The organism is Mesobacillus sp. MER 48, from assembly GCF_023714225.1.
Lineage (GTDB): Bacteria > Bacillota > Bacilli > Bacillales > Cytobacillaceae > Mesobacillus > Mesobacillus oceanisediminis_A.
Genome location: NZ_JAMAUR010000002.1, coordinates 979,825 through 1,036,794, shown reverse-complemented (window position 1 = coordinate 1,036,794; position 56,970 = coordinate 979,825). Strand labels below are relative to the sequence as shown.

Annotated in this window: 58 protein-coding genes, 1 pseudogene and 1 other annotated feature; of the genes and pseudogenes, 16 read left to right on the top strand and 43 right to left on the bottom strand. The window is 41.4% G+C overall.

What is annotated here, in order from left to right:
* Positions 1 to 632: 632 nt before the first annotated feature.
* Positions 633 to 851, top strand: coding sequence for a hypothetical protein (locus tag M3593_RS11460; RefSeq protein ID WP_144475575.1), 219 nt, complete (start codon positions 633 to 635; stop codon positions 849 to 851).
* Between the two features lie 39 nt (positions 852 to 890).
* Here M3593_RS11460 and M3593_RS11455 read toward each other — a convergent pair whose 3' ends face one another.
* The 7 genes from M3593_RS11455 to M3593_RS11425 form a co-directional block, all read right to left on the bottom strand.
* Positions 891 to 2,066, bottom strand: coding sequence for a M20 family metallopeptidase (locus M3593_RS11455; RefSeq protein WP_251542283.1), 1,176 nt, complete (start codon positions 2,064 to 2,066; stop codon positions 891 to 893).
* Between the two features lie 2 nt (positions 2,067 to 2,068).
* A complete protein-coding gene (locus M3593_RS11450) occupies positions 2,069 to 3,298 on the bottom strand; it encodes a Zn-dependent hydrolase (RefSeq protein WP_251541301.1) in 1,230 nt (409 codons plus the stop codon).
* Between the two features lie 19 nt (positions 3,299 to 3,317).
* Positions 3,318 to 4,505 carry a hypothetical protein gene (locus M3593_RS11445; protein WP_251541303.1) on the bottom strand — a complete coding sequence of 396 codons (1,188 nt, stop codon included), beginning with the start codon at positions 4,503 to 4,505 and terminating at the stop codon, positions 3,318 to 3,320.
* A 211-nt stretch (positions 4,506 to 4,716) separates the two neighbouring features.
* Positions 4,717 to 4,932 (bottom strand): hypothetical protein, encoded by a 216-nt coding sequence (locus M3593_RS11440; protein WP_251541304.1) that lies wholly within the window; start codon positions 4,930 to 4,932, stop codon positions 4,717 to 4,719.
* A 94-nt stretch (positions 4,933 to 5,026) separates the two neighbouring features.
* The gene (locus tag M3593_RS11435) at positions 5,027 to 5,401 is read right to left on the bottom strand and encodes a VOC family protein (RefSeq protein ID WP_251541305.1); all 375 of its coding nucleotides are present in this window, start codon (positions 5,399 to 5,401) and stop codon (positions 5,027 to 5,029) included.
* 24 nt (positions 5,402 to 5,425) lie between these two features.
* Positions 5,426 to 6,217, bottom strand: coding sequence for a DUF4240 domain-containing protein (locus M3593_RS11430; RefSeq protein WP_251542285.1), 792 nt, complete (start codon positions 6,215 to 6,217; stop codon positions 5,426 to 5,428).
* 77 nt (positions 6,218 to 6,294) lie between these two features.
* A complete protein-coding gene (locus tag M3593_RS11425; RefSeq protein WP_144475580.1) occupies positions 6,295 to 6,843 on the bottom strand; it encodes an HD domain-containing protein in 549 nt (182 codons plus the stop codon).
* A gap of 133 nt (positions 6,844 to 6,976) precedes the next feature.
* Here M3593_RS11425 and M3593_RS11420 point away from each other — a divergent pair, with 133 nt between their 5' ends.
* The 4 genes from M3593_RS11420 (at position 6,977) to M3593_RS11405 (ending at position 13,101) form a co-directional block, all read left to right on the top strand.
* The gene (locus M3593_RS11420; RefSeq protein WP_251541306.1) at positions 6,977 to 8,284 is read left to right on the top strand and encodes an alkaline phosphatase family protein; all 1,308 of its coding nucleotides are present in this window, start codon (positions 6,977 to 6,979) and stop codon (positions 8,282 to 8,284) included.
* 83 nt (positions 8,285 to 8,367) lie between these two features.
* Positions 8,368 to 9,642, top strand: coding sequence for an MFS transporter (locus M3593_RS11415; RefSeq protein ID WP_251541308.1), 1,275 nt, complete (start codon positions 8,368 to 8,370; stop codon positions 9,640 to 9,642).
* 59 nt (positions 9,643 to 9,701) lie between these two features.
* Positions 9,702 to 11,162, top strand: coding sequence for a M20 family peptidase (locus M3593_RS11410; protein ID WP_144475582.1), 1,461 nt, complete (start codon positions 9,702 to 9,704; stop codon positions 11,160 to 11,162).
* A 316-nt stretch (positions 11,163 to 11,478) separates the two neighbouring features.
* A complete protein-coding gene (locus M3593_RS11405) occupies positions 11,479 to 13,101 on the top strand; it encodes a diguanylate cyclase domain-containing protein (RefSeq protein ID WP_251541317.1) in 1,623 nt (540 codons plus the stop codon).
* A gap of 409 nt (positions 13,102 to 13,510) precedes the next feature.
* Here M3593_RS11405 and M3593_RS11400 read toward each other — a convergent pair whose 3' ends face one another.
* From M3593_RS11400 to M3593_RS11385, 4 genes are all read right to left on the bottom strand, one after another.
* Positions 13,511 to 13,948, bottom strand: a complete 438-nt coding sequence (locus M3593_RS11400; protein WP_251541319.1) for a hypothetical protein — start codon at positions 13,946 to 13,948, stop codon at positions 13,511 to 13,513.
* Positions 13,949 to 13,985: 37 nt separating this feature from the next.
* Complete coding sequence (locus M3593_RS11395) at positions 13,986 to 14,645, bottom strand: hypothetical protein (RefSeq protein WP_251541321.1); 660 nt, start codon at positions 14,643 to 14,645, stop codon at positions 13,986 to 13,988.
* Between the two features lie 53 nt (positions 14,646 to 14,698).
* Positions 14,699 to 15,100 carry a DUF4181 domain-containing protein gene (locus M3593_RS11390; protein ID WP_251541323.1) on the bottom strand — a complete coding sequence of 134 codons (402 nt, stop codon included), beginning with the start codon at positions 15,098 to 15,100 and terminating at the stop codon, positions 14,699 to 14,701.
* Positions 15,101 to 15,288: 188 nt separating this feature from the next.
* Positions 15,289 to 19,563, bottom strand: coding sequence for a S8 family serine peptidase (locus tag M3593_RS11385; protein WP_251541325.1), 4,275 nt, complete (start codon positions 19,561 to 19,563; stop codon positions 15,289 to 15,291).
* Between the two features lie 719 nt (positions 19,564 to 20,282).
* Here M3593_RS11385 and M3593_RS11380 point away from each other — a divergent pair.
* Positions 20,283 to 21,218 carry a DMT family transporter gene (locus tag M3593_RS11380; protein ID WP_251541327.1) on the top strand — a complete coding sequence of 312 codons (936 nt, stop codon included), beginning with the start codon at positions 20,283 to 20,285 and terminating at the stop codon, positions 21,216 to 21,218.
* A 12-nt stretch (positions 21,219 to 21,230) separates the two neighbouring features.
* A complete protein-coding gene (locus M3593_RS11375; RefSeq protein WP_144475590.1) occupies positions 21,231 to 22,166 on the top strand; it encodes an acetamidase/formamidase family protein in 936 nt (311 codons plus the stop codon).
* A gap of 133 nt (positions 22,167 to 22,299) precedes the next feature.
* On the opposite strand, the gene M3593_RS11370 is transcribed toward M3593_RS11375, so the two are convergent.
* The 3 genes from M3593_RS11370 to M3593_RS11360 all read right to left on the bottom strand — a co-directional run bounded on the left by M3593_RS11370 (position 22,300) and on the right by M3593_RS11360 (position 24,436).
* Entirely contained in the window at positions 22,300 to 23,124 is an 825-nt protein-coding gene (locus M3593_RS11370; protein ID WP_251541329.1) for a lipid II flippase Amj family protein, read from the bottom strand.
* A gap of 187 nt (positions 23,125 to 23,311) precedes the next feature.
* On the bottom strand, positions 23,312 to 23,773 hold the full coding sequence (locus M3593_RS11365; RefSeq protein WP_251541331.1) for a DUF5662 family protein: 462 nt from the start codon (positions 23,771 to 23,773) through the stop codon (positions 23,312 to 23,314).
* Between the two features lie 138 nt (positions 23,774 to 23,911).
* The gene (locus M3593_RS11360; protein ID WP_144475593.1) at positions 23,912 to 24,436 is read right to left on the bottom strand and encodes a DinB family protein; all 525 of its coding nucleotides are present in this window, start codon (positions 24,434 to 24,436) and stop codon (positions 23,912 to 23,914) included.
* Positions 24,437 to 24,569: 133 nt separating this feature from the next.
* Here M3593_RS11360 and M3593_RS11355 point away from each other — a divergent pair, with 133 nt between their 5' ends.
* The gene (locus tag M3593_RS11355) at positions 24,570 to 25,064 is read left to right on the top strand and encodes a helix-turn-helix domain-containing protein (RefSeq protein ID WP_144475594.1); all 495 of its coding nucleotides are present in this window, start codon (positions 24,570 to 24,572) and stop codon (positions 25,062 to 25,064) included.
* Between the two features lie 20 nt (positions 25,065 to 25,084).
* Here M3593_RS11355 and M3593_RS11350 read toward each other — a convergent pair whose 3' ends face one another.
* Together M3593_RS11350 and M3593_RS11345 are read right to left on the bottom strand one after the other, a co-directional pair.
* Positions 25,085 to 25,240, bottom strand: coding sequence for a hypothetical protein (locus tag M3593_RS11350; RefSeq protein WP_186326697.1), 156 nt, complete (start codon positions 25,238 to 25,240; stop codon positions 25,085 to 25,087).
* A gap of 181 nt (positions 25,241 to 25,421) precedes the next feature.
* Positions 25,422 to 26,204, bottom strand: coding sequence for a manganese catalase family protein (locus M3593_RS11345; protein WP_251541333.1), 783 nt, complete (start codon positions 26,202 to 26,204; stop codon positions 25,422 to 25,424).
* 187 nt (positions 26,205 to 26,391) lie between these two features.
* Between M3593_RS11345 and M3593_RS11340 the strand changes: the two genes are divergently transcribed.
* Entirely contained in the window at positions 26,392 to 26,568 is a 177-nt protein-coding gene (locus M3593_RS11340) for a hypothetical protein (RefSeq protein ID WP_186326698.1), read from the top strand.
* Between the two features lie 15 nt (positions 26,569 to 26,583).
* A pseudogene (locus M3593_RS11335) lies at positions 26,584 to 26,913 on the top strand (redoxin domain-containing protein); the annotation flags it as partial.
* Positions 26,914 to 26,977: 64 nt separating this feature from the next.
* Here the strand turns inward: M3593_RS11335 and M3593_RS11330 are convergent.
* Together M3593_RS11330 and M3593_RS11325 are read right to left on the bottom strand one after the other, a co-directional pair.
* On the bottom strand, positions 26,978 to 27,340 hold the full coding sequence (locus M3593_RS11330; protein WP_186326699.1) for a VOC family protein: 363 nt from the start codon (positions 27,338 to 27,340) through the stop codon (positions 26,978 to 26,980).
* 921 nt (positions 27,341 to 28,261) lie between these two features.
* Complete coding sequence (locus M3593_RS11325; protein ID WP_251541335.1) at positions 28,262 to 28,468, bottom strand: ChaB family protein; 207 nt, start codon at positions 28,466 to 28,468, stop codon at positions 28,262 to 28,264.
* Between the two features lie 189 nt (positions 28,469 to 28,657).
* Here M3593_RS11325 and M3593_RS11320 point away from each other — a divergent pair, with 189 nt between their 5' ends.
* The gene (locus M3593_RS11320; RefSeq protein WP_251541337.1) at positions 28,658 to 29,494 is read left to right on the top strand and encodes a DUF1206 domain-containing protein; all 837 of its coding nucleotides are present in this window, start codon (positions 28,658 to 28,660) and stop codon (positions 29,492 to 29,494) included.
* 185 nt (positions 29,495 to 29,679) lie between these two features.
* Here M3593_RS11320 and M3593_RS11315 read toward each other — a convergent pair whose 3' ends face one another.
* The 4 genes from M3593_RS11315 to M3593_RS11300 all read right to left on the bottom strand — a co-directional run bounded on the left by M3593_RS11315 (position 29,680) and on the right by M3593_RS11300 (position 32,950).
* Entirely contained in the window at positions 29,680 to 31,332 is a 1,653-nt protein-coding gene (locus M3593_RS11315) for an FAD-binding dehydrogenase (protein ID WP_251541339.1), read from the bottom strand.
* Positions 31,333 to 31,506: 174 nt separating this feature from the next.
* A complete protein-coding gene (locus M3593_RS11310) occupies positions 31,507 to 31,890 on the bottom strand; it encodes a hypothetical protein (protein WP_144475601.1) in 384 nt (127 codons plus the stop codon).
* Positions 31,891 to 31,892: 2 nt separating this feature from the next.
* A complete protein-coding gene (locus M3593_RS11305; RefSeq protein WP_251541341.1) occupies positions 31,893 to 32,465 on the bottom strand; it encodes an ATP-binding protein in 573 nt (190 codons plus the stop codon).
* Positions 32,466 to 32,506: 41 nt separating this feature from the next.
* Positions 32,507 to 32,950 (bottom strand): DUF4362 domain-containing protein, encoded by a 444-nt coding sequence (locus tag M3593_RS11300; RefSeq protein ID WP_186326700.1) that lies wholly within the window; start codon positions 32,948 to 32,950, stop codon positions 32,507 to 32,509.
* Between the two features lie 151 nt (positions 32,951 to 33,101).
* Here M3593_RS11300 and M3593_RS11295 point away from each other — a divergent pair, with 151 nt between their 5' ends.
* On the top strand, positions 33,102 to 33,827 hold the full coding sequence (locus M3593_RS11295) for a hypothetical protein (RefSeq protein WP_251541343.1): 726 nt from the start codon (positions 33,102 to 33,104) through the stop codon (positions 33,825 to 33,827).
* A gap of 844 nt (positions 33,828 to 34,671) precedes the next feature.
* Entirely contained in the window at positions 34,672 to 35,112 is a 441-nt protein-coding gene (locus tag M3593_RS11290; RefSeq protein WP_144475604.1) for a cell wall hydrolase, read from the top strand.
* Positions 35,113 to 35,198: 86 nt separating this feature from the next.
* Here M3593_RS11290 and M3593_RS11285 read toward each other — a convergent pair whose 3' ends face one another.
* From M3593_RS11285 to M3593_RS11255, 7 genes are all read right to left on the bottom strand, one after another.
* Positions 35,199 to 35,957 carry an SDR family NAD(P)-dependent oxidoreductase gene (locus tag M3593_RS11285; RefSeq protein ID WP_144475605.1) on the bottom strand — a complete coding sequence of 253 codons (759 nt, stop codon included), beginning with the start codon at positions 35,955 to 35,957 and terminating at the stop codon, positions 35,199 to 35,201.
* A gap of 45 nt (positions 35,958 to 36,002) precedes the next feature.
* Complete coding sequence (locus M3593_RS11280; protein WP_251541345.1) at positions 36,003 to 36,686, bottom strand: type 1 glutamine amidotransferase domain-containing protein; 684 nt, start codon at positions 36,684 to 36,686, stop codon at positions 36,003 to 36,005.
* Between the two features lie 199 nt (positions 36,687 to 36,885).
* Entirely contained in the window at positions 36,886 to 37,449 is a 564-nt protein-coding gene (locus tag M3593_RS11275; RefSeq protein WP_251541346.1) for a GNAT family N-acetyltransferase, read from the bottom strand.
* A gap of 135 nt (positions 37,450 to 37,584) precedes the next feature.
* Positions 37,585 to 38,118: a GNAT family N-acetyltransferase gene (locus M3593_RS11270; RefSeq protein WP_251541348.1), complete on the bottom strand. Its 534-nt coding sequence runs from the start codon at positions 38,116 to 38,118 to the stop codon at positions 37,585 to 37,587.
* Between the two features lie 152 nt (positions 38,119 to 38,270).
* Entirely contained in the window at positions 38,271 to 39,242 is a 972-nt protein-coding gene (locus tag M3593_RS11265) for a sigma-70 family RNA polymerase sigma factor (protein WP_251541350.1), read from the bottom strand.
* A gap of 100 nt (positions 39,243 to 39,342) precedes the next feature.
* Positions 39,343 to 40,167, bottom strand: coding sequence for an aminoglycoside adenylyltransferase domain-containing protein (locus M3593_RS11260; RefSeq protein ID WP_251541352.1), 825 nt, complete (start codon positions 40,165 to 40,167; stop codon positions 39,343 to 39,345).
* A 158-nt stretch (positions 40,168 to 40,325) separates the two neighbouring features.
* Positions 40,326 to 42,131: a S9 family peptidase gene (locus M3593_RS11255; protein WP_251541354.1), complete on the bottom strand. Its 1,806-nt coding sequence runs from the start codon at positions 42,129 to 42,131 to the stop codon at positions 40,326 to 40,328.
* A 339-nt stretch (positions 42,132 to 42,470) separates the two neighbouring features.
* On the opposite strand from M3593_RS11255, the gene M3593_RS11250 reads away from it, so the two are divergent.
* Complete coding sequence (locus M3593_RS11250; RefSeq protein ID WP_144475611.1) at positions 42,471 to 42,887, top strand: GNAT family N-acetyltransferase; 417 nt, start codon at positions 42,471 to 42,473, stop codon at positions 42,885 to 42,887.
* Between the two features lie 109 nt (positions 42,888 to 42,996).
* Positions 42,997 to 43,246, bottom strand: a binding site (T-box leader).
* Positions 43,247 to 43,310: 64 nt separating this feature from the next.
* On the opposite strand, the gene M3593_RS11245 is transcribed toward M3593_RS11250, so the two are convergent.
* The 8 genes from M3593_RS11245 to M3593_RS11210 all read right to left on the bottom strand — a co-directional run bounded on the left by M3593_RS11245 (position 43,311) and on the right by M3593_RS11210 (position 49,578).
* A complete protein-coding gene (locus M3593_RS11245) occupies positions 43,311 to 43,895 on the bottom strand; it encodes a hypothetical protein (protein ID WP_144475612.1) in 585 nt (194 codons plus the stop codon).
* A 186-nt stretch (positions 43,896 to 44,081) separates the two neighbouring features.
* On the bottom strand, positions 44,082 to 44,792 hold the full coding sequence (locus M3593_RS11240) for an ABC transporter ATP-binding protein (protein WP_251541356.1): 711 nt from the start codon (positions 44,790 to 44,792) through the stop codon (positions 44,082 to 44,084).
* Entirely contained in the window at positions 44,785 to 45,558 is a 774-nt protein-coding gene (locus M3593_RS11235) for an ABC transporter ATP-binding protein (protein WP_251541358.1), read from the bottom strand. The genes M3593_RS11240 and M3593_RS11235 overlap by 8 nt, the downstream gene beginning before the upstream one ends.
* Complete coding sequence (locus tag M3593_RS11230; protein WP_144475615.1) at positions 45,530 to 46,507, bottom strand: branched-chain amino acid ABC transporter permease; 978 nt, start codon at positions 46,505 to 46,507, stop codon at positions 45,530 to 45,532. The genes M3593_RS11235 and M3593_RS11230 overlap by 29 nt, the downstream gene beginning before the upstream one ends.
* A 12-nt stretch (positions 46,508 to 46,519) precedes the next feature.
* A complete protein-coding gene (locus M3593_RS11225) occupies positions 46,520 to 47,395 on the bottom strand; it encodes a branched-chain amino acid ABC transporter permease (protein WP_251541360.1) in 876 nt (291 codons plus the stop codon).
* Between the two features lie 70 nt (positions 47,396 to 47,465).
* Positions 47,466 to 48,620, bottom strand: coding sequence for an ABC transporter substrate-binding protein (locus tag M3593_RS11220; protein WP_144475617.1), 1,155 nt, complete (start codon positions 48,618 to 48,620; stop codon positions 47,466 to 47,468).
* Between the two features lie 453 nt (positions 48,621 to 49,073).
* Positions 49,074 to 49,235 (bottom strand): DUF3934 domain-containing protein, encoded by a 162-nt coding sequence (locus M3593_RS11215; RefSeq protein ID WP_251541362.1) that lies wholly within the window; start codon positions 49,233 to 49,235, stop codon positions 49,074 to 49,076.
* Positions 49,236 to 49,428: 193 nt separating this feature from the next.
* Entirely contained in the window at positions 49,429 to 49,578 is a 150-nt protein-coding gene (locus M3593_RS11210) for a hypothetical protein (RefSeq protein ID WP_186326702.1), read from the bottom strand.
* A 225-nt stretch (positions 49,579 to 49,803) separates the two neighbouring features.
* On the opposite strand from M3593_RS11210, the gene M3593_RS24030 reads away from it, so the two are divergent.
* Positions 49,804 to 49,929: a hypothetical protein gene (locus M3593_RS24030; protein WP_023614463.1), complete on the top strand. Its 126-nt coding sequence runs from the start codon at positions 49,804 to 49,806 to the stop codon at positions 49,927 to 49,929.
* A 65-nt stretch (positions 49,930 to 49,994) separates the two neighbouring features.
* On the opposite strand, the gene M3593_RS11205 is transcribed toward M3593_RS24030, so the two are convergent.
* Positions 49,995 to 51,533, bottom strand: a complete 1,539-nt coding sequence (locus M3593_RS11205; protein WP_251541365.1) for a DUF4145 domain-containing protein — start codon at positions 51,531 to 51,533, stop codon at positions 49,995 to 49,997.
* A gap of 232 nt (positions 51,534 to 51,765) precedes the next feature.
* Here M3593_RS11205 and M3593_RS24025 point away from each other — a divergent pair, with 232 nt between their 5' ends.
* Positions 51,766 to 52,284, top strand: a complete 519-nt coding sequence (locus M3593_RS24025) for a CBO0543 family protein (RefSeq protein WP_285847962.1) — start codon at positions 51,766 to 51,768, stop codon at positions 52,282 to 52,284.
* Positions 52,285 to 52,346: 62 nt separating this feature from the next.
* Here the strand turns inward: M3593_RS24025 and M3593_RS11200 are convergent, their stop codons facing one another.
* The 5 genes from M3593_RS11200 to M3593_RS11180 all read right to left on the bottom strand — a co-directional run bounded on the left by M3593_RS11200 (position 52,347) and on the right by M3593_RS11180 (position 56,510).
* Positions 52,347 to 52,586 (bottom strand): hypothetical protein, encoded by a 240-nt coding sequence (locus M3593_RS11200; RefSeq protein WP_251541367.1) that lies wholly within the window; start codon positions 52,584 to 52,586, stop codon positions 52,347 to 52,349.
* 73 nt (positions 52,587 to 52,659) lie between these two features.
* Positions 52,660 to 53,538 (bottom strand): proline iminopeptidase-family hydrolase, encoded by an 879-nt coding sequence (locus tag M3593_RS11195; protein WP_251541369.1) that lies wholly within the window; start codon positions 53,536 to 53,538, stop codon positions 52,660 to 52,662.
* Between the two features lie 12 nt (positions 53,539 to 53,550).
* Positions 53,551 to 54,471, bottom strand: a complete 921-nt coding sequence (locus M3593_RS11190; protein ID WP_251541371.1) for a DMT family transporter — start codon at positions 54,469 to 54,471, stop codon at positions 53,551 to 53,553.
* Positions 54,472 to 54,681: 210 nt separating this feature from the next.
* Positions 54,682 to 55,197, bottom strand: a complete 516-nt coding sequence (locus M3593_RS11185; protein WP_144475622.1) for a YhcN/YlaJ family sporulation lipoprotein — start codon at positions 55,195 to 55,197, stop codon at positions 54,682 to 54,684.
* Positions 55,198 to 55,343: 146 nt separating this feature from the next.
* Positions 55,344 to 56,510 (bottom strand): YeeE/YedE family protein, encoded by a 1,167-nt coding sequence (locus tag M3593_RS11180; RefSeq protein WP_483308918.1) that lies wholly within the window; start codon positions 56,508 to 56,510, stop codon positions 55,344 to 55,346.
* Between the last annotated feature and the right edge of the window lie 460 nt (positions 56,511 to 56,970).

Genomic DNA, 56,970 nt, shown 5'->3' with positions numbered 1-56,970 from the left:
ATCACGCTACCGTAGTAAATATAGTGGGTGATTCATACAGAATAAAGAATCATTTTGAAAAAGAAAATGATTAAAAATGTACATTCTTACACAGTCAAAAATGTACATGATTGCATTGACATTTATATTGTGGGCCCTTAACCTGTCAAGAATACGCCTTTATTTTGACAGGTTTTCAGTTGTGGGCCCTTAACCTGTCAAGAATAGGCCTTTATTTTGACAGCTTTTCAGATATAGGCCCTCAACCTGTCAAGAATACGCCTTTATTTTGACAGCTTTTCAGTTGTGGGCCATTAACCTGTCAAGAATACACCTTTATTTTGACAAGTTTTCAGTTGTGGGCCATTAACCTGTCAAGAATACACCTTTATTTTGACAGCTTTTCAGTAGTTGGCCCTCAACATGTCAAGAATACACCTTTATTTTGACAGCTTTTCCCTTCTAACCTCAAAACCTGTCCAAACTTCCGCCTACTTTAGACAGTCCGAACTTCTACCTCAAACTAAATTCTTCCCTGCTGCACAACAATTCAATCCTACTAAAATTCCTCCTACCAATCAGTTCTAAACCTAGCATCCCGCCAATATGTTAGTGATAGGAAAACTAATACTATGGAAAATAGGTGATTTGCTATGTTTGTTGTCCATTTTTTCGAAAACAGAAATGAGCTTTTGAATCAGCTCCGCCAGCAGGTTCCTTCTGTTGGGGAGGATCTGAGGATCAAGGGGCGCAAAGGAAAGGTTACAAGCGTTCTGGCTGTTAATGAGAAAACCTACCATGTGCACCTGGCACTTGAATCCAAGCAGAAACCAACCGTGGCTGCGGATCCTGGTAAAAAGAAAAAGAGGTAACTAGCAAAAGTGGAGAGCCCATAGGGTTCTCCACTTTTATTAGTTTTTATTCAAATAAGCCCATGCATACTGAGCGTAGAGTTCTGCGCCGGTACTCAAAGCATCTTCATCGATGTTGAATTTGCCATGATGGTGGGCCCACTCTGTATCTTTTTCGGGATTGCCGCTGCCTACAAGGGCAAAGCTGCCTGGCACCTCGTCAAGATAAAAGCTGAAATCTTCGCCGCCCATGGTTGGTTTTTCATGAAAAATGACGTCATCACCGAATGCTTCTGCAGCCACCTGCTGTACTAGCAGCGCGCTACTCTCGTCATTGATGACCGCCTGCGTACCTCGAGTATATTCTACATGTGCGTCAGCGCCATATACCGCTGCGACGTTTTCTGCGTAATGGCTGAGCTGCGCCTCAATGTGGTCACGTATAGCCGGGTCAAAGCAGCGTACAGTTCCCTCAATCACGGCATTCTCGGCGATGACATTAAAACGGGTGCCGACGACCATTTTTCCGACAGTCAACACAGCTCCCTGCTGGGGATCAATCGTTCTGGACACCACTGATTGCACATTCATCACAAACGATGAGGCGACGATGGCAGTATCAATGCAAGCTTGCGGCATCGCTCCGTGTCCGCCTTTTCCCTTAAATGTAACTTTGAACAAATCCGCCGAAGCGAAGGATGGACCTGGTGTGCAGCTGACCTTATGGGTCGGCATTTGCGACCATATATGGATGCCGAAGACGTTGTCGACACCTTCCACTGCTCCTTGTTCAACGAGAGCCTTAGCACCCTGGGCGACTTCTTCCGCCGGCTGGAATAATAAGCGGACATTGCCAGGAAGGTCTTCCTTGATCTCATTCAGTGCTTTTGCTGCAATCATCAACATTGCCGTATGGGCATCATGGCCGCATGCGTGCATTTTCCCTTCTTCACATGAAGCGTAGGACAAGTCCTTATTCAATTCTTCGACTGCAAGGGCATCCATATCCCCTCTCAAGGCGACTGTTTTTCCAGGCTTCCCGCCCTTGATTTCAGCAATCACACCTGTAGGTTCTGTCCTGCGATAGGAAATGTCCAGTTCATCAAGATAGGCGCAGACAAAATCAGTTGTTTTGTATTCTTCCCAGGAAAGCTCCGGCTCGTTGTGCAGCTTCCTGCGCAAATCGGTTAGTTCTTCTTTATATTCATGAAAAGCTTCCTTTAATTTTTGATTAATCATCATTCCGCCTCCGTTAAAGTCTTTGCTGTTTCGTAAAAAATCTTTACGGCCGTTGCGATGTCTTCTGAATCAGACCACTCTTCCGGACAGTGGCTGAGCCCATTCCTGCTTGGAATAAACAGCATTCCAACATCCGTAAAATCGGATAGCACCATTGCATCGTGGCCGGCGCCGCTGTTGATCGAACAATACTGAATACCTAGCTCACTGCTTTTCTCTTTTAAAAGAGAGCGGACTTCCGCATGTAATTCTTTCGGCTGGATATACAAAAGCTGCTCCACCGAGGTTTCGATTCCATTTCCAGTAAAGGAAGCTATAAGATTATTTGTTTTTTTAATCACGTTCAGGACATTCTCTTCCTTTCCAGAACGAATGTCCACAGAAAATACAACTTGATCCGGGATGACATTGGCACCGTTCGGATAGACATTCAAACGCCCAACCGTGATAACCGTGCCTTCTCCTTCTTCATTTGCGAGCCCTGGCAGCTGGCTGATGATTTTGCTCGCCGTTACCAGTGCATCAGCCCGGCGATCCATCGGCGTTGTTCCTGCATGGCCTGCCTGCCCTTTTACGGTTACCTCCAATTGTGTCAGGCCGACGATGGTCTCCACAACGCCAATACGAATCTCTTTTTCTTCTAAAATAGGTCCTTGTTCGATATGTAATTCCAGAAATGCTTTCATTGTTTTTGGATCCCGTTTTTTTGGCAGCGATGGATCTAGTCCAATATCGGTCATGGCTTCAACAGTTGAAATTCCATTCTGGTCCTTTAACAACTTAAATTCTTCTTCATCAAGAAGACCAACCATACCACGGGACCCCATCAGGCCGCCGCCAAACCTCGAACCTTCTTCTTCCACCAATGCTACGACTTCCAAAGGATACTTGGGTTTCAAGCCATTTTTAGCAAAAAGAGCTGCTACTTCCAGCGCTGCCACGACTCCGGCGGGTCCGTCATAGGAACCGCCGTGAGGCACAGAGTCAAAATGGGAACCAATCATCACACTAGGTGCGTCGGCAATCTGTCCTTCCAGTTTCCCGAATATATTGCCGAATCCATCCTCACGCACCTGAAGACCATACTCTTTCATCTTCTCCTTTAAATAGTTGCGGGATTTCAAATCCTCCTGGCTGTATGTCAGTCTTGTCGTTCCTCTGCCAGGGGTTGCAGTATACTGACTGATTTGTTCAATATGCTCTTCAATCCGTTCCTTTAATTCTCGCAATTTAATTACCTCCTATTTCTTACAAGAATCCGACGAAGATGCCTGCAAGCACAACCGATACGATTGTGACGGTCACGAACCCGCCAACAAGCATTGGTGGCAGCATGTGACTCGTGAGTGCTTCTCTTTCTTTTTCATCTTCTGTCAGTGATTTGATGACTTCATTCGTGATGATATAATCAGCCGGGAATCCATATAGTGCTGTTAGGGATACGGCAAAAGCTATCTCTTTGCTTACTTTTAAGATCTTGCCGGCAACAAATGAGAAGATATACATTCCGGCGACCCCAAGGACGATCGCACCGATCAGCGGTACCAGAATTTCAAGCAGCATTCCTGGTGTTGCCTGCTTCAGTCCATCGAAAATGAATAGCATCAATACAAGGATTGCGATTCCAAAGCCATTTGCCTTTTGCAGAACCTGCTTTTCTAAGAATCCAACACTTGTTGCGATTACACCAAATAACAGTGCCAGGACAAACGGGCTGACTGAGACGATCGGCGCCAAAAGTGTGGATGTTAAGTAAGCCAGATATGCGACCAGTGAAAGCCTGAAAAACTTAAAAAATTCGGTGTTATATTTTTCTGGCAATCTTCTAAAAAGCTTCAGCTCCGGTGGAGGTGCCACTTCAGCAGTTGCGGCGACTTCAGTGGATGCAAGGCCTCCCTCACGATATTGCTTCAAAAGTCGCTTGCCTTCTTTTTTCAACACTAGTGAAGTCAATGGATAACCAGCGAATCCTTGCATGACATAAATGACGATGGCGAATACAGATAATGACGCAAGGCCTGCTTCTTTGGCTCCTTCAGACATGATCAAAGCGGAAACCACTCCGCCAACTAAAGGTGGTACGGCCACAACCATCGTTTGGAATCCGAAGATCAGCGTACCCACACTCAAGAGTACGGCGACGATCCCCAAAATTCCTGACAGGGCGATCACAATCGTTTTCCACTGATTCTTCAACTCCCGGATCGAAAGCAAGGTGCCCATATTCGTGATTAACAAATACATCATCATCACCGCTACTGCGGATGGCACTCCAGCCAGGGCGACAATCTCTTTCGGAAAAAACGTCCAGTATCCAATCAGAAACAAGACGGCCGATACGAACATGGACGGAATCCATGCCTTTGTCCTGACAGCAACCAAATCGCCGACTAGTAGGATGAATACTACAATAACCAAAGCTAATAATTGAGACATGATAATTTCCCTCCATTTTCTTTTTCACTTCAACGCTTCGTCTTACGAAAGAAAAAACTATTAGGACGATAATAATATAGATATAATATTCAGTCAATCATAATTTTGAGAATTTTCGAAAGAAGGCGTTTTCTACAATATATTCCTTCCGGCCTCTAACCAAAAAAAGACGAACTACTTTTTCAGTAGTCCGCCTTTTAATTCTATACATTTAATCTGGGTTTTTAGTTTTAATGGAAACAGACAATGGCTTTTTATCCAAACAATATTCCAGAAGCACGATTTTACCTTCAAGTTCCAGATGTTTGGCCAGGGCGATCAGTTCTTCCCCTTCTTCCGTTGAGGAGATGGACGAAATTCTTAAGTTGCCATCACTATTCTGGATTTGGTCCAATAGATCATCTTTTGACAGTTTCAGTTTCGTCATTTTTCTCACCCCTTAAATGGATTAACTATCTATACCCATAAGTTTAAGAGGTGAATCAAGGTAAATAATAGTAATAGAGGAAATTCATTTCCTCTTAACAATTACAGATCATCAGGACGTTGCCATCCGGGTCTTTGAAGTTGAAATAGGCGAAATCCCCTATACGCTCAATTTCTTTTATAACAGGAATCCCTTTTAAAATAACAAATTCATAAGCTTCATCCACGTCATCCACCAGCAAGTTAAACAAAACATGTTCTGAAGGCTTTAATCGAAAACCAGGGTCAAAAGTATGGTCATCCAGGGTTAATCCTGTTTCAGAAGCAACAGGAATGTTATGTACGGGTGATTCCACTTTATCAGGGTCAAATGGGATTCCCAGCAGATCGTAGTACCACTCGGAGGCTTCCTTCAGATTGCTTACATGGACGAATACATTGTTTACCTTATTGAAAATTAGTGAATTCATTGGTTTTCTCTCCTCTAATATAATTTAATATTCCAATGGACTTTCCCCATACCTCGCCCATAATGCAGGAAACTTCTTTTTCAATCCTTCTTCATCATCTTCATCCCAGTCAAATTCAATGTCCGGCATGGGGTTTTGATCTTCGGTTATTTTTTCATATAATTCATAGTAATCGTCATAGTCTAAGCCCGTTTTTTCTTCATAAGCTATACTTGCAACACTCAGCAAGTCCTCCAGTTGGGGAACATCTTCATCATCTTCAAGCACTTTTAAATGAGGAATGATTTTTTCCGGATCATGGATGACAGTTTCGTATGTATCCTTCCCCTGGTAGAGCAGCCAGGCCCTAAAATAGTCAAAAGAATCATCCGAAGCTCCTCCCATGATAATATAGGCTGTAGCCCACAGGGCGGAGGTATAGGACTTCATGTAATTCTGATTGAAATAGTAATCGAACATCACAATTTCTTTGACAGGCTTCTTCGATAAATGGTTGATAAGCCACTCTATCTGCTCATCAGCGTCTTCTCCTTTTTGTTTAGCGATCTTTATTATTTCCCAGAATAAGTGGTCTGTCATCGTGCTTTCCTTCATCAATTGATCAGAAGGATTTGCCGGTACATAGCCCTTTTTCATTTTCGATCGGACCAGCCTGTCTGCATTTTTCTGGCAGGCTTCTTCCGTTTCGAATGTCTTTACTTTTACCGCTCCAACAGTACCGATCTTTCCGTAAGTCACCGTATGACTTTTTCCAGCCACTTTGATTTTCCAAAATTTATTCGAGAATCCTTCTTTTAAAATTAGGATTGTTTCCATCATTATTACTCCTCTATCTTTGGTTGGAATTGTTCCATCAAGGATTTTTGGGACAAGCCTCTACTATTGCCGAAAAATCAGCCTTCTTCATTATCAAATAACAAGTAAACTTCGTTTCGCAATTCTTCAAGTAAAGGGAATTCTGTGACAAATCCCAGACTATTTATCACATTCCTGTAATACCATTCCTGATGCTGCTTGCCTCGTCGGAACCTGTTCCACACTTGTTCTCCGGAGATTTCGGCATCAAGCCGGATTGATCGGAGATTGTGAAGCTTGTCTGCACAAGCGACCACCCTGACCTCCTCAGGAGCATTTTTTAAATAATCGATCGTGTGTTGTTTTCGTTCTTCCCAGGACAGGGATTTGTCTGGTTCTGAACAGCCTTCTACCAGCTGGGCTATTTCCTTTCCGAATTCTCTTTCAATATCCTCCAATGTCAATTCGGTATCTTCCACTGTATCATGCAGAATGCCAGCTGCAACCATTTCCTTCCTATAACCTGCTTCTTGCAGAATCATGCCAACCGCAACAGGATGTGCAATATAAGGGATTTTTGTGTTTTTTCGGTATTGGCCTTCGTGAGCAATAGATGCAATCTGCAAAGCTTTATCGACCAGGTCCATTTTGTTTTCCTCCAAAATTTCAGATACTTATTACTTCTTTGTTGACAAGTAAATTCCTTCTAACACAGAAAAGCTGATTTTTTTCCAGATTCTTCTGCTATATTTAAAATATAAACATCATTTGGAGGCTGCCATGACCAAACTGACAGACCATTTAATCGTCATCTCATTCGATTGTCTTTCTGAGCATGATGTACCATTGCTCAGGGAACTGCCTAATTTCAAAGCATTCATTGAAAAAAGTTCATATTGCACAAAAGTTGAGACAATATATCCTTCTGTGACCTATCCATGCCATGCGACGATTGTGACGGGGAATTTCCCTAATCGCCATGGAATCGTGAACAATACATTCATACAGCCGGGAAGGATTTCTCCGGACTGGTACTGGCATCGTCACCACATAAGAGGGACAACCCTCTATGATGAGGCAAAAAAGGCCGGCATGAAAACAGCTGCCTTGCTCTGGCCTGTGACGGCAAAAGCCGACATAGACTACAATATGCCTGAAATTTTTTCAAACAGGCCGTGGCACCACCAGATTCCGGTTTCCCTGTTCAACGGAAGTCCGCGATACCAGTTGGAGATGAATTCTAAATTCGGCCACATCCGAAAGGGGCTTAGCCAGCCAGAACTTGATGACTTCGTACTAGCAACAACTGTTGAAACAATAAAAACGAAGAAGCCCGATTTGATACTGATACACTTTGTCGACCTGGATTCCCAGCGGCATATGCACGGTTTTTCAACGAATGAAGCCCAGGAAGCTCTTCATCGACATGATCTAAGATTGGGTAAAATCCTTGAGGCAACCAAGGAGGCCGGTATTTTTGAAAACACCACCTTTGTCCTCCTGGGAGATCACAGTGCTCTTGACGAGTCTAAAGTCGTGAAATTGAACGTATTATTTAAAGAACGGGGATTAATCAAGGTGAATGGTGCTGGCAAAGTGACAGATTGGAAAGCTTACTGTAAGAGCTGTGACGGATCGGCGTACGTTTATGTAAATGGTGAGAACAATATTGAAACAAAAAACACAGTTGCAGAGCTTTTAGCTCAGCTGCTTCAAGATCAATCAAATGGAATCGAAAAAATTATTACAGGCCAGGAAGCGAACATGTTAGGCGCAGATGGAACTGCCTTCAGGATGCTTGAAGCTGCCAGAGGTTTCTATTTTAGTGAGGACATCGACGGTGATTACATTGAAGAAGTCAGCGAACAGGATGCTAAAAGCAAAAAATACACACTTGCCTGTCATGGTTACTCCCCTGATAAAGACGGGTATCACACGGTTTTCTTTGCAGCAGGCAAAGGGATTCTCCCCGGAATTTCTGTTCGTTCTATGCATCTCGTAGACGAAGGCCCTACTTTCGCCCGCTTGCTGGGATTGGACCTTGGTGATACAGACGGCCGCGTAATCGAGGGGATTTTGGATATTTAAAGATTGGAAATGAAGGTTATTCCAGTTTCAGAAGCGAATTGTAATGTATCTGCAATTTAAAAATATAAATTATTGGGGGCAAAATGATGAAAGGTTTCACAAAGGAAGAGAGCAGCTGGATTCGCTATGACTGGGCCAGCTCAGCTTATTCGATAATCATTTCGACAGCTGTTTTTCCGCTCTTTTACAAGGCTTCTGCTACCGAAGCTGGTGTGAGCCTGTCGAATTCGACGGCTTATCTTGGGTATACAATTGCCATCGCCACCTTCATTCTCGCCTTGATAGGACCGATTCTCGGGACGATCGCAGATTACAAAGGGATGAAGAAACGATTCTTCCGGATATTCTTCACTCTGGGAATTGTATTTACAGCTGGATTGGCTTTTGTGCCAAGCGGAAATTGGCTGATGCTGCTGGTGATTTACACCTTGGCAGTACTGGGATCGACAGGATCAAATGTATTTTATGACGCATTTATCGTAGATGTTACCACCGATGAACGGATGGATAGGGTGTCAGCGCGCGGGTATGGGATGGGATATATCGGTAGTACGATCCCCTTCATCATCAGTATCGCTATCATTATTTTGGCACAGACCAAGGTGTTGCCGATTTCCATGACACTGGCAAGCCAGATTGCTTTCATCATCACTGCGCTTTGGTGGGGACTTTTCTCGATACCCATGTTTAAAAATGTCCACCAAAAGCATTATATTGAGCGTGAACCACAATTGGTTCTGCAAAGCTTTAGACGCTTAGGGAAAACATTCAAGGAAATTCGCAAATACAGGGCATTATTTCTTTTCTTATTAGCATATTTCTTTTACATTGATGGTGTAGGAACCATTATCACGATGTCTACAGCCTATGGAACCGATCTAGGCATCAGTTCTACTAACCTATTAATCATTCTTTTCGCAACGCAGGTTGTCGCCTGGCCTTTCGCGATTTTGTTTGGAAAATTGTCCGAACGTTTTACCGGCAAGAAAATGCTTTATGTAGGTATCATTGTTTATATCTTTGTCTGTATTTATGCCTACTTCCTGGAAACAACGACTGATTTCTGGATTCTGGCGATGCTGGTTGCGACCTCACAGGGTGGCATCCAGGCACTGAGCCGGTCCTATTTTGCCAAATTGGTCCCGAAAGCAAATGCAAATGAATTCTTCGGTTTCTATAATATCTTTGGAAAATTCGCTTCGATCATGGGGCCGCTTATGGTCGGTCTGACAGCACAGCTTACAGGAAATTCGAGCATGGGCGTTTTCAGCCTTGTCATCCTCTTTGTCATTGGGATGATCATTCTTGCGTTCGTACCAGAACCGGAAAAACAATCTCATGCACCTGAAATTGCCTAACGAACTGCCTCTGGGAAACCGGAGGCTTTTTTGAAAATTTGGAGGTGTTCAAGTTATCTATGAAAAAGCTGAAGTTAACCTTGACGATATTTGGCGTCCTGCTCCTATTATTCGGGGCCATCACCATGTCCACTGCCCTCACCTTGAAATCTCGTCAGCCAGCACCTGATTCATTCTCTGGTTCCCTGAATGAAGACAGCGCAATTGAAACACTGTCAGAGGCTATTCAATTCCAGACCATCTCTTATCAGGATCGAAGCAAGATGAATATGCGTGAGTTTGACGCTTTTCTTTCTTTTTTGGATAAGAGCTTCCCCAAAGTCTATCAAAATCTTGAATTGGAAAAAGTGAATGACTACGCACTTATTTTTATATGGAAGGGTTCTAACCCAGCAAAGTCCCCTGTCGGTTTGACTAGCCATTATGATGTTGTTCCCGTTCTTAAAGGTACTGAGGAAAACTGGGAGCATCCCCCTTTCAGCGGCACCAAAGCCGACGGTAAGATATGGGGTCGCGGTACACTTGATGACAAAATCGGTGTCATTGGCATTCTCCAAGCTGCCGAGCATTTGCTGTCGGAAGGATACCAGCCTGAGCGAGACATCTACTTTATGTTTGGATTCGATGAGGAAATTGGCGGAGATGAAGGTGCCAGCAAGATTGTCAGCATTTTGAATGAAAGAGGAATCAACTTTGACTTTGTTCTGGATGAAGGCGGAGCCATCGTCGAAAACATGGTCCCGGGTGTAGATAAACCAGTGGGTGTTGTTGGTATCTCCGAGAAAGGCTCAGCAACAGCAGAACTTACAATTGAAGGCAGTGGCGGCCATTCTTCCCAGCCGAAAAACAGTACTAATATAGGCAGGATTGCAAGAGCTATTTCTAAGCTGGAAGACACTCAATTCCCTGCGGACTTACAGGGTCCTGGCGAGGACTTATTTGAATTCGTCGCTCCAGAAATGGGCTTTGGAATGAAATACGTATTTGCAAATAAGCTCATTTTTGAGCCTGTGATCGAAAGAATCCTTCTGCAGCAGCCGGCATCGGCAGCCTTGATCCGCACAACGATTGCGCCAACGATTTTTCAGGCTGGAGAACAATATAATGCCCTTCCTGAAAAAGCTTCAGCCGTAATTAATCTCCGTCTTATGCCAGGAGATTCACTGGGCGAAGTTAGAGAATATATTGAAAAGACGATAGATGATGACCAGATAAAAGTGACGATTCAAGGTTCTGAAGCTTCGGGTGTTTCCTCTGTTGACAGCTGGCACTTCAAGGCCATCCAGCAAGGCGCCCGCAACGTTTACCAAGACGCAGTCATTGCACCTTATCTGATGTTTGCCGGTTCTGATGCAAAACATTATGACAGTATTTCCGAAAACACCTACAGATTCCTTCCCGTCCAATTGACATCTGAAGATTTGAACCGGATGCATGGTACGAATGAGCATATCAGTATTGAAAACTATCTGAATGCCATCCGTTTCTATATGGAAATTATTCGTGAGAGCGATCAATAGTAAGGAAGGTGTATCTGTGAAATATTATATCTTTTCGCTTCTTGTATTCTTTCTGCTTTGGCTGATTGCATCAAGCCTTTATTCCGAACCAATCTGGTGGTCCATTTTTTCCTCAGATCGTTCGACCCATACTCCCTTACTTGAACAAATTTCAATCATTAAGTTTACTTTTGCTGCTTTGGTTTTTGCTGGAATTGGTGCAATTCTATCGAAATGGCGATCAAAATAGAAATTTTTTCTACTAAAGAATTTGCAAAGCATGTCGAAATAACCAAGTAGAGACTTTAGTTTTTTTGCGCGAAAGGGATCAATTTAAATGAAAATCAACCTTCGAGCCTATATGGCTCTATTTTTTGGTGTGATCATCATTGCACTTACCATGTTGTTGAGTATTACGATCAGCAAGCATTCAGGTGAAACGATTAAAAGAGAGATTGGGAACAGCCTTTCTACTACTGCCTATCTTATGGCTGATAAGCTAGATTCGTTCATGTGGTCACGAATCGGAGAGGTCGAAGTACTGAGCAAGATTGATGATATCAAATCCCAGGAGGACATCCAATCGGCCCAGGCATTATTGGACCAATTAAAATCAAGCATTCATGTATTTTCGTGGATTGGATTGACTGACTCATCCGGGAGAGTGGTTGCAGCGTCAGACAAAATCCTCGTTGGCACTGATATTTCTAATCGGCCTGTTTACCAGGAAGGAAAAAAAGGAACATTTATCGGCGATGTCCATAATGCTGTCCTCCTTGCTAACCTGCTGCCCAATCCAAATGGAGAACCAATGCAATTCGTCGATATCAGCAAGCCTTTGACCGATAAAAATGGGAATTTCAGCGGTGTGTTGGCTGCACATTTAAGCTGGGAATGGTCGAAACAAGTAAAGGCAGCGATTATCAAACCTTTAAAGGATGAATTAAGCGAAGCGGAAGTTTTTGTTGTGAGCGGTTTGGACGGCACGGTACTGTTAGGGCCAGAAGGAATGACAGGAACCCTGCTAGATGTAGAAAGTGTTCAAAAAGCGACCAAGGGTGAGAACAACTGGCTAGTAGAAGAATGGCCTGATGGTAAAGAGTATCTGACGGGGTTTGCAGTCGGAGACGGCCATTATGATTATGCAGGTCTTGGCTGGAAAGTCATTGTCCGTATCCCCACAGATCATGCATTTTCCCCTGTTGAACACTTGAAATCATACATTATCAAACTTGGTACCATAACGGCTGTTATCTTTGCGTTCATAGGCTGGCTTCTTGCCGGTTTCATTTCGAATCCTTTAAGAAAAATTTCAAGAGCTGCCCATAAGCTTAGAACAGGGAATGAAGCGGTAATCCCTTATATAAAAGGAATCAAAGACCTTGAACTCCTATCCGGTTCCCTTAGAGATCTCGTTGACTCATTAATCCGGACAGAGTCCAATTTAGGAAAGATGGAAACCCTTGCCCACCAGGATCTCTTAACAGGTTTAGGCAATCGTGTCGCATTAGACCAGTTTATGAATAAAGTTAAAATGGCAGATCAGTCACTGTCGTTTTTATATCTGGATCTGGACGGTTTTAAATTAATCAATGATACTCACGGACATCATACCGGTGATTTGCTCCTTAAAGAAGTAGCAAGCAGACTGAAAGATAGCACGCGTAAAGACGATCAGATATTCAGGCTCGGCGGCGATGAGTTCCTTGTCGTGCTTGAAACACCGTCAGAATCAGTGGAATTTTCACTTGCTAATATTGCTGAGAAACTAATCAATAGCATAAACGAACCCTATCATCTTGAGAATGCACAGCTTATGGTTGGATGCAGCATCGGTGGAGCAGTTTGGCCAGAGCATGATATTGATCCGTTTACTGTCATCAGTTATGCGGATGAAGCACTCTATGCTTCCAAAAAGGCAGGCAAAAATAAGTTCACCTTCCATCAGAATACAGAATAAACCAAATGCCAGGAGCGTAACCTCCTGGCATTTCTTTTGATGGAAATACCACCACATTCTTTTAAAAATGGAATGATGATGACTGAACGATTCATTTTTCATAGCGTATCCATTTTGTTTTTTTACCAGTTAGAGAAAATGTTGAAAAAAAGATTAAAATTTTTGTCCATGCTTAGCTAAATAATCCTCCAACCATTTGTAGTCGATAGGTTCATTAATGATATCATATTGATCCATTCCGAAAAGGGCTACATCCCTTTCAATTAAATTAGGAATGGTAATTCGATGGTCACTATATTCTAATTGGCATCAAGGATTTCGGCCAGATTCTTTTCCCTATAATCATCCCATCTGTTAATACCATAAATAAGTAAAACCACAATAATTACAATTAAAGCCCTTTTAAACCTCACCCTCTTACCCTTTTCCCATAAATGAGCATCTTTCCGAGCGCTACACCATACAAACCATGCCCAACCATCCAGAAAAGGAAGGAATATGCACTGGAGATCTCAGGTGTCCGGTCAGAAAGCATGGTTGTGGGGTATAGGAAAAGTCCTATTAGTAAGGAAACCTTAACAACAAATCTAACTTTCTGTTTAATTGGGAAGTCCTTTTTTATTAAATAGATATGTAAAAGGACACCAAGTACCATCGAAACTATCAAATGTAGTAAAAACTCAATTATTTCAGAGACTTTAATGTCTTTTAAAAAAGGGATATAATCAACATTCAGAAGCAATATGTATACCTTTAGTCCAGTAACCGACTCTACTAAGTTCAAAAAAAGACCAAGGAGATTTCCTGCCAATAGACCAGCAAAACTTCCTTTTGCGATAGCAGTCAAATGTTTAATCTCCTTTCATTTAATAAGAAAATAATCCCTATAGCTTCCTTACTTTCTTGCCATCCACAATCATCAAATTGATTCCTGAGCCTTGGCCACTTAATCCGCCTCTTCCTAATTTAGCTAAATCAATTTGAGTCTCGATTGTTATCACTTTGCTCTCTTTTCCATGGAGGGTAACCTTGTATGGGCCTCCTTCATTTAAAAGAGATAGCATCGGATAGTCATCTTCGAACAAATACTTTTCATAAAATTTGATGTTGAATTGTACTGTTTCTTTGCTGTGGTTCTCAAATGGGAGAACACAAATTGCGTATAATGTTGTTTCGTCTTTCATCTCGAACGTGAAATTGCTCTCCCCTCTTTCGTACTCGATGGCATAAATTCCAGTAGCAAAGGTGTTCTGGTATGCCTTCACCATTTCCATCGGCAGGAACACAACAAGAAATATCACGATCAAAACCATTCGCACATGATATTGATCAAGCGATTTAACGAGATAAAATAAGCTGATTATAAATAAAATGAGGCCTGTGACCCCAATATAGTTCACTCCGTCCATAGTGGTGATTGGAAAATTAAATGCTGATGAAAATTCCTGACCAACAGGATATTCGTGAGGGAATGGAAAATTAAGAGCAATCGAAATAAAGAAAAAGATGATGGCCATGGCTAAATATTTATTATTCTTAATCATTTAAGTCCTTCCTCTCCACACAATTATATGATGCCGCCTTCATGCTAAATAATTTATTGGGTCAGCCTAGTCAATACTTCAAACTGGATAACGAGGAGAACGATTCCAATAAGAACAAGTCCTTCCGCTATGGAAAGAATGGCCTCTTTTGGATGGTCTGAAGCTTTCCATTCAAAATAAGCGCGCAGAAAGTTTTGCCCAGTGATCAGTAATGTCAGGACCAGAAGGAAAAGATTTACCGAAACATCTCGATACATTAATTTAAAAAATAAAATCAGATAAGTGATTACAGTCGTAATTCGCAGAATCCATTCAGCATTTCGATGCGTTTTATTTATATGATTATAGGAAAATACCTTCCTTTTAATCTTTGGGATATTGAAGGCTTTTCTTAATAAGAACTTCATTAACCAGACTATTGTTATAATGAGAACAACAAAGAGAATATACTTCATAATACCCCTCCTTATTTAGTATATTACCATCTCCTTCCATTGAATGATATAGGGGTCTTACCGTTTCTTACCTCTTTAATATGACTCTTTTGAGTTAAGATGAACTCTTCTTAATTCCTGTTGTTTTCCCCTCAAAAAAAGAGCCTTACCGCAATTAAGCGAAAGGCCCTTCCTTGTTAAAACAAATACTATTTATTACTCTTTTTCTTCACATTGATGAACAATTTTCCCTCTGCGGTTTTTCTTGTTTCATTGCCATAGGCGTCAACGGCTTTGACTTCGATGATGGCGCCATCTGCCACAACATCTTTAGTCGCTGTATAGTAGCCTGCGTAATTTCCTGGAGATACTTCACGCATTGGAAGCTCTGTTGCATTCATTGTCAGTGAATTGCTCGTTAATGGCATATGAATGACAAACGTCGCATCCAGGTCTTCTTCACTAGTGAATTCGACCTTTACGCTTTCTCCTTTTTTCAAGGTCTGATCTTCTTCCGGTTTAACATTTGAAATCACAGGTGCAGTGTATTTCACATCTACTTTTATAGATTTTTCAGTTGCGTTTCCTGCCTTATCCACTGCAACCACTTTGATTTCGTTTTTCCCTTCATCCAGCATTACCCTGGCTGAATAGGTTCCGTTCTCCACCTTCGCTGCAGTTCCGTTAACTGTAACAGTGTCCAGATTGGCATCAGTAATTGCGCCGGTAACCGTAACGGTTTCTTTGTTGATTTTGCTTCCATCTGCAGGGGAGGCAATCGACAATTCAGGTGCATTAGGGTCAAAAACCACTGTTGCTGGCTCTGATGCATCAGTAATTCCCTGCTCTGTCGATGCTTTGGCTGTCAATACATTCGTGCCTTCATTTAGATCTATATCAACTGCATACTTGCCATTATCGCTTGCAGCTGTGGTTGCAATCTCTTCGCCATCATTATAGATATGGACAGTCGTTGTTGGCGCTGCCGATCCTTCTACTTTTACAGAACTTTCCTTTGTAAAAGATCCATCTACAGGTGAAGAGATACTTGGTGTCGTAACCTCATAATCGACTACCGCACGGATCATATAGTTTCCTTCATCCTCTGGAGAAGGTGACCAGCCACCACCTACTAACTGCCAGCTTCTTAATGCATTCTTTCCGTTTTCATCGGTAGCCAGGCCAGGTGAAGCTGTGTTGATGCCAGCCTGGATATATACCAGGTAGAAATCTCCTTCTACTACGATTCCATGGCTGCTCAAATCAACATGTGTCCACTCGCCGTTTCTCAATGCAGTGGCATCAATTGGTCCTGCCAGCTTCTTGCCTGGAGATCCATCAGTTCCTGTGGCATCGTATACTTCCACTTTGAAGGCTGTGCCGCCCGGAACCGGCCACTCAGTATCCCAGAAACGGAATAGACCGCCTGTAACCAGCGCTTTGTTGTTGCCCTCAGCCAACGACATCTTCACGGCCCAGCCATTGCCCGCGTCATAGAATGCCCGAGCATTTTCCGCACTGCCGTCATCATAACCGATTTCACCCGGGTAACCGATGAATGGTTTAATTTCAAAGTTTTGCTCAACATCCCCATCAAGGGTGACAGTCGCTTCCTGACTGTAAAAATGAGGAGCAATTACTTTTAGCGTGTATTCACCTTCATATGCAGTCAGCGAATATTGTCCATTCTCGTCTGTTTCAACAGGTGCTATCTTCGCATCCTCCAATAGGTAAACGGTCGCACCCGCTACAGGCTCACCAGTTGCCTTATTCGTGATGGAACCGGTTATTGTTCCTTTTGGCAACTCTTCTAAATTGAAGTTGGCTGTTGTCTCTCCATCCTGTGCAATGTTTACAGTTTGAGTCTGTGGACGGAAACCATAAGCTTCTGCTACCACCGTGAATGTACCGGCAGCATGTGTCAGTTCGAAACTTCCATTAGCAGGATTTGTTTTTACGGAACGCCCTGATTCAATAACCGTCACTTGAGCCTGCATAGGCAATGCCATTGGATTTGCTGAATTTTCAGCTTTTTGATGCTTAGGCAGTGACATTTGGATCTTGTTTGGATCAACCTTTTCTTTCAGGCTATCCTTCTCGTCGTCCTTGTTTCCTGTCGTGTCAGCCTTAGCTGGCGCGGCAAGCGGAGTATTTGTTAAAGAAACATCATCCAAATACCATCCATCCCTGACTACGCTGCCATCGGTTGTGACGTTAAAGGCGATAAAAATTCTTTGGCCAGCATATTCACTCAAGTCTACTTCACCATCAATCCAGCCATTCGATAGATTGTTTACACGCAGTTTTTGCACCCAGTTAACAGCATCAGTGGAGACAAACACATGGCCGTAGTCATAATTTCTCTCCAGGTTATACCATTGCTTGAATTGCAGGTAACTGCTGCCTTCCGGCAAATCGATCGGCGGCATTTGCAATGACATGTTCGCTCGGTTTTGGTAGGTTCCGCCAAGAGCCGTTCCATAGACTTTCTCTCCTGAAAATGCTGAACCAGGACCACTGGTCGGAGTGCCCCACTCCCAGCTGTTTGCGGCTCCATAAGAGGTCCAGCCAGAAGCATCATTTTCAAAGTTTTGTTCATAGCCTACAGTGATTCCTGGCAGCACGGTCACGGTAAATTCACTTACCGTTTCATTACCGCCAAAGTCCACTGCCTTCCATTTGTATGAAAATTCGTTCCCGGATATCGCTTCACCTGGAATAGCAGCCTGATACGTACCATTTTTATAGTCACCGCCAGTTCGTGCAGCGGGAATAGATGACCAGGTTCCATCCTCCAATTGATATTCAACTTCAACATTTGTTACACTGATGTTGTCGGCAGCTGAAGCCTCTAAAGTCAGTGGCATTCCTGCGAAAACCGTGGCAGGTTGGGAATGCTCCAACACCGGTGCTTCACTGTCGTCTCCATCCTTTGTAACCTGTCCTTTTAATTTCCCCAAACCAGAAACAACCGAGGAAACCGCATCAAAAACATTCAACAATCCAGAACCATAGCCATTATTCGGTGATTCTGGATAAGCATTGTCTGTTAAAGGCAGCGCTGTCGTCATAATAATCTCTTCCAGATCATCAACAGTCAAACTTGAATTTGCCTGCAGCAATAATGCGATTGCAGCTGAGACATGAGGTCCGGCCATAGATGTTCCATTCCAGCCGCCCTCATAACCGCTTCCAGGTACTGATGAGCGGATATTCACTCCAGGTGCTGACAGCTCAGGCTTGATTTCTCCATATGGAGACGGGCCCAAGAGAGAAAAGCTTCCCAAATTATTATTGATGTCTGTCGCACCTGTTGCGACTGATTCCGGATAATTGGCCGGGTTCGCAACAGAACCAGGTCCCCCAGGATTGCTGAAAGTCGTATTCCCGGCAGAGAACTCAGGGAATATTTCAGCCGCTCTCCATGCTTGAACCATTGGGCGATACCATTCATCCAATCCCGGTCCACCGCCCCATGAATTATTGACAACGTCAGGAGCTAAATCAGGATTTCCATTTGGAGCGAGGATCCACTCACCAGCTTCCAGTAAGTCAGCATCTGTACCGCCAGAAGCTGTAAATGCTTTAACAGCGATCCATTTGGCGCCTGGAGCAACTCCAACGACGTTTCCACCATCAGGCTCGGACCCTACCATAGTACCGGTAACATGCGTCCCATGCCCATGGTCATCATATGGTGCAGATTGTCCACGAACGGCATCAAACCAATGATCAGCATGGGATACTTGTCCGGTGGCTGAGTCATAGCCACGGTATTTCTCCTGCAATGCCGGGTGATTCCACTGTACCCCTGTGTCGATTGTTGCTACGGTTATTCCGCTCCCATCGATTCCCATATCCCAGACCGCTGGTGCTCCTACACGGTCGATATTCCATTCGATTGAATTGGTTTTGGCAACAGGGTCCTGAACAGCAACAGCTGATTTTTCCGGAACAAACAGCTGCCTTGTTTCATTTGGAAGGATTTTATCAACCTCAGCAAAAGCAGCAACTTTATCCATTATTTCTTTTGTGGCTGTTACCGCAATGGCATTCACCACATGGTAGGAATGGACCTCCTTAGCTGTACCCTTCTTTTCTTGCTCCCTGAGGAATTCCATTACATTGATCTGTGTTTCTTGTGCCGTTGTTTTTAATTCTGATACAATCGTCGAGCGCTTCATTGATTTGGTTTTTGCCGGTGTTGCTTTAGCCAGGCTGGCTTTTTTCTCTGCCTCCTTAGCAACAGCTTTCGTATCCACCTGCTCTTTCATTTTTACCAGGAACGTTACTTTATCCTGATCTTCAAATTGCGTATAAAGCTTTTTGTTTACCTTTTGTTTTGCAGTCTGGACTGCTTCCTTTGCAGAAACACTGACTCCCTTTGTTGCTGCATTTGTCTGCATCTGTGGCTGAAGCAGCAATGGTACAACAAGTGCTGTGGATAGAAGTACGGATAATAATCGGCGTTTTTTACGTTTCATCCATCTACCTCCTAAGTATTTTCCTTTAGTCTAATTTCCTGCCCTCCTTTCGTCGCACACTCTATGTCAAAATAGGTGCTAAATAAACCATAGCCTTTTGTGTGATACAGGTTTGTCGAAATTTAGGAGAATAAATCTGAATATTCAAAAAATGAATAGTAAGTTTTAGTTGGGAAATTTTTAAAATAATTCCTAATCAGTGTAAAATCAATTAGTTACATACCAAGTCTAATACTTTCTAATTATTTCCAGTATAGAAGGCGCCGGTTGGATGTAGGAGAAGCATAAAAATGATTCCTTGGTCCTGAATTTGATATTAATTCCTAGGTAATATGTTTAATAACTAGCTTTAAACGACCTTTTTTATTGACTCGTATAGCCCTATTTTAACTCTGCAGGGTATGTCAATTGACGTATTTAGCATTATTAGAAATACAGGTAGGAATAAAAAAAAACAAAGGGATAGTGCCTCTGCCTGGGTATTGCTTTTATTCAATTACTTGCTTCACTTCCTGTCCTATTTCCTTTTCAAATGTACATGGCGTAAAGGTAATCTATAAAAAGAGAATTCTGCCTTTTTTTGCAGAAAAACAAGGAATATCAAATTCCTGCTTGTGACTCCTTAACTAAAAAAGTTTCAGAAATTACTAAATTATTATTTCGCTTTTCGAAAAAGATGCTACAATACTATTTAAATCGTACATAAAGAAGGGACAACTATGAACAAAAAATTATGGCTTACATATGGCATGTTGACTTTTGCCACCTCAACATGGGGCAGTGCTTTCATTGCCGGAAAATACGCAGTACAAAGCTTCGAACCGGCGACTGTCGCCTTTTTTCGTTTTTTTGGGGCTGCCATCCTCCTCATTCCTCTCATGTTCTTGATGGAGAAAAATCGCCAGAAACCGAACTTGAAGGATTATATTTTATTTGCCGTTCTTGGCCTCACTGGAATCGCATTATATAACATCTTCTTTTTCCTGGCGAGTAAGCATGCACCTGTCATTAAAAGCTCCCTCTTCATTGCGTCCAACCCTGTGTTGATTGTGCTTTTATCAGCTTTATTTTTAAAAGAAACCATCACCCGCAACAATGTTATTGGATTGGCGATTGCCCTTTCTGGTGCTTTTTTTATCATAACTGATGGGCATCTCATGAACTTGATTCAACTCGGTTTCGATCCAATTGATTTCGTTTTGATGGGTGCTGTAGTAAGCTGGGCGCTCTACAGTGTAGTTGGAAAAGTGGTTCTGAAGAAGTTCAGCTCTGTCGAGTCCACTACCTACGCAGTTGTTTTCGGTACCTTCTTTTTACTTCCGTTCGCCCTGGCTGAAACATCCTGGCAGGACGTCCAAAAGGCATCAGGTACAACCTGGTTCGCCATTATCCATATGAGCGTGTTGGTCACGGTCGTTTCATTCGTCATGTATTATAACGGAATCAAAGAAATTGGCGCCGCCAAAGCATCAATTTTCATCAATGTCATGCCGGTTTCTGCGGTCATTATGGCTACTTTATTTTTAGGCGAAAATTTCACAGCTGCTCATGCAGCCGGAGCAGCACTGGTATTATCAGGCGTCTATATTGGAACCAATCCAAGGCTTTTTAAAAGAAAGCCAAAAGACGAAATAGTTAAAAATGAAATTGCATAAGGAGATGAATCCATGATACATAAAATTGATTTGAAATCAGAAAATTTGCACGGGTCTTTCTCTAATGAATATAAACCAATCATTACAGTTAACTCTGGAGACTCAATCCGCATGCAGACTCCAGACATTGAATGGGGATATTCAGCATCCAAAGAAATTGAAAGAGAGTTCTTTCAGTCTGCTGTAAAAGAAGAAACTCCCCTCCATCCGATGGTTGGTCCGATTGAAGTCAAAGGGGCAAAGCCAGGGATGGTGCTAGAAGTGAAATTGAATGATGTTGTGCCCGGATGGTATGGGACGAACTGGGCAGGGGGCAAAAAAAGCTGGCAAAATGACGCAGTTGGTCTAACGGGATCCGAGAGAATCAGACTCGACTGGGAGTTGAATCATAGCACAATGACTGCAAGGACCGAGGTAAGTGGCCGACCGGTCAATGTTGCCTTAAATCCATTCATCGGCCTGATGGGCGTCGCTCCTGCTGAACCAGGCGTACATCGCACCTCCCCTCCCCGTTACTGTGGCGGCAACATCGACTGCAAGGAGTTAAAAAGGGGCAGTACCCTTTACCTTCCGATCTCTGTTGAAGGAGGATTATTCTCAATCGGTGACGGCCACGCTGCACAGGGAGATGGTGAATTATCTGGCACGGCAATCGAGTGTCCAATGGATTTGGTCGATATCACCCTGACACTGAGGGATGATCTTTCACTGAAGCTGCCGCGTGCTAACACCCCGGATGGCTGGCTGACTTTCGGCTTCAATGAGGACCTCAACCTCGCAGCCGCACAGGCACTTGATGAGGTGGTCGACTTGTTATGTGAACTTCACGAAATAGAGCGCACAGAAGCCCTTGCACTAGCAAGTGTGACCGTTGACTTACGAGTCACCCAGGTCGTGAACGGCGTAAAAGGAGTTCATGCTGTTTTGCCGCACGGAGCAATCAGGTAAAATTTTAATTTGTTTAGTGGTGTTGTCTTGGAGCAGATCCTATACATGCTCCAAGGCTTTTTTAACATTTGTTTAGTGAAATGAATTCATAAAACCAGTCTCTGGACTTCAAGAAATATCTATTCCCGCTTTTTTATCTAAACAGCACGATAAACTTTGTAAACCAGGCAATATATCTTGCTCCCCATAAGAACAGTCCCTGAGCAAGAATTGTTCCTAACAATCTTGAGGTTACCATCATGATTGACATACTTTTAAGGGTATTGTAACTCCCTCTTTGATTGACAACATCGTCTGCTATGACAGATAATTTGGGATCAACAAAAATGACCAGAAGGATCGTTGCAATCCCATTTATTAAACCAGATGCCATAATAGCTGTAGCAGCTCTTTCAGGTACTAATAATGCTGCATACAGTGCAGCTAAAACCCCAATGGTATAAATCGCCGTTATGATCATATTTACAAAAAAGAGCCTTACCGGAATCTCATTCATTTTCGTTCCCTGTAGATATGAAAACTTAGGAAGACTAAAATGAGTGATGCCGCGTTTTATGTATTGCAATGAAAAAAGCCTCTTCATCAAGGAAGGCACAGATCCTTTTTCTTCTGATAAATGAATAATTGCCCTCGAAAATAATGCTACAAAAGTGGGAAGCAGAATAATTCCAAAAACTGTACCAAGAGTTGATGCACCAATAAGGATCCGGAATTGAGCTTCAACAAACTCTAATGTATTCTCTTTTGGAGCGTTATCAATCAGGCTTCCGGTAAAAGGCTGCTGCATCATATTCGCTAATCGTGAGACAATCACCATTATATTAAAAAGTGAAAGAGCAGAAGCAATCATTTTAACGCGTGCACCCGATAACCTTACAGCATAAGCCAATGTCTCGATCGAATGAATGATAAAAATAAACAATGCTATGAATAATAATCCTTGAGTAAAAAACTCCATTTAGCTACCTTCTTTGCTTAGTGATTTTGCAACAAAAATTCAGGTTTGTTGACTTGAGAGCATGGATAAATTGCTCTTAAATACACTGCGATAATTGACTTTGCATTTTGACTTAAATCAATTAGTCAGCAATCCATTACTCCGAAAAGGAAATAAAGAATGCAAGTTTTATTCAGGTTATCTTTTATTAAAGCAATTCCATTTTACTATTATTTCGCATGATTACCTCAAGTTCTTTCCTTGTATCTGGATGAAGAATAATCTTATCAGTAAGGTCCAAAGTCGATAGATTTACCTTCCTTCCCCACTTTCTTGAAAACGACCGCCAATCACAAACCATTTCTAGTAAGTATTTTCGTGGCATAGGCAAGGCCTGTTTTTTATTCGGGTCAATCACCCAATACTCCCAGTGATGTTTATTTTTATGCTGGTGAGTCAGCCATGCATAACGCCATCTTAATTCATCTTCTACACTTAATTTTTTTTCTGAGTAAAACTTCCTGGCATAAGGAAAAAACTCTCTTGGATAGAATTTAGATAGATCGTGGGTGATACCCTGGATGTATAGTCCCTCTGACCAGCATTCAACCAGGACATTTATTTTATGGTCAAGAATGTATAAAATGTATTTCACATACGCCTTCAGCATATCCATACCTGCCAATCTATTAAACTTACCTCTATATTCTGTTCATCTGTTTACATTTCCTTCCTGGAGTATTCAGAAATGATGTGTAATCATAAAAAAGCAACCCAATCAATTATGAAATGGGCTGCATAAATATATTTAATTTTTCAAGATACCTAAATAACTCTTCCACGGCCCCACCGATTCTTCATATTTTTTTGCCATCACTCTGGTTATCTGTGAAATATGGGTTAAATCATGAACCACCCAGGTAGAAATCAATTCACGTGCTGTTACTTCTCCATATTCCGGGTGGATTCCCGTCATTTCAGGCTGTGCTTTATCAGTGATCAACAGTTTTAGTGTTTCAATATTTTCCCTGCGTAATGAAGCGAATTCCTTCATTTTTTCCTCAATTGACCAATCATGATATTGTTGCAAATGTGAAAATCGGTCAAATACCGGGAATCTTTTTTCCTTTGATTCACTTAAGATTAACTCCAATCTAGGAATCCAATTATACTTCTCCCCGTCAATAAGATGGCCGATAACCTGGGATGGGTTCCAGGTCCCGTCTCCTTCATTGGTTTGAAGCCAGCCATCGGATAAGCCAACTAAATATTGCTCTAATATTTTGGGAGTCCGTTCTAATACTTCAATTACTTCCGACATGATAAACGCCATTTTTAGTCCAGCCCCTTTATTTTTCATAAATAGCTATATGTAACACAATGTCATACTGCTGTTCTTTTTCTGAAAAAAATCAATGGTAAGATAGATTTGTCTGATAATTTTTTAAGATAAGAGAGTGAAATAGATGCTGACAATCAAAGAAGCAGCTGAACAATTATCTTCTTTCGGAATCGATGTAACCAATGAAGAGATTTTGTTGTGGATACAAGAAGGACAATTAAAAGCTGAAAGATCCCAGAGGAGAAATGTATTATATAAAATTCATCTGAGTGACCTGATTGAATTTATTGTTCAGGAACAGAAAAATGAATTAACGAATGAACTAGAAAAGTCCAAGCGCAAGAATCAAAAACTTAACGAAGAACTTGAACTATTAAATACCCGTCTGCATATTGAGCAATCCAAAGTGCGGACATTGAAAAAAATGCTGAATGCACAGATTGAAGCTGCGGCCACCGATACATTCCAACTGGAAGAATTGCTAGGTTTAAAACGGGACACAAGCAGTCCGGTCCTGAAAAAGGAATTCAAAAAGCTCCTAAAAGCCCTTCATCCTGACCGCGGTGGAGATGAGAGGCTTTTTAAAGTGTTCAGAGAGCAATATGAGAAGTTGAAATGAGGCTATCTTGCAGCGGGAGATCAATTTTTCATTGCTAAATAATAAGTACTGGCACCCATTAATAGTCCACCGGTTACACCAATTGCTGCTCCTGGCACAACCCAAATGGTCGATAAGTAGATTCCTGACATGTATAACAACAAGCCGAATAAGAACAAAAATTTACCTTTTTTCATATTTACTCCTTTAACCCATTGTTTTACATAACCACTTCTATATGGACATGTGGAATTCCTTTTTTACAATCTAGTTGGGGGAAAAGTAAGTCATAACTGCGGATATTCGAATTAAAATCTAAAAAAGCGCAAGACAAAAACCCCCTCCAAATCATGCAGATTCAGAGGGGAAAAAGGACACTTATTCTTTCGGCTCGACTGGGCCTTCATACACCTTTGCTTGTTTGGCAAAGCTGAATTCATTTTTGGCAAGGCCGCCGAGTGAGAGGTCAAAATACATATTTACATGGTCGCCTGTTTTATGTGCTTTTTTATTTTCGATTTCTTTTGCACGCATGATGGCCTCTTCAAATAGTGTGGCGTGGGCAGCTTCGCGGTCGATCAGGAATTGGAACATCTCCCTTGCGCCCGGGTCGTCTACATGGCGGTATAATTCTTCGTATACCTTTTTGGCTCGAAGTTCAGCAGCGAGATCTGATTGAAGGTTCGCAACGAGATCGCCAACATTATTAATGAAATTCCCTGTGAAAGGTGTTCCTGAAGAATCCACAAAATCAAGTCCATGTCCATCGAGAATCATGCTTTTCTGAACCGTAGAATTAAAGTTGAACTGCATCATATTATTGATCTGGTTTTTAGCATCAGATAAGAGGTTTCCTTCACCAGACATTTTCCTTTCATCTGCACCCATCTCTTCCATCTTCTGCTCTTTATCAGTACCACCCATCAATTGAGTGATACACTCCCCCACCATTTCAAGATGCGAGATTTCCTCAGTTGAAATGTCCATCAGCAAATCGCGAATCGCAGGGTCGGGGGTACTAAAACTCTGGGCAAAATATTGGAGACAGGCTTTCAATTCACCATTGGCACCGCCAAACTGTTCAAGTACTGCAGCAGCATGGGCAGGATTTGGGCTCTTGACTTGGACTGGGAACAATAGTTCTTTTTTGTGGATATACATGATTCAGCCTCCATCAATATATTTTTGTACATTTAGACACATTCCCAAGTAGATAGAGGGTAAACCAACCTTCCTGATTTTTCATTCAAATGAAACAAATCAAAGTCGATACAAATTATCCATAAATGATATAATGAGATTTCATCTTAAAACGATATACTAGAGAAGATACATAAGGAGGTGCATCATGCGAAAGTCAATCTTCATCCTCATCCTTTTCACCGTGGGAGCTATCATAAATGGTTGTTCAAACGAAAAATCCGAGTCTGCCACGCTAACCCTTCCAGATGAAAACGGGAAGGATGTTTCTTTTGAGAATATGGAAGAGCCTGCACTTGTTTTCTTTTTTACAGGAGTTGGTTGAGACTTCTGTAAATCGCAGCTGGTCGAGCTGCAGAACCGAAAAGACTTATTCAGCCAGTTCCCTGGCAATATTTACGCGGTAAGTGCATCTTCCGTTAAGGAACATAAAGCAATGAAGGAAGAATTGGGACTTGAATATCCGGTTATTTCGGATAAAGACCTGAAATTGATCAAAAAGGTTAATTTACTAGATCCAGAGTCTCCGATTGCTGTTCGAGGGTTCGCTGTTCTAGATAAAGACGGCACTGTCCTCCATTCCCAGCAAATTGATCCCTTCGGTATCGAAGCTGAAGGAATCATTCCTTATGCTGCGGACATAGCGAAAGGCAAGAAACCATCAGAATAAGCAGACAGAACCACCCGTTGATTTGCGGGTGGTTCTTTTTGTTAAAAACCGAAATAAGTTCCTGTTAGTTGAAATTTGAAAACTCAACAACCTCTATTTGATTACCAGATGGATCTTCGATGATATTGTATCTTCCCGGCGGGCATGGTCTTGCTTCATCAAACAGGATTTTGACACCCTTTTGGCGAAGCTGGCTGACATCCTCATCGATATTTTCAGACAGAATTCCCAGCAAAACCTTCGGGTTACCTGAAACATGTTCCCCTTCATTCTTTTCTAACACAATTGGAATCTCATTATGTACAAGTGATACGATATTCTCTCCATAATGCTTAGACACTTCAAAATCCAGCTTCTTTGTATAGAATTCAACAGCTGCCTCCATATCATCTACCTTAATTGTTAAGACACATACTTTGTTCAACATAAACATCACTCCTTTTCTTAAAAATTATCACTGGGCACTGGATTACTAGCTGGCCCATAATTAAACCATAATCCCTATCCAAAAATTGTAATCTTATAATTTATTCGCTTATTTACTTAAAAAACCTTTTGGAACCCACTCGAAAATCCTAACTTTTTTACAAACGAAATCAACAAAACGCTCCATTGGTGATCTCATTCTCCTGTATTCTTACAAATCGTGGTTCCAATACGGTCTATTGGTGACTTCGTTCTCCTATATTTTTACAAATCAGTGTCCCTATACACTTTATTGGTGACCTCATTCTCCTATATTATTACAAATCAGGGCTCCAATACGGTCTATTGGTGACCTCGTTCTCCTATATTCTTACAAATCAGGGCTCCAATACGGTCTATTGGTGACCTTGTTCTCCTATATTCTTACAAATCAGGGCTCCAATACGGTCTATTGGTGACCTTATTCTCCTATATTCTTACAAATCAGGGCTCCAATACGGTCTATTGGTGACCTCGTTCTCCTATATTTTTACAAATAAGTGTTCCTATACACTTTATTGGTGACCTCATTATCCTGCATTTTTACAAATCAGAGTTCAATAGATTCTATTAGTGCTCCATTTTCTTTTCGATGCCCGGATATTTGAATTTTGGCGATACCTGATCTCCCGCAGCTTATAGTATGGAGTTTATATCTAATAAAACTCTTCTAGATGGGAAAGATGCTGAGACAGATTCACTTCATGTCCATATCTACACAACTGAGGATTATCCTTTAAAAGCATGATTTTAACTCCTCACTACCTCAGATAAATAAACTAGCTGGTTTTCCTATAAAAAAATGACGTATGCCTGTACATACGTCATCTTGCTTTTGTATTTTAGCTTATAGATTAATCTATTCGATTAAACTTGTTCAATCCTAGTCTTCCTCTTTTTTCACCCAATCACCAACATCATTCTTCTCATAATCATTTTTAACCGCGCTCCAGGCGACTTTAAACGCTGTTTCTTCTTGATCATATTGCTCAGATGCTGAGTTGAAGGCTTCTTTGAAGATTTCCTGTGCGTGGTGCGGCAGGTTATCTTTCACTGAATCTGGCAGGTCTTTTAGAGATTTGTAAGGCATAACGATACCTCCTTAAATTAACTAGATATAATTTTCTATTTCCCTCCCTGGGAAAAATGAAACAATTCGCTTACATACCCAGCAAGTACATAAATCAGGTAAACGATACCACTCAGCTGTTGGTTTCCTTTTTGCCGAAACCGGGAACATCTAGATAACAAGAGAATAATAGAGGAAGTGTTGGTTTATATGAATTCACCATCTACTGTAGAAGTTAGAAATAAAATGAGAGAAATGAAACCGTGGGTTCGCCGTTTTGGGCGTTTTGGCTTTGTTGCCAAAGGGCTGGTTTACGGAATGGTTGGGGTTCTTGCTGCCTTAGCCGCTTTCGGACCAAAAGGAAATACAACCGGGACATCGGGCGCCCTGCAATCCATCGCTGAGATGCCATTTGGTGAAATTGCACTCTGGTTTATTGGTATTGGGCTGATTGGTTATATCTTGTGGAAGTTTATTATAGCGATAAAGGATCCAGAAAATGAAGGAACAGATCCTAAAGGCCTTGTCAAAAGGACAGGCTACTTTATTAGTGGGTTAATCTATGCGAACCTAGCTTACGGTGCCATCAAATTAGCCAGCCATACCGGTTCCGCTGGCGGAGATAACTCAGAAAAAACGATTTCCGCAAAGTTAATGGAACAGCCGTTTGGCGAATGGCTGGTTGGAATAGTAGGAGCCATTATTATTGGATATGGGGTTTATGAACTGTATAGCGGGGCAAAAGAAAAATTCATGTCTAAATTCAAGACCTATGAAATGGATGATAAAGAACGCAAATTGGCGGTTGTAGCAGGCAAAATCGGGTTAATATCAAGGGGAATTGTTTTAAGCATGGTAGGATTTTTCTTCATACGCACAGCATACACCAATAATCCAAACGAATCTAAAGGACTCGGCGGTGCTTTAACCGAACTTGCAAACCAGCCATTTGGCCAAGTGATGCTCGCAATCGTCGCCGTAGGGCTGATATTATATGGAATCTACCAAATCATTCGCGGGCGTTATCAGCATATGAATTTTGGGTGATAAAATGAATGACGATAATATTGAAAAATGATAAAAAATATAAATGAATAACAGACTTTTGCAGTACAAATAGCAAGCAAAGAACGCCAGGACTTATATCCTGGCGTACTCTTTTGCTTCTTTACACATACAAAGGTTTTATTTCTTTAACAAAATATGATTATTGTTTTCTAAAGTGGAAGTTACTATAATTCTGCCGCAATAGCTCTCCCTGCTATGCGTCCTGTAAAAAGGCAGCCACCCAAAAAAGTTCCCTCAAGTGAACGATAGCCATGTATTCCCCCGCCCCCAAACCCGGAAACTTCACCAGCAGCATATAATCCTGGAATAGGCTGTCCAGAAGAGTTCAAAACTTTTCCTGATAAATCAGTTTGTAACCCTCCTAAGGTTTTCCGGCTGAGGATATTCAAACGAACTGCGATTAAAGGGCCGTTTTTTGGATCAAGGATTTTGTGCGGTGCTGTCACCCGGATTAATTTATCGCCAAGGTAATTGCGTGCGCCGCGCATAGCGGTTATTTGCAGGTCCTTAGTAAATTTATTATCGATTTCACGGTCTCTTGCTTCTATTTGTCTTTTGATAGTTTCCAAATTTAATAGGTTTTCACCTGTTAGTTTATTCATGCGGGAAACCAGGTCGGCCAAATTATCCGCAATAATAAAATCTTCTCCTTTATCCATAAATGCTTTTACAGGATCCGGAACACTTTGTAATGCCCTTCCAATAACTTTTCGAATGCTTTTTCCCGTTATATCAGGGTTTTGTTCTGAACCGGAAAGGGCAAATTCCTTTTCAATAATCTTGTGTGTCAGAATAAACCAGGAGTAATCATAGCCAGTCTTTTTGATTGCATCAAGGGTACCCAATGTATCAAATCCCGGAAAATTTGGTGCCTGGAATCGCCTTCCCGTTGCATCCAGCCAGATGGAGGACGGTCCTGGAAGGATTCGGATCCCATGGTTGTTCCATATAGGATTCCAATTCTTAAGTCCCTCGGTGTAGTGCCACATGCGGTCTGGATTCACGATGCGGCCACCTGCCTCTTCTGTTATTGCCAGCATCCTGCCGTCTACATGAGCAGGTACACCTGTAACCATTTCTTTGGGAGGTTCGCCAAGTCGGCTTGGCCAATTTTTCCGAACCAGGTCAAGGTTGCCGCCAATGCCACCGCTTGATACCAATACTGCTTGGGCTCCATATTCAAAGCTGCCGACTACCTCCCTGCTGCTATCTTCTCCGCGAGCTGATGTACTTGGCAAAAGAACTGAGCCACTCACCCCAACAACCGCACCATTTTTTGTAATAAGTTTATCTACTCTGTGGTGTGGAAGAAACTTAACTAGTCCGGTTTTAATATGTTCACGAACTCTTCGTTCAAATGGGGCAACAATGCCGGGACCAGTTCCCCAGACAATATGAAATCGAGGCACGGAGTTACCGTGCCCATCGGCAAGATAACCGCCTCGTTCCGCCCAGCCAACAACCGGAAAGAAGCGGACACCCATTTTAGTTAACCAGGCACGTTTCTCTCCTGCAGCAAAATCAACGTAGGCTTCCGCCCATTTCCTGCCCCAGTAATCCTCAGTTTCCTCCCGGTCAAATCCGGCAGTTCCCAGCCAGTCCTGCCATGCTAGTTCCTTAGAATCTTTAATACCCATCCGGCGCTGTTCAGGTGAATCAACCAGAAACAATCCCCCAAACGACCAGAATGCCTGCCCACCCATTGACGCGTCAGGCTCCTGATCCAAAAGCAAGACCTTTTTACCTGCATTAGCCATTTCAGCTGTTGCTACAAGACCGGCTAGCCCTGCTCCCACAACAATTACATCGAAATTCACGCTTCTTCCCCCACTCTATTTCAATATTCAGTTAATTTAAATATATCATATGTTATAGCTCTTAATTTCACTGGTCTCTATAATTCTCCTCCCACTTTGCCCGCCAATCTCTATAATCCTCATCTTCCAGAAACTCTTCAACTGTAAGTCCATCAAGAGAATGCGGCGACCCCGCTATCCCTTTTCCAATGGGAAAAGATGTTCCACCGATAATTTCCCATCGTTAAAAATAAAAACGCTTAATTCAACTTTGCTTGAAAAACCGGTTTGCGGTCCGTAAATTTTGCCAAGTGGATGATTCTTAACTATGAATACTTCCTGTGTTATTTCCTTTCCGATATAAGGATCTGGTTTTACAGGCTGGACCGCCCACACCATATCGTAAGGCTTATTCAATAAATCATGCTTTTTGAAGGTAAATGATTGCTTCCCCTCATAGGACTTAATGGAGTATCCTTTATCTTCAAGATATTGTCTAGCTAATTCAGCATTTCCGTCCAATTTTGGGCCGCAACCTGCCAGTAAAAAGAGAAACACCAAAACGAGTATTCTTTTCATAGTTACTCCCTCTCACTTTTGGCAAGATATAAAATTTCCTGGATAACAGCCATGATATCTTTGCTATCTTTTATCATGAATAAATGGTCTGCTTCATCTTTCGTCGGGTTGACGATATCCTCTGTCAAGGAATCTTTCCGCTGTTTATTTAGTACGTCCATAAAGCTGGAATAGTTACCGCGGAAAATATCCTTACTGCGTTGACTTACTGCTATACGGTCTTCGAGAATATCATCAGGGATATCAAAGTGGACCAGAATACGAGTGAAATTTCTTTGCGGAAACAATTCTTCAAGCAGGTAAGATCGACCTTTACGACTGCGATTGGAATTGCATATGATAAGATGATGATTCGTTTCCTCAATTGTATATTGGACAATTAGTTTGGAAATCGCATGTTTGAGTGTATTGGGGCCATTTTGTGACTGAAGTTTTCTATAATATGTATTAATAAATGCAGCATGAATGTCTTGGTCCATTACAATGGAGTGATCAAGCTCTTTTTCAAGATTCCTTGCAAAGGTTGTTTTTCCGCTGTGAGTTTTGCCAACTGTTATGACAACTAATCTTTTCATCAAGCTGCCCTTCTTTCAGAAAAATTAGGTTTCCAGGCTTTTTATTTTTTTTCGACAAGGAGAACCGTTTTTTCTCCAACACCATTATTACAGCCTTCTAGCACATACTCAGTTTTATCCTCTACCTCTTTTTCAACAATCCTTTCGCATGTGGATTGTTCAATACTTCCCTGTCCGTATCCATCCCTTGTAGAATCATAGGTTGATTGAATGCTTTTACCGTCAAAAACCAAATTATGAAGCATCGGGGCTCCCTCTGAGGTATTAGTGACGAGCCTGATATCGCTTTTTTCCCCTTGCTTGACACGTTCTAAAAAAGAGTAAAATACTTCAAGGTGTGTTATCTCGCCTTGTATGTCGACTACATCATCCTTAGAATGAATATAATCAGGCAATATCTCTTTTACTTCAGGCAGTGTTTGTTCCTCCTTCTGGCAGCCGGAACCTACAAAAAGTATAAAAATTATCGCGATTACTTTTTTCACCCTAATCCCCTTTCTTTAAAACCAAAAATACTTAGTTAAATATTACCATTTCATTCCCTTTATGAATATCTAATATTAAATTTGTATGTGTTCCCCCTAAGGTGATTGGGTAATCTGATTGTATGATTACTTAGCAAAGGTGTGTTAGAGAGTGAAGAATAAGTTATACTCAGAAATTGCTGTCCCAATAGAGGTTCCATTTGGCTTCATGCCCGGAAAAGAATCGGAGCGGGATTTTACTTTTGATATAGAGAACTGCTTTAGGGATTACCTTCTGAAAAAAAATGGACAAACCTACGATGTGTGTCTTGATGATCAGGGACAATGGTATTTTTTCATTTCAATGGAATGCGGTACGCTCGACGAACTGAAGCTCTCAAGGCAGATTTTTCGTCCCCCCTATTTAAAAGACGAGCATCTTGAACTTGTAGATATAATGGAAAAATTGGAGATTAGACCATATTATGAGGGACACGATAAAGCATACGGCCATGTGCTTTCGCTTGTGGATAATCTTGATACCGTGTCTGCCTTTAAACAGGCCCGGCTTGCTAATTACGATGGCACCGATGACCCAACGATCATCAAGAAAATCCATTTCATTGAGAATGAATATAAAGGAGAAAAAACTCGCTTCATCTCCGGCTTTGAAACTCGCTCATTCGCAACAGTGACAGAAAACGAATTCTACGCAAAAGAAATCCACCTTCAAGGTAATGCAAGGACTTATTTGAAACTATTCATTTATTTCACACGGTACGGCAAGTTGCCATCTCAGCAAATGATGCCGAGATTCCTGGGAAACCTCTGGGCATCGACACAAAGCTTGAATAAAGCAGCAAACCCTGCTCTCTTTAGAGGTGAAGTGGTAGAGTGACTAAGATCTAATTAGTCTGGTTCCGTGGCTAAACGATGGCATCAGTTGCACAGCTGGAAAGATACCCATGATTGCTTGGTTTTATGTTGACGGTAATATCTTTATCACATTAATTTCGTTCATAGCTTGGACTGCGACTGTGTTTCCAAAGCAACTCCAAATACGGTCGCAGCTTTGCTTCTTCTGCGGCCGTATTTCCTCATTACTCCATTTTCGGGCTCTGCTTTGCTTAAGCTGCGACCGTATTTCCTCCACTACTCCATTTTCGGGCACAGCTTTGCTTAAGCTGCGACCGTATTTCCTCCACCTCTCCATTTTCGGGCACAGCATTACTTAAGCTGCGACCGTATTTCCTTCACCTCTTCATTTTCGGGCACAGCATTACTTAAGCTGCGACCGTATTTCCTTCACCTCTTCATTTTTGGGCACAGCTTTGCTTAAGCTGCGACCGTATCTCCTTCACCTCTCCATTTTCGGGCACAGCTTTGCTTAAGCTGCGACCGTATTTCTTTCACCTCTCCATTTTCGGGCACAGCTTTGCTTAAGCTGCGACCGTATCTCCTTCACCTCTCCATTTTCGGGCACAGCATTACTTAAGCTGCGACCGTCTCTCCTTCACTACTCCATTTTCGGGCACAGCTTTGCTTAGGATGTGACCATTTTCTTTTATTTCATTCAAGGCCAATGTTATTACCATGGCCAGGATCCAAGATTAAATTTAATATAATTTACCGTCTGTAAATTCACCCGAAGCGGACTTTAAATTCCATTCTATCCTCCTATCAAGAACGCATTAACATTATGACAGGCTGTTACTAATATAATTTCTGTAGAGGTGATCAATATGCCAAGGGCAAAGTATACGGACAGTGATGTTGCATTGGTGGCAAGAATGATGAGGGCGGAAGCCGAGGGTGAAGGTCAGCTGGGAATGCTGATGGTGGGCAATGTCGTAGTCAATCGGTTGGTATCCAATTGTCTTGACTTTAAGGATTTACGGTCTATTCGGTCGGTGATTTTCCAGATCCAGGGTGGGAATTACTCGTTTGAAGCCGTGCAGAAAGGTAATGTTTTTTATAACAGAGCAAGAAGTGTGGAGAAGAGGTTGGCGAAGCAAACTCTGGATTATTGGAGGCAACACCCTTCCAAGTTTGCTCTCTGGTATTTCAACCCATATGCGCCATGTCCGCCAACATGGTATGACCAGCCTTTTTCTGGACAATATAAACAGCACTGTTATTATGAACCTAAGGCAAATACTTGCGAAGGCGTATATATCGGATAGCAAAGACCCCCATAGTTTGGGGGTTGAGTTTTGCAAACTGCAACTAATTAAGCCGGGAAAAGGCATTCCTTCTCCCGGCTTCCTCATTATTTTGTGTTCGTAAACCCGCCATCGATGCTTATTACTTCGCCATTAATGTATTCCGCGTTGGATGTCAGCAGAAAAGTGACCAACTCTGCAACTTCTTCCGGCTTGCCAAGACGTCTTTGTGGTATTCCTTTTGTTGCATTTTCCTTCATAGCCGGATTTGCTTCATAAAACTCTTTGACCATCGGTGTCTCGGTTGGTCCCGGAGCAATCGCATTAACCCGAAGGCCATCTTTTCCGTATTCTGCCACCATGCTCTTTGTTAATCCAACGATGCCATGCTTTGTAGCAGAATAGGTGACAACAGAGTCCTGACCAATCACACCTGCACTTGAAGAGGTATTGACGATTGAACCTCCGCCATTCTTCAGCATCACCTCACCAACATAACGGACACCATATAGCGCACCTAAAAGATTAATTCCGACAATTTGCTGGATTTCTTCGATAGAAGAGTCCAAAAAGTATGATCCGCTTCCGGAAATTCCGGCATTGTTGAAGAAGTAATCAATTTTGCCGAAAATTTCAACCGTTTGATCAACATATCTTTTCACGTCTTCTTGCTTCGAGACATCTGCCTTGATGAACATCGCTTCCACACCGCGTTCTTTTAGCATCTCGACTGTTTCATTACCGCCTTTTTCGCTGATATCAACGACTGCAATGTTTACTTTTTCTTCTGCTAACCTTAGGGCAGTGGCCTGTCCCAAGCCACTGCCTCCACCGGTAATGATCGCTACTTTATTTCCGTTTGCCATTTTTTCAATCTACTCCTTTAATTAATCGGTTTTTACATATTTCAGCTATTTCTTTTTCTTTTCAAGTGCCTTGACTAACTCTTCTCCCATCAACTCTGAAGAAAACGGGTCACGGCTTGTGACAAGCTGTTCATCTGCCCATACAGCATGACCCGTTTTTTCTAGATCACCCTGATCGTATTCGCTGATTTTTCTCATTTCCTGCTCCAAACTAAAAGGCAGGATGTCCAACAGACCCTCTGGCTCCATTTCGTCTGGATAACCGGTTACTTTTTTGCCAGCGATGAAACTTTCACCATTAGGACGCTTTGCGAACACAAGCGGAGCTGGACCATGACATTCTGCCGCAACAATTCCGCCCGCATCATGGATCTTGTTCATGATATTATGCAAATCCTCATTCTTTGCCAGGTCATACATGGCACCATGCCCGCCTACAACAAGCACGACATCATACTCATTTGGATTCACATCTGAAAGCTTCATCGTATTATCGGCTTTGCCTGATTCGTAAAGTTCCTTATAAATGCCTTTTGGATCATAATCCTCACTAAGACTCACCATATCAATTTGAGGCTTTCCTCCAAGCGGTGATGCCAGGTCAACCTGATGTCCTGCATCCTCCAGAATCTGCATTGGAGCGAATAATTCCTCACCCCACCAGCCAGTTTCATAATTATTTTTGTCATCCTTATATCCACTTGATAGAACTGCCAGTACTTTTGACATTTGAAAAAACCTCCTCTATTGATTCCAGAGTTTGTTTTCCCTATTATAGTGCCCATTACTCTTTTAAAAATTTCCATTTAAAATAAAAACGCCCGGACATCCGAGCGTCTAAGTTAATTCCATTTGTAAAAGGCCATCTAATGCGAAATCTTCCATTTTAAAAAATTTAACTTGCACACTTGCATTGAAACCCTTTTCCCTAACATTTATGATTCTTGTCAAAGTCTCGTTTCAACAAAGAATACATATATAAATCATCAAATTTACCCTGTGTAAACTCATAATCCCTTAATAATCCTTCTTTTATAAAACCGAATTTTTCTACTAATTTTTGTGATGAACGATTCTGTGGCTCTATTAATGCTTCTATCCGGTGAAAATTCATATGCTGGAATCCGTAGTTAATAATAGCTTCAACTGCTTCAGCAGCTATACCTTTTCCCCACAGTTCTTGACTTAATTCAAAGCCAATTTCAGAACGGAAGTGCTTAGAAACAATGTTATGAAAACCACAACTGCCAATCACTACTCCTTGTTCCTTTAAAGTAATTCCCCATCTTATACCTGTTCTGGCGTTATGTATTGATTGATACCAGGAAATCTCATCCAATGCATCGTTAATCGATTTAAACGGTTCTAATCCATAGTACTTCATGACCTCTTCATTAGACAGATACTTAAATATGCTGCTAGCATCGTCTTTTATCACTTTTCTTAATACTAATCTTGCGGTCTCAAGTACAGGAAACGTATCAATATCCATTGTAAAAGCAGCCTCTCCTTAAAGATATCCCGTCTTATTTACCTGCTTATTTCAAAACTATTAACCTTTTTGAATACTCCCTTATGATTCCGTATAATGGTGATAAAATTTACTAGAATGCTGCTCTAATAAATTCTAGTTGTTTACTTCCAAATCCGAAAACAACATCCCATACACCATGCTATCGGTCCATTCACCCTTATTCCAAAAATCTTTTTTGAAATGAGCTTCTTTTCTCATCCCTATTCGTTCGCATAACTTTTGGGATGATTTATTTCTTGCGTCAAGGGTTGCTTGTATACGGTGAACCTGAAACTCATTGAATAGCCACCTGACTAGACTGCTCACCGCTTCTGTTGCATAGCCTTTTCCTGAAACTTCACTAGCAAAACAATATCCAATCTCAACCGTATCTTTCATATTTGTATACCAAACAGATAAGTCACCAATTACTTTAGTATCAATGACTACTGCTAAACTTAACATTGTTTCTTTTGTGAATGAATTATTTTTTAATTTTTTATCAAAGTTCTCTTCTATATTTTCCTCGGTCCATTTATCATGCAAGAGATATCTACATGTCTCCTCATCCTTATAAATGTTAAAAACATCTTGTAAATCATCACTCATAAAAGGCCTCAGTAATAATCTTTCCGTTCTGAACTCCAATATAAACCCTCCAAACCAGGTACCGCCATTTTAATAATGATATATATTTACATAGATGGTACAAAATGATCATTGATCCTTTTCTAAATGAAACTTGCGTCAATCATTCTAGAATTGACGCATCCTAAATAGAGAGAAGCTTATAAATATGTTCATTTATCAACTATGGTATTGGGTCTCCAATCAACTACAGGTTTATCCAATTGCGGAGGAAAATTTAATTCTTCCGCGGCAGCAAATATAAATTCTTTACAGAAGTAGAAGCTTCTATGGAGTACTATCTTACCGTTCTCGATCTCTTGATATTGTATGTCATGAATCATCCTGGTCCCATCTGCTGCATCAAAGAAAACAACGATAACATTTTTACCCCAAAGCAGAAGCTCCTCTGCTCGGAAGCCAGGAAGTCCAAAACGCATAGAACCAGAGCGCATTTCTTCTTTTGAAAATTCTTGAAAGCCCATTGGAGCCTCATTTTGGGCTTGTTCAGTCATGAGTTCTAAAACTTTATCAACATCTCCATCATTTAATGCCTTTAAATAAGATTGAATTACCGTGTTACTAGCTGGTTTATCTATAGAAACAAGAGAATTCGTTTTTTCCTGAATAGGATTTTCAGAAAGTTGCTTTTGCATTCTCCTTACGGTCGCATATACTGCACCTGGTGTTGTTTTAACCATACCAGCCACTTCCTTTGCGGTAAATGTAAAAACTTCTTTCAGGAGAAATACCGCGATTTGACGTGGAGTAAACAATCCTAATAGGTACTCTATAGCCTCTTCTGCATCAAAGCTTTCGGAATTATATTCTGCCTCAAAATCCTCTTCTTCCAGATGGCCTACATAACGCTTTTGTTTACGGCAATGATCAATCCAAGTGGTTGTAGCTATTCTATAAAGATAAGACTTTGGATTAGTAGGGTGCCAGCGTTGATAGATACTTCCATATGCTTTAACCATCGTTTCCTGGAATAGATCCTCGCCATCCCACGGTGATCCTGTTAAATAGCGACAATACCTCCATAGCCCTTCTCTAAATTCCTCAATTATCTGATTGAACTCAACCTTTAATTCACGAGTTTTCTCAGTAAACGTTAACATTTGATTTTCTTCTGATTTTCCCATAGTAACCTCCTTTAGTTCACTCACTATGTATAACGAATGGGACAAGGGAAATTATACGCATACCGAAAAAATTTTCTCGATACCTTGTTAAAAAGATTCATTAACTGTTTACTAAGCTATTATTACAGTATTTAATGAGAAATTTTGAGAATCTTACTGTTTGATCCAATTTCTCTAACTCTGTGCTAAATATCTCCGTCTTTAAACCTTTTCGTATATTCATAGCTTCATTAATGATTTTGTGCCATTCCAATGACAATTGGGTTAATCCATACTCACCAGCGTCCAATTTGGATACGATATCATATTCCTTTATCGTATAAAACTGGCGAAGTAATCCTAACACCGTCCATTCTATTTCTAAATCTATTATTTCTCTTGGGAGATTTACCAGTTGTTCCATTGAAGCTTCGGCCATTAGAATCCTATTTGTCCAGTATGTATTCATATTGCCAAGTACATAGGAAGATAATTCTTCAGGGTGGAGGTCAAATTGAAAGTTCTCTAGCTTTTCTCCCAAAATGGTAATTCCCTTTCTTTTTAAAACCCACCAAGTAATTGGGTTAAAATTAAAAAAATCACCAAAGTGCAGTTCACCATTATTATAATACGGGCAGCAAACATCATTTCCTCTGTTTTTGTGAAATACTCCTAAATCCTCGCGAAGTGCATAGACTCCATCCATTTCTGGCTTTTTATATTTATCTGCAATGGTTGTATGTATAAAGGTTAAAGCTTTCGAATCCTCTTCTGCTAAACTCCTTTTTGTCACTGTGATAAAGTCAATGTCGCTAGAATCTTCGACGTATGCATTTAGGGCAATTGAACCGTGTATATATAACCCTTCCATCATTCCAGGAAAATGTTCATTAAATAGATTTATATACTCAGTTAATATTGTATCAACATCTTTTGGTATTCCCATCAATAAACTCCCTTTAAAAGAATTTGCACTAATATTTTAACATAAAATCCCATTTTGAATCATATAACATTTCACAATTAAAAAACGGCGTGGTAAATTTCCACGCCATTTACTTAAACATCTTTTTATCAGAAAGAATACTTAGCTTCTCTATTAGCTTATTCTGCTAAAACCTTTTCCCCGACAAATTGATCAAAAAATTCCAGGATCGTCCGGTTCACAAGGATTTCGTTTTCTTTTTTCGAAAATCCATGACCTTCATCATCTAGAACAAGGTATTTGACTTCACGGCCCTTTTCCTGAAGTGCCTTGACAATCTGGTCGGATTCCTGCTTCACAACTCGAGGGTCGTTTGCTCCCTGGATGATCAGCATTGGCTTTGTCATGGTGTCCAGATAAGTGATTGGCGAGAACTCTGTCAATTTATCGAAATCCTTGACTGGATCGCCTACCCATTGGTTCATGATCGGCTTCCAGTGCTCTGGGACTGATTCAATGAATGAGAATAGGTTCGACGGTCCGAAGATATCAACTACGGCTTTGAAATATTCCGGATGGCGGCCGTGCAACAGAAGCGCCATATATCCGCCGAAGCTTCCACCCATCAATAGTGTCTTGTCCCTGTCAGCTAAACCGTTCTCATAAAGATATTCAAGGCCTGCGATATTATCGAGGCGCGGTCCTTCGCCCCAATTTCCCTCGACCATCTTAGTGAACGCCAGTCCATAACCGGTTGAACCGCGGAAATTCGGTGCGAAAATACTATACCCTCTGTTCACAAGGAACTGGAACATCGACCGGAAAAATTTCCTTTCTGCTGCCTGCGGTCCCCCATGCGGCCAAAGGACGACATGGCCATTGCTTACGTCTTCATTCGCTTTGAAAAATAATGCTTCCATTGCTAGTCCATCATAGGATGGATACGTGATTACTTCTGGCGTTATAAGGTCTTCTTCCTTCACACCCGGAACAGTCAGGTTGGTCAGTTGAACCCATTCATCACTACGTGCTTCCATTTTAAAAATATTATTAGGCTTTGTCGCTGAACCAGCCAAAATATACACATTTCCACTCTTGGCAACCATGCCGCCATGGATAATCGAAGCAGGAAGATTCATATTTTCATACGATCCATCAGCCAGACTGTATCGATACAAATAATCTTCGACACCCTTTGACGTTACAAAATAAAGGCTATGGGAACTCTCACTATGTCGAATCGCACCTAAGTCTTCCTTTTCAATCGAAAGGACTTTTGAAAATTCATGTGTCTCTAGATTGAACTTTGCCAGATAACCAAAATCCTCACCAAAGGTTGTGACAAAATAGTACTCATTCCCAACGAATACTCCCTCACCAACAGTAAATTGCTCATCCGTTTCCGGAGTCAGGGAATACGAACGCCCATTCTGAAGAATAAAACCCGGCGAATATGTATTTGCATATTGCTTGATATAGGCAAAATTACTCTCGTCTTCGTCAACAGCCACTAAGAAACACGCAGCACCTTCGCCCTCAACGACAATGTCTTCCACATCGTTTTCGATGTCGTAACGGTAAATATTCAAGAATGTCTGATTGCCTTTTGTAGAAGTATAATAGAGACGCTGGTCATCCTTTGACAAAAACGGAAGCATGTGGCGGTGGCCCTCAGCCGTACGGAGTGGCACCATTTCGCCGCCTGCAGGTGGAAGAGCATACAGCTGACCGTTTTCATCTCCATCCTGGTCAAAACCTACAACCAAAAACTTTCCTGCATTTGAATACCGCAATGCCTGGCACGTCTGATCAATAAACGTCAGCGGATACGGATACTGGTTCGGCAAATCCATTGCCCATAAATTATACTTGCCTGTTAAATTCGTACTGAACACTAATTGTTTTTCATCAGGGCTTACCGTAAAAGCTTGAACATTAAACGTACGATAAAAATTCTCAACATCCGGCTTCTTAAACTGCATCATTTCCCCAACCCCTATTATTTTAGAAATTTCTATCTATACTGAAAACTTAAACAGAACTAAGGCCAAATGTCCAGCCAAAAACAAAACACACTTTCGACATGTTTCTTATCCGGACTGGGCCATAAACACAAACTGCCACAAAGTACAAAAAAGCGACAAACCTTAAAAATAAAGTCATATCCTGCGCTTTCCCGAGAAATAATTTACGGAATTCAGGAGGATTTCCTAGTCTAAAATTGAATTTAAAAAACATAGAAGAATGTCTTGGGGGAAATGATTTGTTATTTTACTTCTTATGCATTTCAAAGCTAGTAAAAACTAATGAGGAGTTGATAGCGGGTGTTATTTAAAAATTCGCTTGCAGGTATACAACCTGAAATGTTGGAAGGCTTCTTTGTCGGTTGGCCAACGCCACCAAGTCCAGAGACTCATTTCAAATTATTAAAAAACAGCAGCAAAGTCATCTTAGCATTCGATAAAGAGTCTGAACGAGTTGTTGGTTTCATCACAGCAATCAGTGATGGGGTCCTATCAGCCTATATTCCCTTCTTAGAAGTGCTGCCAGAATTTAAAAATAGAGGAATCGGCAAGGAATTAGTCAATCGAATGATGACAGAACTTCATGATATATATATGATTGACTTGTGTTGTGATGATGACCTTGTCCCCTATTATGAAAAGCTGGGTATGATAAAGGCAAATGGGATGCTTTTAAGGAATTATGAGATGCAGTCTGGGATTATTAAAAGTTCTTAGTATCAGATATCTCCAGAGTCTTTCGTTATTTTTACAAATTTCCCCCTCTGGTCTGTGGATTATCTATAAAAAATGCAATAAAAAAACTCTCACCACCCAAGAATTATATCTTGAGGACGAGAGTTATAACTTCGTGGTACTACCTCAGTTTGTTGATTTGTCGCCAAACCAACCTCTTCGGGAAGTTAGATACCCTATCTTTATTTCGGAAGAACCCGTCTTATGATCCCTATTTCTTCATTAGATTAGCAAGAAGCTCCGAGACTTTATTCATTAAGGTAGATATTTCTCCCTTCCAGCAGCCAGGAGCTCTTTGTGAATAACCAATAATTAACTACTCTTCTCATCAACGCTTATATAATTTGGTATTTTAAATATTTTATCTGTTATATTAAGTTAAGACAATAAATATCTTCTATCCGGTCAATCATTAGATTTTTGGCTCTCACAGTCTGCGCCCGAACAACCTGTAAAATTTATAACTAAAAAACCTCTAACTGAAACAATTTGTCTGCCACAAACATCAGTTATAACTGTTGGAGTAAAAAATGTTGCTCCCCCAAAAGAATAACAGTCATCGACACAGGATTCTTGCCCACACGTATATCCAATTATTTGATCAACACAGACAGTCGTATAAAAATTTAATGGTGATCCCTGATTTGGAAAGAGTGGTTGATTGGCGATCACGTTAAGTGCACTTATATTAACTTTTAAGCAGCCAACTAAATGTACAGACTCAAGAAATACAGAACATTGCAGTGGGTTGCCTCGGCATGGATTTGGTATTTCCACTGGTTCTGCCACTGTTTCAAGTAAGCATTTCAATTGCGAAACGTCTACACTAAAATTTGAAAACCCTGCAGAATTAAATGTAAAGCCGTCTGGAACAACTGCAGTGGCACAGAAGTCCACCGTATTTTCACATTCTAACTGTTGTGTTGCAACAGGCTCTTCCACTATTTCACCCTTATGGTTAAAATGAACAGCACCTTCTTCCGCTCCCACAAAATCAGTCCCTTCCTAAAAAATGTCCTTATATATAAGTATGCAGGAAAGAAAGAAGTGAAAGGGACAAAGATACAATTATCAACAAACAAAAATGCCGTGGGTTTCCACGACATTTCAGTTTGTTATTCACCAAAGGAAAGCTATCCTGCTCTTGCCAAGACCTGTAATTAGAATACATATCCATTAACTTGATTTCCGTCCAAGATAGGCCTCCATGATCCGCGGGTCGGTCAAAAGGTCACTGGATTTTCCTTCTGCGACAATTTTTCCTGTTTCAAGCACATATCCATAATCAGAAATACGGAGAGCCAGCCTTGCATTCTGTTCCACAAGGAGAACGGTTGTCCCTGTTTTGTTAATCTCCTTGATGATCTTGAAAATGTCGGCAACAACAAGTGGAGCCAGTCCCATTGAAGGTTCATCTAGCAATAAAAGTTTTGGTCGGCTCAAGATTGCCCTCGCGATTGCAAGCATTTGCTGTTGTCCTCCAGAGAGGGTCCCACCCAGTTGCTGCTGCCTTTCCTCTAGTATCGGGAATCTATCCATCACTTTTTCAATATCATGTTTAATCTCATGATCCTTGCGGTGATAGGCACCCATTTCCAGATTTTCGAGCACGGTCATACCTGAAAGAATTTGCCTTCCTTCAGGAACAAGGGCAATTCCTGTTCGCACCAGCTGATCCGGCCGCCTTCCTGTTACATCCTCTCCAAGAAATTCTACCTTTCCCTCCTGGGGTTTTAAAAGGCCGCAGATCGTTTTCATTGTAGTGGATTTACCAGCACCATTTGCACCAAGGATGGTAACAATGCTGCCTTCCTCAACCTCAAGACTTATATTTTTCAGCACACTGATTTTTCCATAGGAAGTAGAAATACCCTGAACCTTAAGCATATATTTCATCCTCCTCACTCCCGAGGTATGCCTCGATGACATCAGGATTATTCTGTATTTCAGCAGGTGTGCCCTCGGCAATTTTCCTGCCAAAGTTAAGCACCGCAATCCGGTCACACAAATTCATCACTAGCGGCATATCATGCTCGATCAGCAGGACTGTAACGCCATTTGTCTGTATCTTTTTTATCAACTCAAACAAACTGCTTGTTTCGGTTTCGTTCATCCCGGCTGCCGGTTCATCAAGCAGCAGCAATTGTGGATCACTTGCCAGAGCTCTGGCAATTTCCAGCCTTCTTTGCTGACCGTAAGACAGGCTGTCTGCTACTATCTCCCCATATCCCGCCAGGCCGACAAACTCTAGCAATTGATTCGCTCTGCTTCGTATATGCTCCTCTTCTCGTCGCTGTGCTTTTGTTCTGAAGACACTGCTTAATACACCCGACTTGCTCCGGCAATGTTCCCCTACCATGACGTTTTCTGCCGCTGTCATTTCAGGGAACAGGCGGATATTTTGAAATGTACGGCAAATCCCTTTTCTTGTAATCAGGTGTGGCTTGATTCCGCTAATATTTTCCCCGTTAAAAACAATTTCTCCTGATGTTAGGGGAAACATCGATGTAACTAAATTGAACATCGTCGTTTTTCCTGCTCCATTCGGTCCGATTAGCCCGAAGATTTCACCTTTATTGATGGAAAAGGTGACATCGGACACTGCACTTATTCCGCCAAAATTTTTACGCACTTTTTTGATTTGCAGTACCATGCTCTTTCCCCCTTTTCTTCGTTTTCATCTTCAGCCATTTAAGAAGATGAACGTCAATGAGTCCCTGAGGACGGACAGCCATCATGATGAGGATAATCAAACCATAAATCATATAACGGTACTCACTGATAAAGCGAAGAACTTCAGGCATGACAGTTAAAAAGAATGCTCCAAAAACCGGCCCCCAAATGACCTCACTGCCACCAAACACTGCAAAAATCAAAATCTCTACTGCCCTATGGTAAGCAAAGTCAGCCGGACTGATATAGGCAAGCACGTGAGCATACAAGGCTCCAGCAAATCCGGAAAGCAAAGCCCCCTGTGTAAAAGCAAGAACTTTAAAGTAAGTGATATTGATCCCCATTGATTCAGCTGCCTTTTCATCCAATTTGATGGCAGCAAACGCCCGCCCGATCCGAGAGCGGTTTTGTCTTCTGAAAAACCAGACAATCCCCGTCACAATGAATAATAAGAGCAGAAAAACCATCAAAAAAATGAATTGATTGTTTTGCAAACCTATCATCCCCGGGTCAAAGCCCACTTCCTTAAAATTTCTGAGGATTTCCCTCCCAAGATGTGGAATACCAGATAACCCAATAGATCCTTTCGTCAAAGACTCCCAGTTTACTAAAACAACTCGGAGGACTTCTCCAAATCCGAGAGTAACGATGGCCAAATAAACTCCTTGAAGCCTAAGTGTCGGAATTCCAATAATAATACCGAACAACCCTGCCATAAGTGTCCCGGCTAAAATGCCAACCAGGATCGAAATATCGAAGTTCAATGTCAAAAGCGCCGATGTATAGGCACCTATTCCCATGAACCCTGCATTTGCGAGTGAAAGTTGGCCGGTAGCAAGTGTGATATAAATGCTTATGCCAAGTATGACATTGATCAAAATAAATGAAGCCACCTGTAAATAGTATGGATTGATAAGTTCTCCAAGCATTGGTTCACCTTCTTACGCCGAAATTTTTTGGCCGAATAATCCCTGCGGCCTAATCAGGAGAATGACAATGATTGCCACAAAGGCAATTGCATCCCGATAGCCCGAGTCTCCGTACACCACAATGAAGGTTTCCGCCAATCCAAGGATCAGGCCGCCTGCCATCGCACCCTTGACATTTCCCATTCCACCGAGAATGATAATGGCCAATCCTTTTAAGCCAATAGATAAGCCCATTTGAGGGGTGACCGAGTTAAACGCCATTCCGACCAGGATTCCTGCAATTCCCCCCATAGCCGAAGCGATAATGACAGTCATGGTGATTGTCTTTTTCGTATCGACTCCAAGAAGACTGGCCGTTTCAAGGTTCTCTGCCGTCGCCCTAAGAGCTTTGCCTGCTTTTGTCTTTCCAAGCCAATACGATAGTGTGTACATTAAAATAACAGAAATCATAAAAATGACAATTTGGACCAGATACACTGTTATCGATCCAATCTGGAAGCTGATTTCCGCAAAAGAATTATTGAAGGGATGGTTTCCTGCCCCAAATAAATGGTGGGATAAGTTTTCAAGCAAGATGGAAACACCAATGGTACTGATTAAAGGGGCAAGGTGTGAAACTCCCTGTTTATTTCGCAGTGGTCTCAATGCAAAGCGCTCCAGTAAGTAGCCCATTATCCCAGTCACCAAAACAGCGGCTGCGAAAGCAAGCCATAGTGGCCCTTTGAAAGTGGAGGTTACAATAACTCCTATAAAAGCTCCAAACATGAATATTTCACCATGGGCCATATTGATGATGCCAAGCACCCCAAATACGAGTGTAAAGCCGAGTGCCACAATGGCATAAATGCTGCCCAGGGTAATACCGTTGATTAACTGTTCGATTAACATGGCATCTCACCTTCTGAATTAAAAGAAATTTCCATCAGCGGATTATTCCGCTGATGGATCTTAGGGATGACTATTCAAAAACCTTGAACTTGCCTTCGTCAATTACAAGTACAGTAGGCTCCATTACAACATCTCCGTCCTTATCAAACGAAAAGTTTCCAAGGATCCCCTGAAAATCTTTGGTTTCCGCTAATGCATCTCGAACTGCATCCCGGTCTGCCTCTCCAGCCTTCTTTAACGCTCCAGCCATAATATAAAGAGCGTCATACGCCTGTGCAGCAAACTGGTCGGGCTTTTTGCCGTATTTATCTTCATACGTTTTTACGAAGTCCTGTACTTTCTTATCGTCTTTTTCACCATACCAGGGAGTTGCCACAATCAAGCCGTTGGCAGCATCACCAGCAATTTTGATCACTTCAGGAGAGTTGAAACCATTCCCGCCGACAAACGGAACATCAATTCCCATTTTACGTGCCTGGTCCATAATGACTGCACCTTCGTTATAAAGAGCGGAAGCCAGGATTAGATCCGGTTTCAAACTTTTAATCTTCGTCAATTGTGCATTATAGTCAGATTGCCCTTTTTGGAAGGTCTCAATGGTCAAGATTTCAAGCCCCTTCTCTTCAGCTGCCTTTTTCATCGTATCGAATCCTGACTTTGTAAACACATCATCATTTCCATATAAGATTGCTACTTTTTTAGCGTCATACTTTTCAATCGCTTTATCGATCGCTGCTGGAATAGCCAGTGCTTCAGGAAGAGAATTACGGAATACATATTCACCAATTTGCGGAATTCCTTCTGCAGTAGTAGATGTTCCCATAATCGGCACCCCATTCAGGTCCGCTTCAGGACCAACTACATTCATCTCGGTACTTAGGGTTGGCCCAATAATAGCCGTCACATTTTCGGAATTCATCAATTTCTGCGCAGCGGTTAATGCCTGATCCTGCTTACCTGAGGAATCCTCAATGACGAGGTTGATCTCTACTTCTCCCTTTTTATTAATTTCTTCACTTGCAAGGTTCAGCCCGTTTGTAATTGCTTCACCATAGGCCGCTCCCGGTCCGCTGATATAGGATATAACTCCGATATCAGCTGTTACTTTTCCTCCTGCCCCGTTTGCCTCCTTTTCTACAGATGACTGGGCACCCCCACAAGCCGACAACAATAGCAGACTTGATAAGGTCGTAAACTGGGCAAATCTTCTAAATTGCTTTCTCATTCACATACTTCCCCTCTCTTTTTTTGAAAAATTATAATATTCTAAACTATATAACAATTAAAATACAAATCTTTTACAAAGTAAAGGCTAATAAAAAGAATTTTCTATTAAGTAATTTATTTAAACTAACCATCTAGATTAGGTAAGGTAACCAGAAAAAAAGAAGTAAAAAAAGGAACCTCCTTAAATAAGAAGACTCCTTATCAGTTTATTTTTTAAGAACACATACTCCTAGTTCATTAATCTCATTTTGAGTAACACGAGTATGCAGTGATTTAATTTTTTCACTTTCCCTATTTAGCGACCTACAATTACATGGGGATAACCCCACTGATTCCAAGTAATAAAGGAAATCCAAAACGGATCAGAAATTTATTCAATTTGCCTTCCGTTTAAAAACAAAAAAGCGTCAATCCACTTTCTGGATCAACGCACAATTTTCGCTAGTGTTTACTAATTTTCGGATAGTTCATCTTTTGAAGCATCTTGATGTTTTACACCTTTACTTTTATAGGGTTTTGCACTCTTTTTTTTATTTGCACTTGCTTGCCAGCGATTCCAGCCTTTTTTGCCTGTACCTCTGCCTGTTCCGCTCTTACCCTTATCTTTACTCAAAAAATCAACTCCATATTCTTGTACGTTCCTTGTTTAGTTTTATCCGTTTTTCATTAGTAAAAACCAAACAGATCGAAGTATTATCATATACCAGTCAGCTCCTATTTTCTATAATAAAAAATAAAGCAGTTCAATTCACCTGGAATTGGACTGCTGATCGTTTTGATATTTAAAATTCTGAGTTATATACTTTTTAATGTACTCGAATGATTTCATAGATATCTTCATCGTGATGAACTCTTGTATGCTTTGATTCGATTCTTTCAAATTCCTCATTTCCGACCTTTGGCAAAGTGTCACCTAACAACCAGTTTCTGAATTCATAGATAATGTCTGCTAACATCGTAATTCCTCCCGGAAATGGTTCTTATTTTTTTACACTCTCATTATACTTGTGAATAGTTTCACATGTAAAGCGCTTTCATTATATCCGGAATAGCAAAATAATATAGAATTATGAGAAACTTATCAAACATAAGACACTCAATTTATCTGTCACTATTACAACTACAAGAATAATCCTCCAAAATTCGAACAAAATACATATGATTAAAAAGGAGGTATTTACATGCCAAATCAAAATGATAACAAGTTCAGGAAAATCCAATCTGAAAGTTTCAAGCAAGGGAAATCGCAAGAGGAATACGCAGCTGAGCTAGAAATGAACAAGTTAAAAGCACAAAAGAGGAAGTAAGGAGCACTTTCTTTTTTAGAAGTGGTGAAAAAATGCCGTGGCATCACCACGGCATTTTGATATTTTTATTCACCCTTCAATAATGGGATATCCACCTCAACATCTAAACGGGTGAGAACCTTACCAAGTGTCTCAAGCCCGGACTTCGGATTGATTTTCGTCTCTAGATAATATACATCCCCAGAAATTTGTGATTGATAAGTATGAAGCTGAGTAAATGGTCTTTGATCTGGATGGAAGGGCTGGAGCGCAATGGCATAACGCTTGCCAATATCGGTAGATCCAAGGATAATGCCTGCTTTTACCAGGTTGTGCAGAGGAAGACGATTGTCTTCCATCCACTTCATCGCTTCCTTCCAAATTGCCGGAACGCTAGAACCTTCAATAACAGATTGATTACCATCCAGCTTTACTTTTACGTATAATGATTCCCACTTCTTGAAGCTCTTTCGCTCTGTTGAACTATTGTCATCTGCTTGGACTGTGTGGTTTGTAACCCTAGCCTTCAGCTGATCGAATAACTTCTCAACAGTCCCGACTCCAACATTGTCATACTTCGCTAAAATCACAAGCTCCATTGGAAGCTGGCTGACAGTATAAATCTGGTCTTCATTCAACTGTCTCAACAAACTTGGAATCCCCGTGAATTCCTCAGCAGTCAGTTGAACTTTCTTCAACTCATCTGTCACGACAAGATGATTCGCTTTGTAAAAGAAAAACAATTCGCCCTGGCGCTTCAGTGTCAGGTTCCTCCGCACTTTCTCTTCTTCGATAAAAACACCAAGCTCGTCGAAAAACTGCTCATCATTTTTTTCACTGTAACGCTTCACATTCTTATGCAGGCCTTCCAGGTTACTTGGCAGTTCACTAATGATTCGAGCCTCCTGCTCTGCACCAAGTCGAATCAAAAAAGTTTCGGACTTATCGAAACGCTGGGGCAACAGAAATGCATCACGCAGAAAATAAGGAATTTCAAGAGATCTTCCTTTATAAGTGATCGTCCTGATTGGCGTAAAACCCGGTGTCTCCTGAACTTCGATTGCTATCGGCGCAGCAACTGCCGCGGCCACTTCCTCCATTGCCTGCGTCTCAGCTTGTTGTACTGGCGGGTTCTTCAATAGTTCTTCCAAACCCTTCAACCTGATCTCTAGCTCTGTCATATCGAACACTTTTTCTGTCTGTGGAGAAGGATCCTGATATTCCGGCACTGCTGATTCAATTGGACCGTATACCTCGACATACCATTTAACGATGCTATACAAAGCTTCCCATGACAAAAGCGCCTCAGAATAGCGAAACATTCGCGCATCATGTGCTGCCTGGTTTCCCAATCTCCGAACCAAGTGCAGCGCATCTCGAATCTCAGGAATCAAATATCCCTGATCATTGAGCAAATCCAGCCTTTCTTTCAAACCAGTCCGGGCATCCTCTGAAATTCCCTCTAGTTTGGTCACCTGCTGCAAAATATTTTCAATAAATACCCTTGAATGAGTCAGCATCGTTCTTGGACTAGAGAAAATACTATTTTCAAGTTCCCTGGCCAGCAATGCCAGTTCCTTTGAAAGCGGCTCTAAAAATTGATAGAAATATGTATAAGAATTCATTTTTTGCTCCCTCGATTTTAGTCTCCTCTGATTTTATCATATTAATTCTTCTTTGATAGGCTCACCCGGAAATTGGGAACAGTAAGATGACGTTAAAAATCAGTAAATAAATTGATTAACAAGGTCAAGAAACTTATTTACAAAAGGTTATCAATTCTCGTGTTTAGTATGGTTTTCATCTACATAATTTTTTATGAACAGGGCAATTTAAAGGTCAGGAGGCGGGATACACATGAAAGATAGATCCATATTGAATATCTTGACTTTAATTGGTCTTTTCGGAAGCATCTTTTTTTTGTCGAGAAAAAAATATAAATTTAAAGACTGGGTTCTTATTTATTTTATAAAGACTCTGGTCTCTACGATTTTTGACGGTCCAGTTATAAAAAGAAAATATGTTAAATACCCACATCGCTATTTCCCGAAACTTTTCGATTCCAACATTGTTTTTTTGTATGTCCTGTTTCCTTTAACATGTGTGATGTATAATCAATTCACTAACAAAATGGATACCTTAAAGTCTATATTATGTGTTCCACTATTTAGTGGACCGATGACCATTTTGGAGCATTGGCTTGAAAAGAACACTGGTTTAGTTAAATATCATAAAGGTTGGAATAGCTATATTACCTTTATGGTTCTTTCCCTTACTTTTTTGTTGGTTAAAGGGTCCATAAAGGGAATTCTTTTATTGGATCAAAAATTCAACAGACCCTCAACAATTGAAAACCATGATGTCCTACCTAAATAAAGTACTTTTCTGTTCTAAAATGAAAATAAAAAAATCCCTCGATATCTCGAGAGATTTCACTATTAAGCATATTGAATCCCTGCAGCTTTCACTTTATTGAAATCCCCGGAACTGCATGGGGTAACGCCGTATGTCATGCCACAGCTCGGACAATTAGTGATTACCGTTTCCATCGTGAATATTTCACCACATTCACAGGCAATTCGGTGTGCGACACGCGGTTTGATTTTTTCTTTTCCTTTGCTTTTCACATGGTCGACAATAGCTTTGCCATCTTCCAATCGAGAACATCCACAGCTCATGAAAAAAACTCCTTTATGCTTGATTAACACTATTACCATAGCACAAAGGATTCATGCGGGGGTATAGCAAAAGTCACACCTTACAATCGACTTTTTCTAGAAACTCACCAATCACTCTCAGATACTCTTCAGGTTCCTCAATGTACGCCATATGGGCACTGCTTTCAAAGACATGTACCTCTGATGCAGGGGTCATTTGGGCATAATACTGAGTCGATTCTGGGGTCGCCTCATCAAAACGGCCACATGTATAAAGTGTCGAACACTCAATCCTGCTCAATTGCTGGGTACAATCGAAGGTTTTAAGATTCCCTTTTACCGTGAATTCGGAAGGTCCCCACATCGTTTCATAAACCACTGGGTTCCTCATCCCGGCTCCAGCCTTTATCCATTCCAGATCTGGTTCACCCCGGAAAACAAATTCCTTATTGAACGCCTTTATCGCATCATGGAATTCCGCGGAATCCGTCTCCCCGCTTTCCTCACAGCGCAAAATCGTCTCCTGAACCTCAGTCGGCAGCTTGGCGATATTCCGCTTCTGATCCTCTTCCCACATAGGTGCACTCAAGCAGGGGCTCGAAAAAATGACACTCTTCACGCCAATTGGCTTGGTCAAGACATATGCAGCAGCCAATGTAGTTCCCCAGGAATGTCCAAGTATATGAACTTCGGTAAGCTTCAATGCTTCGCGAACCTGTCCAAGCTCCTCAACGAATCGATCAATTTTCCATAGAGAAAGATCATCCGGCCGGTCTGACTTACCACAGCCCAGCTGATCGTACATCACAACAGGGCGATCCTCGCCAAGCGCTTTTAATCCTTTTAATGAATAAGTCGAGGATCCTGGACCTCCATGTAATATCACAACCGGTGTCCCCTTTGCATCCTTGTTGTAAATCTCATACCAGACTCTTCCCCCGGTAACCTCTACAAACCCTTCTTGGTACATCATCTAATCCCCCTTCTATGCTTCCTCTGCTAATTGTACAGTTTTCTTTTTGGTAAAAGAAGTGATGGCCACTCCTGCAAAAACAAGGCATCCGCCAAGGATTTGCGGCAAAGATATCACCTCACCGAGAACAAAGAACGCGAACACGGTACCAAACACCGGAATTAGATTCAACGATATCGACGCCTTTGAAGGCCCAATTAGCTCAACCCCACGATTCCATAATAAAAAAGAACAAATGGATGGGAAAATCCCTATGTAAAATAGCGCACTCCATTCCTCTAGTCCTACATTTCCCACCGGGACCATGAACAGTTCGATCCCCACCGCAGGAATCATCAGCAAAAAACCAATCGTCAGCGTAAATCCGAAAATTGCTAAAGAAGGTATTTTACCGGAAATCTTCTTAATAAAAATAGAATACAATGCCCACGAAATGACAGCCAGTACCATGATCAGATCACCAATATTAAAATGCAGTGACAGCATCCGTTCAAAAGAACCATGAGTAATGACAACAAGCACCCCAAGCATCGAAATAACCATCGAAACCCAGTACCTCAGCTCCATCTTCTCCCCGATCAACAGTGCTGATAGAAGGAAAATAAACAGAGGGCTCGTACTGTTCAATAAAGTCGCATTTATGGCCGTTGTATAATTGACAGCCCAATAGATAAGTAAATTAAAGCCAATCACGCCCGTCACCGCCAGGAACAAAAGCAGCCTGAAATGCTCGCGGAAGGCAGCTCTTTCATGCATGAATAGCTTAATGATGACCGGAGACATAATTAAAACCCCAATCGCCAAACGAGTGAACGATATTGTCACCGGCGGAAGCGAACCAGCAAGAAACTTGCCAGCCACCGCATTGCCTCCCCAGAACAAAGCAGCGATGACTAATAAAAAGTAAGGTGCATTCCCCATTCTTTGCAGCAATTCTCTCCCCTCCTCTTTTTCTGCAATTGGCTTACCATAGTTTATATTTATTCTGCAAAACCCTAAGATTACCTTCTTACTTGGATAGGAAAACAGGAATGGTAAACTAGGAACTATTTTAAAGAGCATTGCTATCAAAAAAAAGAGGCGTTAATCTATTTTTAGATTAACGCCCCCGAGAGACAGGGATTACCCGCTTTATAACAAATATTATCTAGCCGATGGGAAAACTCGTTGGACCATTTCCTTAAATTGATCATACAGGCCTCTTACAGGCTTTCCATTCTGAATTTGGTTGCCATAATCACTCATACGGTCAACAAAATCCGGGTTACTTGAAACATAAACATTGTCTATACTTTTATCAGTTGATTTAACTTTATCAGAAATTTTATTTTCGAGATCTTTTCTGATATTGCCTGTTTCATCATTATTTAAAACAACAGCAACATATGCAGTATGATCTGTAACAATAACATGTGCCCTTCTAACTTCCTTTAAATCCTCGATGTTGTTTTTTACATCATCGTGAACTCGCATTTGCACATCATTATTATCGCCATCGAGATTATCATTAAGAATCCTCGCGCCTCTGTCTGTTTGGTCGTAATTTTGGATCCTTGTATTATTGTCATCCCTGACATCTTCCCTGGCTCCATTGTTCATTGCACATCCAGTACTTAAAGCAATGACTAATACGATTGTTAACCCTTGAAAAAACTTCATGTTCTTTCCTCCTAATTTTAAATTCAAATATAGAGTTTCCAAACAATCCGTTTTTATGTATTAACCTTCAAATGTTGCTTGGATGCAAAAAAGACTCGGAGTTTAAAATCATACTCCGAGCCTTTAAATCACTTATTTATCATCCACTAACAAACAGAATCGTTTGGTTTTGGATTTTTCAAACCGAACAGCGGACGAATGAATAATGCTACCATCGTTCCAAGCATAGCCATAATTGCCCACACCCAGCCATGCAGACTGAAGCTTGCAATTCCTCCAAAATAAGCACCGATGTTGCATCCAAAGGCCAATCTCGCTCCATAGCCCATCAAAAGACCGCCAATAATGGAAGCTCCTGCAACGCCAGGCTTTATTTTGCCAGGCTTAAAATTACCCTGTGAAGCTGCTGAAATTAATGCTCCAAGGATGATTCCAAAATTCATGACACTGGTGGAATCAGCAAGAACGGTATTATTCAGGGCAGCAATATTGGCGTCTGTTGAGAAGTATCCCCATGACGTGACATCGATTCCCATCGCCATCAGTGCTTTTCCTCCCCATAGTGCAAAGGCTGAAGTAATTCCCCATGGTGTTCCTCGGACTGTAAGGGTAAGAGCATTCAATACGGCCAGGACAATAGCTGCAGCAAATAGCGGCCATGACCCGCGCAATACCTTTTTCCAGCCAGTTGTGGTTGGTAGAGCCTTCATCGCAGGCGCTTTTCTTTTTTTAGCAATTTGCAGTGTAATCCAGTATATCAAGGCAAATAGAACAAGCTGGACTGCCAGTGCACCGCCATATCCCAGGCCCGTAGAGGTCGCTAGCGAAATTGGAGGCAGTGCAGGCGTATCTTCCATCCAGAATGAAAAATGGTACGCCCCAAGAGTTGAACCTGCTACAAATGACAACAGAGTAAGAATCATGGAAGAAGATCCTCCTCCAAGTGAATAAAGCGTTCCTGAAGCACAGCCATTACCGAGCTGCATTCCTATACCGAATATGAAAGCACCAAACAGAACACTAACTCCAACAGGTGAGACATAACCCTTAGGTTCAATGCCAGTAAAGCTAAAACCAGTGTTTAAAATAATGGCAAACAGAGTAGAAGCCACCGCAAGCATGAGCATGTGTGCCTGAAGTCCCTGGCCATTCCCTACAGATGCAAACCTCCTGAAAGCAGATGTGAAACCAAAGCGGGCATGAAGAAGCGTTGCTCCAAGGGCAAGGCCAATAATGAACAACACACCCTGTGTCCCATTTGCTACCGCTAAAATTGCGATGAGCATAATCACCGAAGCCAAAACCCCTAGCATAACAAACGGCTTCTGAACTGGATTCAGCTTAGTTACTACCGTCGTTGGTGACAGCTTTAAATTTATAGATTGTTTAGCTTCATTGTTGTTTACATTAAGTTGAGCCAAACTAAACACTTCCTTTTCTTATAAGTTTAGTCGGAATTACAAAAAGTAATTATAACGGATTATATAGAATATGTAAATTGTTTTTAATTGGAGATAAAAAGGATTATTAACCAACCTTTAAATTAAGGCTAATCATCCTAGTAGTCTGGACAAAGTTGGTGGATCCAGTCTTAGTTTTGTGCGCACATTACTTTAGTGTGGAAAATTTTAGTAATACAGTTACGATATTGTTTTATGATGACTATGGTTCAGACAAAATTAGCTGCGCTGGCTTGGGTTTTGTCCGAACTTGGTCCTGATTCGGACAACTTTTGTGCTTATTATTGAAAAGCTGTCCGAACTTAAGACGACT

Coding starts and splice junctions, on each gene's coding strand:
- M3593_RS11440 (WP_251541304.1), bottom strand. CDS start 4,932: ATGACGAAACTGAAACTGTCAAAAGATGATCTATTGGACCAAATCCAG.
- M3593_RS11340 (WP_186326698.1), top strand. CDS start 26,392: ATGCGAAAGTCAATCTTCATCCTCATCCTTTTCACCGTGGGAGCTATC.
- M3593_RS24025 (WP_285847962.1), top strand. CDS start 51,766: ATGAAAGATAGATCCATATTGAATATCTTGACTTTAATTGGTCTTTTC.
- M3593_RS11205 (WP_251541365.1), bottom strand. CDS start 51,533: ATGAATTCTTATACATATTTCTATCAATTTTTAGAGCCGCTTTCAAAG.
- M3593_RS11360 (WP_144475593.1), bottom strand. CDS start 24,436: ATGGCGTTTATCATGTCGGAAGTAATTGAAGTATTAGAACGGACTCCC.
- M3593_RS11350 (WP_186326697.1), bottom strand. CDS start 25,240: ATGAAAAAAGGTAAATTTTTGTTCTTATTCGGCTTGTTGTTATACATG.
- M3593_RS11195 (WP_251541369.1), bottom strand. CDS start 53,538: ATGATGTACCAAGAAGGGTTTGTAGAGGTTACCGGGGGAAGAGTCTGG.
- M3593_RS11230 (WP_144475615.1), bottom strand. CDS start 46,507: ATGCTTGGAGAACTTATCAATCCATACTATTTACAGGTGGCTTCATTT.
- M3593_RS11285 (WP_144475605.1), bottom strand. CDS start 35,957: ATGGCAAACGGAAATAAAGTAGCGATCATTACCGGTGGAGGCAGTGGC.
- M3593_RS11370 (WP_251541329.1), bottom strand. CDS start 23,124: ATGGAGTTTTTTACTCAAGGATTATTATTCATAGCATTGTTTATTTTT.
- M3593_RS11200 (WP_251541367.1), bottom strand. CDS start 52,586: ATGAGCTGTGGATGTTCTCGATTGGAAGATGGCAAAGCTATTGTCGAC.
- M3593_RS11320 (WP_251541337.1), top strand. CDS start 28,658: ATGAATTCACCATCTACTGTAGAAGTTAGAAATAAAATGAGAGAAATG.
- M3593_RS11185 (WP_144475622.1), bottom strand. CDS start 55,197: ATGAAGTTTTTTCAAGGGTTAACAATCGTATTAGTCATTGCTTTAAGT.
- M3593_RS11345 (WP_251541333.1), bottom strand. CDS start 26,204: ATGTATATCCACAAAAAAGAACTATTGTTCCCAGTCCAAGTCAAGAGC.
- M3593_RS11460 (WP_144475575.1), top strand. CDS start 633: ATGTTTGTTGTCCATTTTTTCGAAAACAGAAATGAGCTTTTGAATCAG.
- M3593_RS11385 (WP_251541325.1), bottom strand. CDS start 19,563: ATGAAACGTAAAAAACGCCGATTATTATCCGTACTTCTATCCACAGCA.
- M3593_RS11240 (WP_251541356.1), bottom strand. CDS start 44,792: ATGCTTAAGGTTCAGGGTATTTCTACTTCCTATGGAAAAATCAGTGTG.
- M3593_RS11260 (WP_251541352.1), bottom strand. CDS start 40,167: ATGGGAATACCAAAAGATGTTGATACAATATTAACTGAGTATATAAAT.
- M3593_RS11395 (WP_251541321.1), bottom strand. CDS start 14,645: ATGATTAAGAATAATAAATATTTAGCCATGGCCATCATCTTTTTCTTT.
- M3593_RS24030 (WP_023614463.1), top strand. CDS start 49,804: ATGCCAAATCAAAATGATAACAAGTTCAGGAAAATCCAATCTGAAAGT.
- M3593_RS11220 (WP_144475617.1), bottom strand. CDS start 48,620: ATGAGAAAGCAATTTAGAAGATTTGCCCAGTTTACGACCTTATCAAGT.
- M3593_RS11375 (WP_144475590.1), top strand. CDS start 21,231: ATGATACATAAAATTGATTTGAAATCAGAAAATTTGCACGGGTCTTTC.
- M3593_RS11280 (WP_251541345.1), bottom strand. CDS start 36,686: ATGTCAAAAGTACTGGCAGTTCTATCAAGTGGATATAAGGATGACAAA.
- M3593_RS11445 (WP_251541303.1), bottom strand. CDS start 4,505: ATGTCTCAATTATTAGCTTTGGTTATTGTAGTATTCATCCTACTAGTC.
- M3593_RS11290 (WP_144475604.1), top strand. CDS start 34,672: ATGCCAAGGGCAAAGTATACGGACAGTGATGTTGCATTGGTGGCAAGA.
- M3593_RS11180 (WP_483308918.1), bottom strand. CDS start 56,510: ATGCTAGGGGTTTTGGCTTCGGTGATTATGCTCATCGCAATTTTAGCG.
- M3593_RS11325 (WP_251541335.1), bottom strand. CDS start 28,468: ATGCCTTACAAATCTCTAAAAGACCTGCCAGATTCAGTGAAAGATAAC.
- M3593_RS11210 (WP_186326702.1), bottom strand. CDS start 49,578: ATGTTAGCAGACATTATCTATGAATTCAGAAACTGGTTGTTAGGTGAC.
- M3593_RS11390 (WP_251541323.1), bottom strand. CDS start 15,100: ATGAAGTATATTCTCTTTGTTGTTCTCATTATAACAATAGTCTGGTTA.
- M3593_RS11430 (WP_251542285.1), bottom strand. CDS start 6,217: ATGGAAACAATCCTAATTTTAAAAGAAGGATTCTCGAATAAATTTTGG.
- M3593_RS11405 (WP_251541317.1), top strand. CDS start 11,479: ATGAAAATCAACCTTCGAGCCTATATGGCTCTATTTTTTGGTGTGATC.
- M3593_RS11425 (WP_144475580.1), bottom strand. CDS start 6,843: ATGGACCTGGTCGATAAAGCTTTGCAGATTGCATCTATTGCTCACGAA.
- M3593_RS11410 (WP_144475582.1), top strand. CDS start 9,702: ATGAAAAAGCTGAAGTTAACCTTGACGATATTTGGCGTCCTGCTCCTA.
- M3593_RS11365 (WP_251541331.1), bottom strand. CDS start 23,773: ATGCTGAAGGCGTATGTGAAATACATTTTATACATTCTTGACCATAAA.
- M3593_RS11355 (WP_144475594.1), top strand. CDS start 24,570: ATGCTGACAATCAAAGAAGCAGCTGAACAATTATCTTCTTTCGGAATC.
- M3593_RS11380 (WP_251541327.1), top strand. CDS start 20,283: ATGAACAAAAAATTATGGCTTACATATGGCATGTTGACTTTTGCCACC.
- M3593_RS11310 (WP_144475601.1), bottom strand. CDS start 31,890: ATGAAAAGAATACTCGTTTTGGTGTTTCTCTTTTTACTGGCAGGTTGC.
- M3593_RS11420 (WP_251541306.1), top strand. CDS start 6,977: ATGACCAAACTGACAGACCATTTAATCGTCATCTCATTCGATTGTCTT.
- M3593_RS11235 (WP_251541358.1), bottom strand. CDS start 45,558: ATGGTACTGCAAATCAAAAAAGTGCGTAAAAATTTTGGCGGAATAAGT.
- M3593_RS11415 (WP_251541308.1), top strand. CDS start 8,368: ATGATGAAAGGTTTCACAAAGGAAGAGAGCAGCTGGATTCGCTATGAC.
- M3593_RS11255 (WP_251541354.1), bottom strand. CDS start 42,131: ATGATGCAGTTTAAGAAGCCGGATGTTGAGAATTTTTATCGTACGTTT.
- M3593_RS11305 (WP_251541341.1), bottom strand. CDS start 32,465: ATGAAAAGATTAGTTGTCATAACAGTTGGCAAAACTCACAGCGGAAAA.
- M3593_RS11330 (WP_186326699.1), bottom strand. CDS start 27,340: ATGTTGAACAAAGTATGTGTCTTAACAATTAAGGTAGATGATATGGAG.
- M3593_RS11265 (WP_251541350.1), bottom strand. CDS start 39,242: ATGGGAAAATCAGAAGAAAATCAAATGTTAACGTTTACTGAGAAAACT.
- M3593_RS11225 (WP_251541360.1), bottom strand. CDS start 47,395: ATGTTAATCGAACAGTTAATCAACGGTATTACCCTGGGCAGCATTTAT.
- M3593_RS11435 (WP_251541305.1), bottom strand. CDS start 5,401: ATGAATTCACTAATTTTCAATAAGGTAAACAATGTATTCGTCCATGTA.
- M3593_RS11275 (WP_251541346.1), bottom strand. CDS start 37,449: ATGGATATTGATACGTTTCCTGTACTTGAGACCGCAAGATTAGTATTA.